The sequence below is a fragment of the Ruegeria sp. AL1 genome, assembly GCF_056540905.1.
Map to the genome: position 1 here is coordinate 394,309 of NZ_JBQFXP010000001.1, position 57,671 is coordinate 451,979.

Annotated in this window: 51 protein-coding genes, 2 tRNA genes and 1 pseudogene (2 of these 54 only partly in view); 19 read left to right on the plus strand and 35 right to left on the minus strand. The window is 56.7% G+C overall.

The annotated features are described in order from the left end of the window. From ACRZ9X_RS02005 to mprA, 4 genes are all read right to left on the minus strand, one after another. Positions 1-109 carry the start of a thymidine phosphorylase gene (locus ACRZ9X_RS02005; protein WP_480515679.1) on the minus strand. It extends 1,199 nt beyond the left edge of the window, so the window shows 109 of its 1,308 coding nt (coding positions 1-109); the start codon lies at positions 107-109; the stop codon falls past the left edge of the window. Then, positions 110-502, minus strand: coding sequence for a cytidine deaminase (locus tag ACRZ9X_RS02010; protein WP_480515681.1), 393 nt, complete (start codon positions 500-502; stop codon positions 110-112). A 99-nt stretch (positions 503-601) separates the two neighbouring features. Next, a complete protein-coding gene (locus tag ACRZ9X_RS02015; RefSeq protein WP_480515683.1) occupies positions 602-1,693 on the minus strand; it encodes a cupin domain-containing protein in 1,092 nt (363 codons plus the stop codon). Further along, a complete protein-coding gene (gene mprA, locus ACRZ9X_RS02020; RefSeq protein ID WP_480515685.1) occupies positions 1,668-2,360 on the minus strand; it encodes an MprA protease, GlyGly-CTERM protein-sorting domain-containing form in 693 nt (230 codons plus the stop codon). The genes ACRZ9X_RS02015 and mprA overlap by 26 nt, the downstream gene beginning before the upstream one ends. A 188-nt stretch (positions 2,361-2,548) precedes the next feature. On the opposite strand from mprA, the gene ACRZ9X_RS02025 reads away from it, so the two are divergent. The 3 genes from ACRZ9X_RS02025 (at position 2,549) to ACRZ9X_RS02035 (ending at position 8,608) form a co-directional block, all read left to right on the plus strand. After that, positions 2,549-4,822 carry an NADP-dependent malic enzyme gene (locus ACRZ9X_RS02025; RefSeq protein WP_480515687.1) on the plus strand — a complete coding sequence of 758 codons (2,274 nt, stop codon included), beginning with the start codon at positions 2,549-2,551 and terminating at the stop codon, positions 4,820-4,822. 280 nt (positions 4,823-5,102) lie between these two features. Further along, positions 5,103-6,992: a propionate-CoA ligase PrpE gene (prpE, locus tag ACRZ9X_RS02030; RefSeq protein ID WP_480515689.1), complete on the plus strand. Its 1,890-nt coding sequence runs from the start codon at positions 5,103-5,105 to the stop codon at positions 6,990-6,992. A gap of 179 nt (positions 6,993-7,171) precedes the next feature. After that, positions 7,172-8,608 (plus strand): amidase family protein, encoded by a 1,437-nt coding sequence (locus ACRZ9X_RS02035; RefSeq protein ID WP_480515691.1) that lies wholly within the window; start codon positions 7,172-7,174, stop codon positions 8,606-8,608. A gap of 255 nt (positions 8,609-8,863) precedes the next feature. Here the strand turns inward: ACRZ9X_RS02035 and ACRZ9X_RS02040 are convergent, their stop codons facing one another. Beyond that, positions 8,864-9,625 carry an NAD kinase gene (locus ACRZ9X_RS02040; RefSeq protein ID WP_480515894.1) on the minus strand — a complete coding sequence of 254 codons (762 nt, stop codon included), beginning with the start codon at positions 9,623-9,625 and terminating at the stop codon, positions 8,864-8,866. Positions 9,626-9,793: 168 nt separating this feature from the next. On the opposite strand from ACRZ9X_RS02040, the gene glyA reads away from it, so the two are divergent. Further along, on the plus strand, positions 9,794-11,089 hold the full coding sequence (gene glyA, locus ACRZ9X_RS02045) for a serine hydroxymethyltransferase (RefSeq protein ID WP_480515693.1): 1,296 nt from the start codon (positions 9,794-9,796) through the stop codon (positions 11,087-11,089). A 68-nt stretch (positions 11,090-11,157) separates the two neighbouring features. Here glyA and ACRZ9X_RS02050 read toward each other — a convergent pair whose 3' ends face one another. Then, on the minus strand, positions 11,158-11,532 hold the full coding sequence (locus tag ACRZ9X_RS02050) for a hypothetical protein (RefSeq protein WP_480515695.1): 375 nt from the start codon (positions 11,530-11,532) through the stop codon (positions 11,158-11,160). A gap of 47 nt (positions 11,533-11,579) precedes the next feature. Between ACRZ9X_RS02050 and ACRZ9X_RS02055 the strand changes: the two genes are divergently transcribed. Next, positions 11,580-12,380 (plus strand): alpha/beta fold hydrolase, encoded by an 801-nt coding sequence (locus tag ACRZ9X_RS02055; RefSeq protein ID WP_480515895.1) that lies wholly within the window; start codon positions 11,580-11,582, stop codon positions 12,378-12,380. On the opposite strand, the gene ACRZ9X_RS02060 is transcribed toward ACRZ9X_RS02055, so the two are convergent. From ACRZ9X_RS02060 to ACRZ9X_RS02085, 6 genes are all read right to left on the minus strand, one after another. Beyond that, a complete protein-coding gene (locus tag ACRZ9X_RS02060; RefSeq protein WP_480515696.1) occupies positions 12,381-12,566 on the minus strand; it encodes a hypothetical protein in 186 nt (61 codons plus the stop codon). Positions 12,567-12,649: 83 nt separating this feature from the next. After that, complete coding sequence (locus tag ACRZ9X_RS02065; protein ID WP_480515697.1) at positions 12,650-13,042, minus strand: rhodanese-like domain-containing protein; 393 nt, start codon at positions 13,040-13,042, stop codon at positions 12,650-12,652. A gap of 75 nt (positions 13,043-13,117) precedes the next feature. After that, positions 13,118-14,458 (minus strand): HlyD family type I secretion periplasmic adaptor subunit, encoded by a 1,341-nt coding sequence (locus ACRZ9X_RS02070; RefSeq protein WP_480515698.1) that lies wholly within the window; start codon positions 14,456-14,458, stop codon positions 13,118-13,120. Between the two features lie 3 nt (positions 14,459-14,461). Then, entirely contained in the window at positions 14,462-16,708 is a 2,247-nt protein-coding gene (locus ACRZ9X_RS02075) for a type I secretion system permease/ATPase (protein WP_480515699.1), read from the minus strand. A 39-nt stretch (positions 16,709-16,747) separates the two neighbouring features. Beyond that, entirely contained in the window at positions 16,748-18,682 is a 1,935-nt protein-coding gene (locus tag ACRZ9X_RS02080) for a type I secretion protein (protein ID WP_480515700.1), read from the minus strand. Between the two features lie 136 nt (positions 18,683-18,818). Next, positions 18,819-21,026, minus strand: coding sequence for a hypothetical protein (locus ACRZ9X_RS02085; RefSeq protein ID WP_480515701.1), 2,208 nt, complete (start codon positions 21,024-21,026; stop codon positions 18,819-18,821). Between the two features lie 613 nt (positions 21,027-21,639). On the opposite strand from ACRZ9X_RS02085, the gene ACRZ9X_RS02090 reads away from it, so the two are divergent. Both ACRZ9X_RS02090 and ACRZ9X_RS02095 read left to right on the plus strand, forming a co-directional pair. After that, entirely contained in the window at positions 21,640-22,392 is a 753-nt protein-coding gene (locus tag ACRZ9X_RS02090; RefSeq protein WP_480515702.1) for a helix-turn-helix transcriptional regulator, read from the plus strand. Beyond that, a complete protein-coding gene (locus ACRZ9X_RS02095) occupies positions 22,376-22,882 on the plus strand; it encodes a hypothetical protein (RefSeq protein WP_480515703.1) in 507 nt (168 codons plus the stop codon). Before ACRZ9X_RS02090 ends, ACRZ9X_RS02095 begins: the two co-directional genes overlap by 17 nt. Before the next feature lie 24 nt (positions 22,883-22,906). Here the strand turns inward: ACRZ9X_RS02095 and ACRZ9X_RS02100 are convergent. Together ACRZ9X_RS02100 and ACRZ9X_RS02105 are read right to left on the minus strand one after the other, a co-directional pair. Beyond that, positions 22,907-22,992 (minus strand) — tRNA-Leu (locus ACRZ9X_RS02100). Positions 22,993-23,091: 99 nt separating this feature from the next. After that, entirely contained in the window at positions 23,092-23,967 is an 876-nt protein-coding gene (locus ACRZ9X_RS02105) for a hypothetical protein (protein WP_480515704.1), read from the minus strand. A 181-nt stretch (positions 23,968-24,148) separates the two neighbouring features. Here ACRZ9X_RS02105 and ACRZ9X_RS02110 point away from each other — a divergent pair. Further along, positions 24,149-24,224 (plus strand) — tRNA-Thr (locus tag ACRZ9X_RS02110). A gap of 275 nt (positions 24,225-24,499) precedes the next feature. Next, positions 24,500-24,796 carry a hypothetical protein gene (locus ACRZ9X_RS02115; RefSeq protein WP_480515705.1) on the plus strand — a complete coding sequence of 99 codons (297 nt, stop codon included), beginning with the start codon at positions 24,500-24,502 and terminating at the stop codon, positions 24,794-24,796. 144 nt (positions 24,797-24,940) lie between these two features. On the opposite strand, the pseudogene ACRZ9X_RS02120 reads toward ACRZ9X_RS02115, so the two are convergent. The 8 genes and pseudogenes from ACRZ9X_RS02120 to ACRZ9X_RS02155 form a co-directional block, all read right to left on the minus strand. After that, positions 24,941-25,741, minus strand: a pseudogene (locus tag ACRZ9X_RS02120) (recombinase family protein); the annotation flags it as partial. After that, positions 25,738-26,007 (minus strand): hypothetical protein, encoded by a 270-nt coding sequence (locus tag ACRZ9X_RS02125; RefSeq protein WP_480515706.1) that lies wholly within the window; start codon positions 26,005-26,007, stop codon positions 25,738-25,740. The pseudogene ACRZ9X_RS02120 and the gene ACRZ9X_RS02125, both read right to left, overlap by 4 nt. A 136-nt stretch (positions 26,008-26,143) precedes the next feature. After that, a complete protein-coding gene (locus ACRZ9X_RS02130) occupies positions 26,144-26,782 on the minus strand; it encodes a hypothetical protein (RefSeq protein ID WP_480515707.1) in 639 nt (212 codons plus the stop codon). A 3-nt stretch (positions 26,783-26,785) separates the two neighbouring features. Beyond that, positions 26,786-28,399, minus strand: coding sequence for a type IV secretory system conjugative DNA transfer family protein (locus ACRZ9X_RS02135; protein WP_480515708.1), 1,614 nt, complete (start codon positions 28,397-28,399; stop codon positions 26,786-26,788). Next, positions 28,399-28,722: a hypothetical protein gene (locus ACRZ9X_RS02140; protein WP_480515709.1), complete on the minus strand. Its 324-nt coding sequence runs from the start codon at positions 28,720-28,722 to the stop codon at positions 28,399-28,401. The genes ACRZ9X_RS02135 and ACRZ9X_RS02140 overlap by 1 nt, the downstream gene beginning before the upstream one ends. Then, positions 28,719-29,828: a trypsin-like serine peptidase gene (locus ACRZ9X_RS02145; RefSeq protein WP_480515710.1), complete on the minus strand. Its 1,110-nt coding sequence runs from the start codon at positions 29,826-29,828 to the stop codon at positions 28,719-28,721. The genes ACRZ9X_RS02140 and ACRZ9X_RS02145 overlap by 4 nt, the downstream gene beginning before the upstream one ends. After that, entirely contained in the window at positions 29,821-31,158 is a 1,338-nt protein-coding gene (locus tag ACRZ9X_RS02150) for a hypothetical protein (RefSeq protein WP_480515711.1), read from the minus strand. Before ACRZ9X_RS02150 ends, ACRZ9X_RS02145 begins: the two co-directional genes overlap by 8 nt. After that, entirely contained in the window at positions 31,155-31,577 is a 423-nt protein-coding gene (locus ACRZ9X_RS02155; protein ID WP_480515712.1) for a hypothetical protein, read from the minus strand. Before ACRZ9X_RS02155 ends, ACRZ9X_RS02150 begins: the two co-directional genes overlap by 4 nt. Positions 31,578-31,697: 120 nt before the next feature. On the opposite strand from ACRZ9X_RS02155, the gene ACRZ9X_RS02160 reads away from it, so the two are divergent. Further along, positions 31,698-32,141, plus strand: coding sequence for a hypothetical protein (locus ACRZ9X_RS02160; protein ID WP_480515713.1), 444 nt, complete (start codon positions 31,698-31,700; stop codon positions 32,139-32,141). 3 nt (positions 32,142-32,144) lie between these two features. Here ACRZ9X_RS02160 and ACRZ9X_RS02165 read toward each other — a convergent pair whose 3' ends face one another. Next, positions 32,145-33,035 carry a hypothetical protein gene (locus ACRZ9X_RS02165; RefSeq protein WP_480515714.1) on the minus strand — a complete coding sequence of 297 codons (891 nt, stop codon included), beginning with the start codon at positions 33,033-33,035 and terminating at the stop codon, positions 32,145-32,147. Positions 33,036-33,151: 116 nt separating this feature from the next. Between ACRZ9X_RS02165 and ACRZ9X_RS02170 the strand changes: the two genes are divergently transcribed. From ACRZ9X_RS02170 to ACRZ9X_RS02200, 7 genes are all read left to right on the plus strand, one after another. Further along, positions 33,152-34,300: a helix-turn-helix transcriptional regulator gene (locus ACRZ9X_RS02170; protein WP_480515715.1), complete on the plus strand. Its 1,149-nt coding sequence runs from the start codon at positions 33,152-33,154 to the stop codon at positions 34,298-34,300. 147 nt (positions 34,301-34,447) lie between these two features. Then, the gene (locus ACRZ9X_RS02175; RefSeq protein ID WP_480515716.1) at positions 34,448-35,542 is read left to right on the plus strand and encodes a hypothetical protein; all 1,095 of its coding nucleotides are present in this window, start codon (positions 34,448-34,450) and stop codon (positions 35,540-35,542) included. Positions 35,543-35,587: 45 nt separating this feature from the next. Beyond that, complete coding sequence (locus tag ACRZ9X_RS02180; protein WP_480515717.1) at positions 35,588-35,935, plus strand: hypothetical protein; 348 nt, start codon at positions 35,588-35,590, stop codon at positions 35,933-35,935. Between the two features lie 142 nt (positions 35,936-36,077). Next, entirely contained in the window at positions 36,078-37,181 is a 1,104-nt protein-coding gene (locus ACRZ9X_RS02185) for a hypothetical protein (protein WP_480515718.1), read from the plus strand. 95 nt (positions 37,182-37,276) lie between these two features. Beyond that, positions 37,277-37,981, plus strand: a complete 705-nt coding sequence (locus ACRZ9X_RS02190; protein WP_480515719.1) for an SPOR domain-containing protein — start codon at positions 37,277-37,279, stop codon at positions 37,979-37,981. A gap of 273 nt (positions 37,982-38,254) precedes the next feature. Continuing rightward, complete coding sequence (locus ACRZ9X_RS02195) at positions 38,255-38,878, plus strand: hypothetical protein (protein WP_480515720.1); 624 nt, start codon at positions 38,255-38,257, stop codon at positions 38,876-38,878. Positions 38,879-39,103: 225 nt separating this feature from the next. Next, on the plus strand, positions 39,104-40,918 hold the full coding sequence (locus tag ACRZ9X_RS02200; protein ID WP_480515721.1) for an SIR2 family protein: 1,815 nt from the start codon (positions 39,104-39,106) through the stop codon (positions 40,916-40,918). Between the two features lie 39 nt (positions 40,919-40,957). On the opposite strand, the gene ACRZ9X_RS02205 is transcribed toward ACRZ9X_RS02200, so the two are convergent. The 4 genes from ACRZ9X_RS02205 to ACRZ9X_RS02220 form a co-directional block, all read right to left on the minus strand. Then, positions 40,958-43,666 carry an AAA family ATPase gene (locus ACRZ9X_RS02205; protein ID WP_480515722.1) on the minus strand — a complete coding sequence of 903 codons (2,709 nt, stop codon included), beginning with the start codon at positions 43,664-43,666 and terminating at the stop codon, positions 40,958-40,960. After that, positions 43,663-44,076, minus strand: coding sequence for a hypothetical protein (locus ACRZ9X_RS02210; RefSeq protein ID WP_480515723.1), 414 nt, complete (start codon positions 44,074-44,076; stop codon positions 43,663-43,665). Before ACRZ9X_RS02210 ends, ACRZ9X_RS02205 begins: the two co-directional genes overlap by 4 nt. 382 nt (positions 44,077-44,458) lie before the next feature. Continuing rightward, entirely contained in the window at positions 44,459-45,685 is a 1,227-nt protein-coding gene (locus ACRZ9X_RS02215) for a DNA-packaging protein (RefSeq protein WP_480515896.1), read from the minus strand. Positions 45,686-46,342: 657 nt separating this feature from the next. Next, complete coding sequence (locus ACRZ9X_RS02220) at positions 46,343-47,731, minus strand: tetratricopeptide repeat protein (protein WP_480515724.1); 1,389 nt, start codon at positions 47,729-47,731, stop codon at positions 46,343-46,345. A gap of 309 nt (positions 47,732-48,040) precedes the next feature. Between ACRZ9X_RS02220 and ACRZ9X_RS02225 the strand changes: the two genes are divergently transcribed. After that, the gene (locus ACRZ9X_RS02225) at positions 48,041-49,300 is read left to right on the plus strand and encodes a DEAD/DEAH box helicase (protein ID WP_480515725.1); all 1,260 of its coding nucleotides are present in this window, start codon (positions 48,041-48,043) and stop codon (positions 49,298-49,300) included. A 95-nt stretch (positions 49,301-49,395) separates the two neighbouring features. Here ACRZ9X_RS02225 and mltG read toward each other — a convergent pair whose 3' ends face one another. The 7 genes from mltG to fabD form a co-directional block, all read right to left on the minus strand. Next, positions 49,396-50,553, minus strand: coding sequence for an endolytic transglycosylase MltG (mltG, locus tag ACRZ9X_RS02230; protein ID WP_480515726.1), 1,158 nt, complete (start codon positions 50,551-50,553; stop codon positions 49,396-49,398). Further along, positions 50,554-51,819, minus strand: coding sequence for a beta-ketoacyl-ACP synthase II (gene fabF, locus ACRZ9X_RS02235; protein WP_480515727.1), 1,266 nt, complete (start codon positions 51,817-51,819; stop codon positions 50,554-50,556). A 200-nt stretch (positions 51,820-52,019) separates the two neighbouring features. Further along, positions 52,020-52,763 (minus strand): 1-(5-phosphoribosyl)-5-[(5-phosphoribosylamino)methylideneamino]imidazole-4-carboxamide isomerase, encoded by a 744-nt coding sequence (locus ACRZ9X_RS02240; RefSeq protein WP_480515728.1) that lies wholly within the window; start codon positions 52,761-52,763, stop codon positions 52,020-52,022. Between the two features lie 121 nt (positions 52,764-52,884). Continuing rightward, positions 52,885-53,424 (minus strand): GNAT family N-acetyltransferase, encoded by a 540-nt coding sequence (locus tag ACRZ9X_RS02245; protein WP_480515729.1) that lies wholly within the window; start codon positions 53,422-53,424, stop codon positions 52,885-52,887. Positions 53,425-53,563: 139 nt separating this feature from the next. Further along, positions 53,564-53,797 carry an acyl carrier protein gene (locus ACRZ9X_RS02250; RefSeq protein ID WP_008756330.1) on the minus strand — a complete coding sequence of 78 codons (234 nt, stop codon included), beginning with the start codon at positions 53,795-53,797 and terminating at the stop codon, positions 53,564-53,566. A gap of 208 nt (positions 53,798-54,005) precedes the next feature. Next, entirely contained in the window at positions 54,006-54,743 is a 738-nt protein-coding gene (gene fabG / locus ACRZ9X_RS02255) for a 3-oxoacyl-[acyl-carrier-protein] reductase (protein WP_480515730.1), read from the minus strand. A gap of 41 nt (positions 54,744-54,784) precedes the next feature. Next, a complete protein-coding gene (fabD, locus tag ACRZ9X_RS02260; RefSeq protein WP_480515731.1) occupies positions 54,785-55,723 on the minus strand; it encodes an ACP S-malonyltransferase in 939 nt (312 codons plus the stop codon). 173 nt (positions 55,724-55,896) lie between these two features. Here fabD and ACRZ9X_RS02265 point away from each other — a divergent pair, with 173 nt between their 5' ends. After that, positions 55,897-57,123, plus strand: coding sequence for a cytochrome b/b6 domain-containing protein (locus tag ACRZ9X_RS02265; protein WP_480515732.1), 1,227 nt, complete (start codon positions 55,897-55,899; stop codon positions 57,121-57,123). Between the two features lie 62 nt (positions 57,124-57,185). On the opposite strand, the gene ACRZ9X_RS02270 is transcribed toward ACRZ9X_RS02265, so the two are convergent. Then, on the minus strand, positions 57,186-57,671 hold the 3' portion of the coding sequence (locus ACRZ9X_RS02270) for a YceI family protein (protein ID WP_480515733.1). 87 nt of this gene lie beyond the right edge of the window; the window shows 486 of its 573 coding nt (coding positions 88-573); its start codon lies beyond the right edge, outside the window; the stop codon is at positions 57,186-57,188.

The following is a 57,671-nucleotide window of genomic DNA, read 5'->3' on the forward strand; positions in this document are numbered from 1 at the left end:
GCGCATCGCTGACGCCCCCATCCGCAAGGCCCTGCGCGAACCAGTGCAATTCCTCGCCCGAGGGCACCTCGGACCGGCGCAGCTTGGCAATGATCGAGCGGGCATCCATTCAGTTGCCTTCCATATGCGCGGCCCTGAAGGCACCGGGCAGCAGATCAGCAATGGTGGTGCGGGTTTCGACACCGTCGACGGTTGCCATCGTGACCACAACATCGCCTTTGCCGAATTCGGCCAGTTTTTGGCGGCAGCCGCCACAGGGCGGTACCGGCTGCGGACTGCTGGCGACGACATAGACCTCGGTCAATTCTGTTTCACCAGCGGCGACCATTGCGGCGATGGCCCCGGCCTCGGCACAGGTGCCTTCGGGATAGGCGACGTTCTCGACATTGCACCCGACATACGTCTGGCCCGAGCCTGACCAGATTGCGGCCCCAACTTTGAAATTAGAATAAGGCGCATGGGCGTTTTCCCGAACGGCGCGCGCGGCATCTTTCAGAGACATGGGCGATTCCCGATTTTTTGATCACTTGGTCAGAATACCGCACCCTAAAGGAAATCGCCCGGTGATTTGAAGCCCCCGGGCGCGGTTATCCACAGGCTTCTAGCCCAGCGTGGTGTTGAAGGTGCCGGGCAGCGTGACCTCAAGCAGTTCGATGTCATCCGAAGGGTCAGACAACCGGGTCCGCATACCCGGCGGAATTACAAACGCATCGCCCTGTTCCAGCCGGAATGGGTCGCGCCGCTCGCCCTCCAACGTCACCTCGCCGTTCATGACGAAGGTAAAGTGGATATCCGTATCATGGCTGGTCCATTCAGGATCGCCCTGCCCCCGACGCACAACCTGCACCCCGGCGACGCCCTTGGTGTTCTCGGCAATCGTCGTGTCGCGGCAGATGTAGCCCGGCAGGCGGAAGGGCACCCATTCGGCGTCCTTGGCCTGATTGTAAACAAACCGTTGCTCCTGCCATTCACGATCCGGGCGATAATGCGGGGTGGGCAGTTCCATCTGATGGTCGATCTCGGTCACATGCTCGGCGGGCACTCCGATCTCGATCACCTGCACATTGTCCGAGGCCTCCAGCACCCGGTGACGGATTTCCGGCGGCTGGATAAAGCAATCCCCGGCGGTCAGGCGCATCTTCTCACCCTGATCCTCGTAAACCACATCGACCCAGCCATGAATGCAGAAGATCAACTGAAACCCGACCTTGTGGAAATGCACCATATCCGGCACCGGACCACCATCGGGAATGCGGATATGGCTGGCAATGATTGATCCACCCAGCCGGTCCGGCACCAGATCGCGATAATGCATTCCGGCCCGCCCGATGATCCACGGGGCCTGATCCTTGAGGCGGCGCACCACGAAGGAATGCACCGTCTCGGGCATCACCATTGGCGGGTTCAGTTCCTCGATCTCGACCCGCGTGCCATTCGGCGCAATAAGGCTGCGCTGACCATCGGCAAACCCGTCCGGGTCCTCGGTCAAAATGCGCAAGGTCCCTGCGGCCTCGGGCGCGTCCTTTTCGATCCGCAGGCGCAGCCCATACCCCGAAAACACCCCGACCCGAGGGTCGTCTGCGGGATAGATCATGTCCATCCGCATCCCCAGCACCTTGGTGTAAAACGGAATATCGTCGCGCAATTCCTGCGTCGACAGGCGAATTTCAGCTCGGGTCTGGCTGTCGGTCATTCGAAGTCTCTTCGGTTCTGGTTTTGGGCCATCCGATCAGAACGGCAGCCAAAATGCCAATCGAAAAGAACATCTCGAGCGTTTCTTCGAGAACAAAGAGGCGCAGCATCATGACCTCCGAGCTCTCGGCGCCAAGCACCCCCGACGCCTCTTCCAGCACTTGGGCAACGACCGCAAACATCCCTGCAAGGACGAAAATGGCCAGAAACGGCGCGCGCAACTTGAAGGCGCGCCACCCGTTCGGCACCCCGTGCCAGACCAGCCCGCCCAACACCACAACGGCCAGTGCAACCCGCACCAGCGTCATGTCCAGCAACGTATCCAGACCGCTCAGGATCGTGTGAGGCAGGCTGTCAACGGCATAAACGTCCGCCTCAAGCTCGCGCTCGGCCAACAGCAGGCACACCACACCAATGTAAAGGCGCGTAACGCCAGGATAACGGCAAAACGCGATCAGCCCCGCAGCAAGCAACGAAAACGCCGAAATCGTCTCGAACAAACCACCTTCCTGATTGAAGGCCGAGGCCTGCACCGGCCAGATCGAAATCGCGATCAGCAACGCTCCTCCCAGCATCAAAGCCAGGCGCAGCGCATGTTGCGGGAAACGGGATGCTCTGCCGTCCGGGGCCCGGTGTGAACCGGCCTGCACGTCGTCTTTTTGGCTCATATGGTGACCCCGGGGCGGTGAAATGGTGTAGCGCGCGGCGCGAAGGTGGCGGAACCTAACTGATCTGAGACAGAATTCAACCAACTCTGCGCTGATGCCCGGAAACCGTTGCAAATTGACGTGGCGTAGCCAAGCCGAAAAAAATGGTTTAACCACCAAACAAAATTCGGAACGGAGATGAATCGCTGATGTCTGACACCCCCAGCCTGCGGCAGGCCGCACTTGACTATCACGCCCATCCGAGACCGGGAAAGCTTGAGATCCGGGCCACCAAGCCCATGGCCAACGGTCGCGATCTGGCACGCGCCTATTCGCCGGGCGTGGCCGAGGCCAGCCTCGAGATCAAGGCCGATCCCGAAAACGCCGAGCTTTATACTTCGCGCGGCAATCTTGTGGCGGTGGTCTCGAATGGCACGGCGGTTCTGGGGCTGGGTAATATCGGTGCGCTGGCCTCGAAACCCGTGATGGAAGGTAAGGCGGTTCTGTTCAAGAAATTCGCCGGCATTGACTGTTTCGACATCGAGGTTGATCAACCCGATCCGGAAAAGCTGGCCGATATCGTCTGCGCGCTCGAGCCGACCTTCGGGGCGATCAACCTGGAAGATATCAAGGCGCCTGACTGTTTCATTGTCGAGAAGATCTGCCGCGAGCGGATGAACATCCCTGTTTTTCACGACGATCAGCACGGCACCGCCATTGTCGTAGGCGCGGCGGCCAAAAACGCGCTGCATGTGGCGGGCAAGTCGTTCGAGAATATCAAGGTCGTGTCGACCGGCGGCGGCGCGGCGGGCATTGCCTGTCTCAGCATGCTGGTCAAACTCGGCGTGAAACGGGAGAACATCTGGCTGTGTGACATTCACGGCCTGGTCTATGAAGGTCGGGCCGAAGACATGAACCCGCACAAAGACCAGTTCGCGCAGAAGTCCGATCTGCGCACTTTGGACGATGTAATCGCGGATGCCGACCTGTTCCTTGGCCTTAGCGGGCCGAATGTGCTGAAGCCCGAGATGGTCACTAAAATGGCCAGCCGTCCGATTATCTTTGCGCTGGCCAACCCGACGCCCGAGATTCTGCCGGACGCGGCGCGCGAAGTGGCCCCGGATGCCATCATTGCGACCGGCCGCAGCGATTTCCCCAATCAGGTGAACAACGTCCTGTGCTTCCCCTTCATCTTCCGTGGCGCTCTGGATGTCGGCGCGACCGAGATCAATGACGAAATGCAGATCGCCTGTGTCGACGGCATCGCCGAGATGGCCCGTGCGACGACAAGTGCCGAAGCGGCGGCGGCCTATAAAGGGGAACAACTGACCTTTGGCCCTGATTACCTGATCCCGAAACCATTTGACCCGCGCCTTGTCGGCGTGGTGTCGTCCTCGGTTGCCAAGGCCGCCATGGAAAGCGGCGTCGCAAAACGACCCATCACGGATATCGAAGCCTATAAAGAACGTCTGAACCAGACGGTCTTCAAATCCGCGCTGATCATGCGCCCGGTTTTCGAGGCCGCTTCGGTCGCGTCGCGCCGCATCGTTTTTGCCGAAGGCGAGGATGAACGGGTGCTGCGCGCCGCTCAGGCCATTCTGGAAGAGACCACGGAAACCCCGATCCTCATCGGACGCCCCGACGTGATTGACGCGCGCTGCGAACGCATGGGGTTGACGGTCAGACCCGGCGAGGATTTCCAGATTGTGAACCCGGAAAACGACCCGCGTTATTACGACTACTGGACCTCGTATCACCAAATCATGCAGCGCAGAGGCGTCACGCCTGATCTGGCCAAGGCCATCATGCGGACCAACAGCACCGCCATTGCGGCAATCATGGTGCAGCGCGGTGAAGCAGATAGCATGATCTGTGGCACGTTCGGCGAATACCGCTGGCATCTGAACTATGTCGAACAGGTTCTGGACGACGGCGATCTGCGTCCGCATGGCGCGCTGTCACTGATGGTACTGGAAGACGGCCCCCTGTTCATCGCCGACACGCATGTGCATCAATTGCCCTCGCCGGAAGAACTGGCCGAGGCCACCATCGGCGCCGCCCGCCACGTACGACGGTTCGGGCTGGAGCCGAAAATCGCCTTCTGCTCGCAATCGCAGTTCGGCAATCAGGAAGAAGGGTCCGGCAAACGTTTGCGTGCTGCGCTGGAAATCCTCGATTCCGAGCCGCGCGATTTCACCTATGAGGGCGAGATGAATCTGGACGTGGCCCTTGACCCCGACCTTCGGTCGCGGATTTTCCCGAATTCACGCCTGACCGGGGCCGCGAATGTCCTGATCTTTGCACATGCGGATGCAGCCAGCGGCGTGCGCAATATCCTGAAGATGAAAGCAGGCGGGCTCGAGGTGGGGCCAATCCTGATGGGTATGGGCAACAAAGCCCATATTGTTACCCCGTCGATTACGGCTCGTGGGTTACTGAACATGGCAGCAATCGCTGGCACGCCGGTGGCCCATTACGGATAGCCCTTGCGCCCGGATGGACATAACTTCGGGCGTCCAACCGGACGCCCGTTGTGATTCTGGCATCATCAGGTTTTTGCACGACAGACTTTGCAAGTTTGCAAAATTTTCCGCTCTGAAAGACAAAACCCGCCAGAAATACCAGTTTGCAAAACTTTGCAGGCGAATTTCGGGGCTTCTGCAAATATTTTGCGATAAACTGACGCGCCGTCATTACGCTTGCTTGCCGCATGTCATCGAGACGCCTAACACACTGCACAGGGAATTTCAGGAGGAGACGGCGATGGCCTATCAGGACGTTTACGACAGTTGGAAATCCGATCCGGAAGGCTTCTGGATGGAGGCCGCAAAGGGGATCGATTGGGTTCAGCCGCCGTCCAAGGCTCTGTTCGATGACAATGCCCCTCTCTATGAGTGGTTTTCCGATGCGCGCGTAAACACCTGCTGGAACGCAGTGGACCGCCATGTGGAAAGCGGCAGGGGCGAGCAGACGGCAATCATCTATGACAGCCCCATTACCCACACCAAGCGCGAGATTTCGTATGTCGAGCTGCGCAACCGCGTGGCGACTTTGGCAGGTGCGTTGCGCGCCAAGGGCATTGAGAAAGGCGACCGCGTCATCATCTACATGCCGATGATCCCGGAAGCACTTGAGGCAATGCTGGCCTGTGCCCGTCTGGGTGCCGTCCATTCGGTGGTCTTTGGTGGATTTGCCAGCAACGAACTGGCGGTTCGTATTGACGATGCGAAACCCAAGGCGATCATCGCCGCCTCCTGCGGGATGGAGCCAGGCCGCGTGGTGCACTACAAACCCTTGCTGGACGGCGCGATTGATCTGGCCAGCCACAAACCTGATTTCTGCGTGATTTTCCAACGCGAACAGGAAGTTGCACAATTGGTTGAAGGGCGCGATTACAATTGGCACGGGTTCCAGTACGGGGTTGAACCGGCAGACTGTGTTCCAGTCGATGGCAATGACCCGGCCTATATCCTGTACACCTCGGGCACAACCGGTGCACCCAAGGGCGTGGTGCGCCCGACCGCAGGCCATCTGGTTGCACTCAACTGGACCATGAAAAACATCTACGACGTCGATCCGGGCGACGTATTTTGGGCCGCGTCCGATGTGGGATGGGTCGTGGGGCATTCCTATATCTGCTATGCGCCGTTGATCCACGGCAACACGACCATCGTGTTCGAGGGCAAACCGGTCGGCACCCCTGATGCGGGGACGTTCTGGCGGGTGATTTCCGAGCATAAGGTCAAAAGCTTCTTTACGGCACCAACCGCCATCCGCGCGGTCAAACGCGAAGATCCCAAGGGCGAGTTGATTGCGAATTATGATATATCGCATCTGCGGGGGATGTTCCTGGCGGGCGAACGCGCCGACCCAGACACGATCGAATGGGCGCAGGAGGCGCTGAAGGTTCCGATCATCGACCACTGGTGGCAGACCGAGACTGGCTGGGCCATCGCCGGCAACCCGCTGGGCATCGAGGAGCTTCCGGTCAAGCTGGGCTCTCCGGCCAAGCCGATGCCCGGTTATGACGTACAAATCCTTGATGAGGGCGGGCATCCGATGAAGGCGGGGGAATTAGGGGCGATTGCCGTCAAGCTACCGCTGCCCCCAGGCACCCTGCCGACCCTGTGGAATGCCGAGGACCGGTTCAAAAGCTCGTACCTGAACCACTTCCCCGGTTACTATGAGACCGGCGACGCGGGCATGATCGATGAGGACGGGTATCTTTATATCATGGCGCGCACTGATGACGTGATCAATGTCGCGGGCCACCGCCTGTCCACCGGCGGGATGGAAGAGGTTCTGGCCGCCCATCCCGACGTGGCTGAATGCGCAGTGATCGGTGTGACGGATCAGCTTAAGGGTCAGATGCCCGTGGGGTTCCTGTGTCTGAATGTCGGCTGCGACCGCGATCACGGCGAGGTGGTTCAGGATGTGGTCAAGCTGGTCCGCGAAAAGATCGGCCCGGTCGCGGCCTTCAAGCAAGCCGTTGTAGTGGACCGCCTGCCCAAGACCCGCTCGGGCAAGATATTGCGTGGGACAATGGTGTCGATTGCGGACAGCAAGGAATACAAGATGCCCGCCACCATCGATGATCCGGTCATTCTCGACGAGATCACCAATGCGTTGAAGACCATCGGTTACGCACAGTAATTCAGCAATAACAAAAGGGTGCGCCTGTCGGCGCGCCCGATTTGCGCTGTCGCGCATGTGCGAGGCTCTGCCTCGCGCTCCGGGATATTTTGAGCCAGATGAAGGAGGATCCCTGTTCTGGGATTGCAGCTCTTGCCATCGGGCCCCTTCCGCCGCAGGTTGAGGCCGGGAGGACGATCATGAGCAACAGTGACATCTGGCGGCTAAGTGCCTTGGAGTTGGCTGCGCTGACCCGAGCTGGGGACATCAGCGCCGAGGAAGCTGTCCAATCTGCGACCGATCGCATGCATGCGGTCAACCCGGACCTCAACGCGGTTGTCGAGGACCTGAGTGCCGAGGCGTTGACCCGCGCTCGCGATCTGGATCACGCCATGGTGCAGGGAACCGAGCCAGGCCCTTTGCATGGTGTGCCCGTCACGATCAAAATCAATGTGGACCAGAGAGGTCATGCGACCTCGAACGGTGTTGTGGCCTTGAAAGATGTGATCGCACCCGATGATGCACCATTGGTCCGCAATCTGCAAAAGGCCGGGGCCGTTGTGATCGGGCGCACCAATACGCCCGAGTTTTCGTTCCGCGCAGATACGGACAATCCGCTCTATGGCCGCACGCATAATCCGTGGGGGCGGCATATCTCTCCGGGTGGGTCATCGGGTGGTGCCGGGGCGGCCGTCATGGCCGGGATCGGTGCGCTGGCCCATGGCAATGACATTGGCGGCAGTCTGCGGTTCCCAGCGGCGGCCAATGGGGCGGTTACCGTCAAACCGGGTCTTGGACGCGTACCCGCGTGGAACCCGAGCCAGACCACCGAGCGCGGGTTGCTGGCACAATCGATGTCGGTTCAGGGGTTGATCACCCGAACGGCAAAGGACCTGCATCTGTCGATGCCCAGTCTGATCGCGCCCGACCCGCGCGACCCGTTCCATGTCCCTTTGGCGTGGCGCGGCCCGGCACTGAATGCGCCGCTAAAGGTTGCTTTCACGCGGGAAACGTTCGGATACGACCTGCATCCCGAAGTCGATCTGGCACTGGAGGCTGCGCGGGACGCGTTGATCGACGCGGGTTATCATGTGGTCGAAACCGATCCGCCGGACGTGTTCGACTGTGGACGTTCGGGATACCGCGCGCTGATGGGCGAGGTTCTGACGCTTCTCAAGGGTGATATCGAAGCGGCCGGGTCACAGACGATCCGGAATATCTTTGAGGTCTACTTTCAGGAGTTTCCGCCCATAACCGGGACCGAACTGATCCAGATAATGGCGCAACGCAGCCATTACGCGCGCGAGTGGTCTCTGTTTATGGAAGAGTATCCGCTGGTTTTGTCGCCCTTTTTGCCACAGCCTTTCTTTAGACCGGACAGAGACACCGAAGGAGCTGAAGGCGTGCACGAGGTTCTTGGCTGTGCCGTTTATTCTTATGCGATGAATTTCATCGGCCTTCCAGCGGCCAGCGTGCCCGCGCGCCTTGCGACCTTGCCCGGTGGCGTTCAGCCGATCAACATTCAGATTGCCGCCCGGCGCTGGCGCGAGGATCTGGCTGTCGATGCGGCCATCGCAATTGAAGATCGTGTGGGACAGATGGCTCCGGTGCTGTGGGACCAAATGGCCAAGACCTGACAGCAAAGAAAATAGACCCCGGGTTATTGCGCCCGGGGTCCACGTGCTAAAATAAGCCCGGATTTTTGATGACAAGCGTGGCACCACCCACCCTCGCCAGCGCGTAAACTGCGCAATCATTTCGAAAACACCGTTTGATGGCCACTCACTTCCACCTTGGCGTGATCTCCGGACAAGTTGACCCTACCAAAGGGAGATGCAGTTGCCTGTGAACTGGATCACACAAGCGTTGGAATTTTTCATTTGAGAAGAAATTTATGTGAATTGTTCGGAAATTAAACGCTCTTCCAGGCCGTGACCGGGGTCGAACAGGATGCGATGGCGCACCGCGGGTTCCGAGCGAATCTCGACCCAGTCAATGTCGGGAATTGATATGGAATCCGCGTCTGCCATCACAGGGCGCTTATCTGCTTCGATCACGTCAAACCGCACCTGAGCGATTTTCGGCAACAAGGCCCCCCGCCAGCGGCGCGGACGGAATGCAGCAATTGCCGTCAGGGCCAGAACATCCGCGCCAATCGGAAGGATCGGGCCGTGGGCAGAATAATTATACGCGGTCGAGCCAGCAGGCGTGGACAACAGCGCCCCGTCGCAGACAAGCTCGGCCAAACGGACACGACCATCCACACTGATCCGTAGCCGCGCGGCTTGCGGCCCTGCCCGCAGCAGCGAGACTTCGTTGATCGCCAGCGCCTCGTGGGTTTTTCCCGCCTGATCCATAGCGGTCATGATCAGCGGGTTGATGACCTCTTCCTCGGCGGCGGCAAGCCGGGCTGGAAGGTCCAATTCTTCATACTTGTTCATCAGAAAACCGATCGTTCCACGGTTCATACCGTAGACCGGCGTGTTCAGATGCTGAGTGTTGTGCAAAGTGCGCAGCATGAACCCGTCCCCTCCCAACGCGACCACCACATCTGCATCCCGCGGGGCTGCATTTCCGTAACGCGAAACCAAAGCGTCGCGCGCGCTTTGGGCGACGCTGGCCTCGCTGGCAAGAAAAGCGATTCTCTGGGTCATCATTTCCGGTTTCCGGTGCAATACATTTGGTTCCGAAACAAACACACCTTTCCGCATTTCACCAGAGTTGACGCCGCAGCGAACCAATTCGTCGCTTTACAGCCTTTCTCGGTCGTTCGGTTTCCGATAGGAAATCCGCCATATATACCCCAGCCCTGTGGAGCCATTATGAACGCCAACCTTCGTGATACCGGTTTCTTCACCCAGTCCCTCGCGGATCGTGACCCCGAGCTATTCGGGTCGATCACATCTGAACTGGGCCGTCAGCGCGACGAGATCGAGCTGATCGCGTCCGAGAACATCGTCTCTGCCGCCGTTATGGAAGCGCAGGGCTCGGTCATGACCAACAAATACGCCGAAGGCTATCCCGGCCGTCGCTACTATGGCGGCTGCCAGTTCGTCGACATCGCCGAGAATCTGGCCATCGACCGCGCGAAAGAGCTGTTTGGCTGTGGCTTTGCCAACGTGCAGCCGAACTCGGGCTCTCAGGCGAACCAGGGCGTGTTCCAGGCGCTGATCCAGCCCGGCGACACCATCTTGGGCATGAGCCTCGACGCTGGTGGTCACCTGACCCACGGCGCGCGTCCGAACCAGTCGGGCAAGTGGTTCAACGCGGTGCAATATGGCGTACGTCAGCAGGACAACATGCTGGATTATGATCAGGTCGAGGCACTGGCGAAAGAGCATAACCCCAAGCTGATCATCGCGGGTGGCTCGGCCATTCCGCGCCAGATCGATTTCGCCCGGATGCGCGAAATCGCCGATATGGTCGGCGCATATCTGCATGTGGACATGGCGCACTTTGCAGGTCTGGTTGCAGCAGGCGAACACCCCTCGCCGTTCCCCCACGCACATGTGGCAACGACCACAACCCACAAGACTCTGCGTGGTCCGCGTGGCGGCATGATCCTGACCAATGATGAGGATATCGCCAAGAAAGTGAACTCGGCCATCTTCCCCGGCATTCAGGGCGGCCCGCTGATGCATGTGATCGCCGGTAAGGCCGTGGCCTTTGGCGAGGCGCTGCAGCCCGCGTTCAAGGACTATATCAAGCAGGTCGTGACCAACGCGCAGGCGCTGTCGGATCAGCTGATCAAAGGCGGCCTGGACACCGTGACCCACGGCACCGACACCCATGTGGTTCTGGTTGATTTGCGCCCCAAAGGCGTCAAAGGCAACGCAACCGAGAAAGCCTTGGGCCGCGCCCATATCACCTGCAACAAGAACGGCGTGCCGTTCGACCCGGAAAAGCCGACCATCACGAGCGGTATCCGGCTGGGCTCGCCCGCAGGGACCACCCGCGGCTTTGGCGAGACCGAGTTCCGTCAGATCGCCGACTGGATCATCGAGGTTGTGGACGGTCTGGCCGCCAATGGCGAAGAGGGCAACGGCGAGGTTGAGGCGAAGGTGAAGGCGGAAGTCGCCGAGCTGTGCGCGCGCTTCCCGATCTATCCGAATCTCTGATCCGTCTCGGATTTTGAATTAGAATGCGGCGCCTCAAGGGGCGCCGTTTTTCTTTTGCTGGGGCCGTGTCAGATATACCCGCGCCAGCGCAGGACAATGACCGCCAACGCCGCCAGCGCAAGGAGCCCCAGCGCCAGCGAGCCAAGAAAACTCAGAAACCACCCCCAGCGCCGGTCGGCCAGATTGATCGCGTTCAGGTGCCCCTGCACGTCTTTCGAGGCTTTTTCGAGCCGCGGCATATCCAGCAGCAACTGCAATTTGGGGTGTTCGGCCATCTGTTCAGCCCGGGCCAGAACCATGGCTTGTTTATAGATCTTGCGCGGCAACCGCCGTTTGGCGCGCCGGACCGAGGCAGTGAGAGTTTTGTCTTTCACCCCCAGCTTTTTGCGCAGCAAACCAATGGTCTGCGCGATCTGCGTCTGGATATCGATTTCCTGCGCCATTGGCCCCTCCTGACGCGGCAATGTACCCTTGCACAACGCGTGCGACAATGGGGCTGGTTGTTCCGTGCGACGGCGAGTATCACAGGCTTATGCTGAATACGATCATCCATGGCGACCCGACCGATCTTCCCCCGCTTTTGATTGCGCATGGGCTTTACGGCTCGGCCCGAAACTGGGGCGTGATCGCGCGACGCCTGTCGGATGAACGTCAGGTCATTGCGGTGGATATGCGCAACCATGCCTACAGCTTCTGGGACGCGCAGCATGACTACCCGCATCTGGCGCAGGATCTGGTCGAGGTCATCGATAGTCTGGGCGGCAAGGCAGATGTGGTCGGACATTCCATGGGCGGCAAGGCCTCGATGATGCTGGCGCTGGCGCATGGGGACCGCGTCAACAAACTGGTCGTGGCCGACATTGCGCCTGTGACCTATGGCCATAGTCAGATTCAGTTTATCGAAGCTATGCGCAACGTCGATATGTCTAGTGTCGAGCGCCGCTCGGACGCCGAGACGCAGCTGGCCGATCTCGGGGTCGAAAAAGCCCTGCAGAGCTTTTTCACCCAATCCTTGGATGTCGAAGGCAAGCGCTGGCGATTGAATTTGGACGTTCTGGCCGACGAGATGCCCAAAATCATGAGCTTCCCAAAGGTCGAAACCCAGTGGGACGGACCGACGTTGTTTCTGTCGGGAGGAACCTCAGACTATGTTCAACCTGAACACCGCCAAGCGATCCGCGCGCTGTTTCCGTCAGCACGTTTTGCGAAAATCCCGGGCGCAGGGCACTGGCTGCATGCCGAGAAACCCCGCGAGTTCGAAGCCGCTGTCAGAGCGTTTCTGAATGCCTGATCAGGTCCCGTTGTAAAGCCGTTTGGCCACCAACCACGAGACCGGGGCAGCAACCACAGCCCCCACGACTGCCGCCCAGACAATGGCCATCGCCGTAACCAGCCCCGCCGCCAGCACGGCGATGACGGCGCTTCCGGCAAAGGCGGTCGCGATCAGAGAATAAAGCGTGGCGGCAAGGCGTAGCATGGCCGGTATCCTGTCTGTTAATGTTTGGCCTTCACATTACAGTAACAGAATGTGATGTGCTTTGACCTGTGTCAGTTCAGGGTTCACATTCCCGGATCAACCGGTTCAACGATTTCGCCGCCGCCATTTACCCAATCCGCGAAACCACCCAGATTGTAGACCTGCGGATATCCCATATCCACCAACAACTTACCGGCCAGTGCCGCGCGACCACCCGAAGCGCAGTGCAGGATGATGACGCGGTCCTTGCGCAGTTCGGGATCATAGGATTGCAGGTCCGGGTCGGCGCGAAATTCCAGCATGCCACGTGGAATGTGATGTGATCCAGCCGCGCGCCCGGCCCGGTCCAACTCGGGTGTATCGCGCACATCAAGCAGCAATGCGCCCTGCCCAATCAATTCGCGGGCGCGCGCCGCATCGAGACGCGGGACCACGGCATTGGCGGCTTCCATCATGGCCTTGACGGTCAACGGCATGTATTCATCTCCTGTCATGATCTGACAGAAATCTAACATGCGAAATTTGGAAGGTGTAGCCCCGTCGCCCGCGACCTAATGTTCGCGGAAGGCCCGGGACATGCTGTCCACCACCGGCTTGGCGATATAAGCGGCAAAGGTGCGCTCTTCGGTTTGAATCATGATCTCCGCGGGCATACCGGGCGTCGGCACAAAGCCCCGAACACGCTCCATCTCGTCTTGGGTCAAGGAAATCCGGGCCAGATAAACCTCTTGCGGAATACCCGCCGAATCCTCAAGCAATGCGTCAGCCGAGACATAGAACACCTGGCCCTCCAATACAGGGGTCGTGCGTTGGTTCAGCGCCACCAGCCTGACGGTCGCCATCTGCCCGGTGACCACGCTGTCGATATCGGTTCGCGGAATCTGCGCTTCGATGATCAGAGGCGCGTCTGCAGGAAGGATCTCGGCAATCGGCTCTCCGGTTTCGATCACGCCGCCGGGGGTGTGGTGATGCAGCCGCACCACCGTACCGGTCACCGGCGCACGAACAACGGCGCGATCCAGAACGCTGCGGGCCTGACGGGCCTTTTCGCGGACGCTTTCCAGATCGGCTTCGATCACGCCCAGCTCATCCAGCGCGGCCTCGCGATAGGCGGACCGGGTGCGCAGGATTTGTTCATCGTATTTCAGCAACATCTGGTTAACCTCGGCCGTTTCAGCCTGAAGCCGGGCCAGTTGCCCTTCCGCCTCGGCCTGAACCCGGCGGATCGTATTCAGGTCACCTTTACGCACCAGACCCTTGTCAAAAAGCGCCTCTTTGGTATCGAATTCTTCCTGCAGGATATCGGCGCGCCGCTCCATGCTGGCCAGCTGCGCCTCGAACCCCGAGGCGCGGATGCGCAGCGCTTCCATATTTCGCTCCAGCAAGGCGATATCGTTCATCAGCGTCTTGCGCGACACGTCAAAACTCAGCTTCTGACTGTCGAGAATGGTCATCACCTCGACATCGTCCGAGGCCTCGATCAAAGCAGATGAAAAGGACAGGCGTTCCTGTTCACTATGCTCGGCCAACAGACGTTCCGTCATAGCCTGAAGGCGGATTTTGCGGATAAACAGCTCGCGTTCATTGGCCTCGGCCGAGGTCTGGTCCAGCGTCATCAGAATTTCGCCGGCCTGAACCGATTGGCCTTCGTTGACCAGAATGTCCTCGATGATGCCACCTTCCAGATGCTGCACTATCTTGTTGCGACCGGTCGCGACAAAGCTGCCCTGCGCGATTACGGCAGCCGCCAGCGGAGCGCGGAAAGACCAGATGCCGAACCCGCCGAAGCAGACCAACAGCATGACCAGGCCAATAACGATCAGCCGATTGATCGAGCGCGGAACCTCGGAATACCACAGGGTCGGTTCCCGGGATTGGACCAGTTCATTCATCGCTTACCCCTCCTTGCCCTGCAGCTCGGGCTTTGGGCGCGGACCGTTGAGTTGTTGCAGCACCTGTTCGCGCTGACCAAACAGCGCAACCCGTCCATCGGTCAGCAGCATGATCTTGTCCACCACGTTCAGAAGGGTCGGTTTCTGGGTGATGACGACCACGGTGATCTTGCTTTCCCTCGCCTGTTCAATCGCGCGGGCCAGCGCCTTGTCTCCTGCCACGTCAAGATTCGAGTTCGGTTCGTCCAGAACCACCATCTTGGGGTTGCCAAAGAACGCCCGCGCCAGTGCGATACGTTGTTTTTGTCCACCGGACAGAGGCGTCCCATCCGCGGCGACGACGGTCTCGTACCCTTGCGGCAGGGTTGCGATCATATTGTGCACATCGGCCAGAACGGCGGCATCGTGGATTTGCTCGTCGGTGGCATCGTCGCGCATACGTCCGATATTGTCCTTGATCGTGCCGGGAAACAGCTGCACATCCTGCGGCAGATAGCCAATGCTTTCACCAAACTGGCGCGGATCCCAGTTGCGGATGTCCATCAGGTCCAACCGTACCGAGCCTGACGTCGGCAGGATCGACCCCACAAGCGTTTTACCCAGTGTTGTTTTGCCCGCACCGGAATTGCCGATAACGGCCAGCGTCTCACCCGGGTTCAGGGCAAAGGAAATCCCGTTCAGCACCACGCGTTTGGTCCCGCCGGGAACATAAAGCAGACGCTCCACATCCAGACGCCCTTCGGGTCGCGGCAGGCGCAGCTTCTCGAATTGCAGCGCCGAGTTGGATAACAGCGCCTTGATCCGGCCAAATGCGCCGCGTGTCAGCAGGAAAGTGTTCCAGCCCTCAATCGATCCTTCGATCGGGGCGAACGCACGCCCCGCGATGATCGATGCCGCGATAACCATGCCGCCTGTGATCTCGCCCTGCAGCGCGAGATAAGCGCCCCATCCCAGAATGCCGATCTGGGTCAGCAGGCGTATGGCCCGCGAGATCGCAGCGAAGATCACGTTACGATCCTGCGCGCGCACCTGCCAGGTCAGCGATTGCGCCGTGTCGCGGCCCCAGATGCGCACCGCCTCGGGGATCATGGCCAATGCGTTGATGATCTGGCTATTGCGCGACATCGAATCCAGATGCTGGTTGGCCATCGCCTGCGCATGATTGGCCTTGGCAAAGGGCTTGGCCGTCATTTTCTGGTTGACCAGTGCGATGATCATCAACAGCAGCGCAGTGACAACAACGATCATGCCAAGCTGCGGATGTACCAGAAAGATCATCAGGATGAACAAAGGTGCAAAGGGCACATCCAGAAAGGATATCAACGTCCCCGAGACCAAAAAGCCGCGCACCTGCTGCAAATCGCCCAGCGTCTGATACTCGCGCCCGTTCCCGTGCAGCGACGCATGGGCTGCCGCGCTCAGCACCGGAGCGCCAAGGCGGGCGGCAACTTCGACCGCTGTGCGCATCAGCATGAACCGGCGCACCGCATCAAAGGCGGATTGAAAGATCACGGCCCCCGCGACAATCGCCGTCAGCATGATCAGCGTGTCCAGTGACCGGCTGGTCAGCACGCGGTCGCTGATCTGGAACAGATAGATCGGGATCGCAAGAATGAGGATATTGGTGGCGCAGGTCAGCACCAGCACAAAGGTCAGATTGCGCCAGATCGCACGTAGTGACACGCGCAGGGTTTTCTGGAAATCCTCGGGCGGGGTCCGCTTGTGAAACGTCTGGGGTGGCCCTTTGCCATCGCCGCCACCGGAACCCGGGCGCATCAACGGCTGATTTGCCTTCGCCTCGATCGTGGTGCCCATGCGGTCTTTACCAACCGGCTCCGCTGAGGGGGTCATGCGCGCAGTCGATTGGTCAGTGGTCTCACGATCCGGAGGTGAGGTATCGGCCACCCCAGCATCACGGCCCGCTAATTCCTTGTCTTGCACGGGCTGCGATGTCGCGCGCTTGCGGGGAGAGCTAGCACGCTGTGGTTTCGTCGTCTTTGCCGACGCACCGGTTTTTTTAGGATGCGTCGGTTCGTCGGGCACAATTTCAGCAGCGGCTGTCGGGCAACGCTCGGGTTTCGACACGCACATCTCCTTGGTCAGCCGCAATCGGGGCGCCGCCCCGGGTTTGTCAGTCTTTACTTGAACATCCAACCGGTCTTTGGCCTTGTGGTTCAGTGTTGCCCCGCCCCCCTGACGGTCCAACGGACTGGCAAAACGGGTGCGACGAGACGAAAAAACAATCGACATGAAACAAACCTATCGGGTCACTCGTAACTTAAAGGGAAATCAGGCCAGCATGGTTTGCAGGCCGTCGGTATTTGCCATTTCACTTGGAGTCAGGTCCTGACCTTTCGGTCCAATTGCCTGTTCATTGCCCGGCATGTCAGCTTCTTGCATCAAAAGGGCAATCGCTTCGTTGGGCATTTCAGGATTGTCCGGCATATCTGGCGCATCAACCAGGCTGGCCTGATGCAGTAATAGATCAGAAAACGATCCGTCTGCTGCCATGACATTCGAGTCTATGCCCGCCTTGGTGATACTGGCCGCATTCAGCAACGCGTTGCTACCGGCAAACACTTCAGTCAGCGCGGCGTTCGGACCGGAAAGATGTACATCGTCCTGATCGGCCAGTTTCGTGACCTGGTCGACGATATTGGCCTGCAACAGATCGCCGTCGATCTTCAGCACCCGCATCTGCTCCATTCCGGCAAACATCGGATCGTTGAGCAGCGCATCTTCCAGCCCTCCGACATCCATGCCATCCAGCGCAATCGCGTCAGCCATCGAGTTGTCGAGCGTCCCGTGAGTGTCTTCGCCTTCGGTTTTGACCACAGCCTGATTCATCAGCAGGTTTTCGTCCCCACCCCCGACCGGCGTGGACATTCCACCAGTGACGATGTCATCGTCTTGCAACACCAGTGTCTGATGCAGCATATCCACCGAGATCATGTCGCCGCCGATCATGATCAGGTCGTAGTAAGTGCCCAACTGAACGATATTTGTCACATCGGTCAGTTGGTTATCGCCTAGGGCATACAATGTGGTTTCAGCCGAAATCTCGGCCTGGATGTGGTCGATATCCGTGGCGTCGATCTCTTGCTTGACGAAATTCGCCACCACCAGATCACCGGTAATCCAGTCTACGGTCATAGTCGTGGGTTGACCTGACCCACCATCCAGCCACGGCGCGCCTTTTTGCTCAACCGTGATCTCGGCCGACTGAACAACATCCGTGCCCGAGCCCGAAACACCCTGATCCCAATCAGACACCAACGCCACCTGGCTGATCAGCGTCAGATTGATGGCCTGGCCTCCAACAGCGATATAGGGCGCGTCGACCCATGCGATGGTCGCCGCCATTTCGTTGATCGCAAGATTTCCACCCGCGACCACCGTATGCCCTTCGCCGAACTCGTTGTCGGTCCGTTCATCCCATTCGGCGGGGTACGGGTCGGGCGCTTCGTCTTCGTCAACCTCTTCAGGCTGGTGGTAGGCAGGCAGCAGGTCCTGCCACTCGGGCGCTTCATCCACACGCTGGCCGTTGACGATAATGCCCATTGCGTCTTCGCCGTGGAATTGATGAACGGTGACACCATCCATTTCAACCGTATTGGGCGACAGCATCGCATCGGCCAGCGACTGAACATATTCGGCCGAAAGGTAGTCCGTGAGTGAAAATGACGGAACCGGCAACGCGTGCAGCGACAATGCGATTTGCGCCGCTGCCTCGGCCATCGCCATCAACTGGTCCGCGTCCCGGAAATCCCCCTCTCCGATCGTGTCATTGTCGCGCAGGAAAATGGACTGGAACGTATAGGTGATCGCTGATCCGATCAGGTCCGTGATGATCTGCGGCGGCAGGAAAATGACGTTGGGTATCGCTGCAGTCGGAATATCGGTATCCGGCAGCGGATCATTCAGTGGCGGCGGTGCCAGAACCACGATTTCAGGTGCGGGGCCCGGCCCACCCGGGGTCTGGGCTTCAAATCTGTTGTCGCTCGGCGCTTGGAATTTGTAAGGCAGTGGATCGTAACGACCCGGGTCCAGCTCAAGATCCGCTTTGACATTGATGCTGTACGGATCTTCAAGCTCTTCCAGCTCCAGCTTCCGCCGCAAGGCCGTGAACTCTTCGTACTGGTCCCTCAGCCGGGCTTGCTCAATCGTGAGATCAAAATTCCCAATAAAGTGTGCAATCTTTTCGGTAACACTGTCGAGCGACATGTCTTTGATCCTTTACTCCCTTGGCCGGCCTGAAATTTCCGGTTCAGGATGTGCTGGGCCGAGGCCACGGAATGCGGCCCCGGCGTTTTCAATCAGTACGGAGGGGGCGAAAATGCGCCCCGCCCCTTCACAGGTCTTAGACCTCGGTGTCGTCGCTGGCGTAGGAAGACGTCATCGAACCACCAACCATGGTCGTATCGACCGAGTTACCAAGCACGTTGGCACCCATGACGATCGACTGGTTAAAGGCCGCCGTGTCCACAACCGCCGCTGCCGACGCGTAGGATTCACCGTTGACGATACCGTCGCCACCGTTGTTCGAACCCCATGTACCGGCGTTGCCGCCTGCGCCGCCGTCACCCGAGTAGGCACCCGCCGAGCTTCCGCCCATCGTGTCGCCACCCATCGTGTCGCCAGCCATCACGTCGCTCATCGAGCCGCCGCTGGTGCCGCCGTTGGATGCGCTTGCACCACCATCGCCAGTGTTGCCGCTGGACGCTGTGCCGTCTGCTGCACCGGACGAAGACGAATTCGAGTCGTTGTCCGAGGCAGATGCGCCGCCGTAACCGGCAATCGCTTCGGCCAGGCTGTCTGCGGAACCATCTGTGTCGGTTTCCGAGAACACGTCCGACGCACCGCTGTCGCCACCGGCCGAGTCAGACGCCCCCGAACCCGCGCCGCTCGCGGTCGAGTCGGAATCAGCCGTGCCGGTACCACCTGCACCACCTGCGCCGTCCGCCGCCGAAGTGCCCGTGCCCGTACCGTCACCAGAGCCATTCGCAGCGTTCGAACCACCGTCACCGCCATCGGCGTCAGAGTCGCTTGCGTTTGCTGCAGAACCGTTCGAGTCGCCAGACATCTGATCAACATCCGGTCCCGACGCGCTTTGGTCACCTGTACCCTGGCCGTCTGCATCCGCAGCCGAGCTGCCGGAGTTGCCAGCACCACCGGTGCCTGCACCACCTGTCGAGGTGTTGTCGCCATCGGTTTCCGCATTGGCACCGCCATCGCTTTCACCAGGCGCTTCTTCCTCGCCACCTTCACCGGCCAGTTCACGCTGCAATTCAGCGATCGCTTCTTCGACCAGACGCGAGAATCCACCGCTTCCGTCGCCGCCGTCGCCAGACGCGTTGCTGTCGGATGTACCGGTTCCGGTACCGTCCGCAGTGTTGTCACCGGCGTCATTGTCATTGGCTTCGGTGTTATTGTCGGTGGTGTTGTCCGCCGAACCATCCGTGGTTGAATCAGCGTCTCCACCATCTGCACCCGATGCGTCTGCATCATTGTCGGTCGAGCCGTTGCCCTTGGCCTTGGCGGACGTGTCGTTGTCGCCACCGTCTGCATAGGCACCCGAGTCACTTTGCGAGTCGGCAACACCTTTACCCAAACCGTAGGATTCACTGCTGCCACCGTCGCCGGTCGCGCTGTCGGTCGAGTTGCTGCTGTCGGTCGCGTTATCCGAGGACGAGTCGCTGTCGCTGTCGCCGCCATCACCGCCGGTGCTGGATCCATCCGCAGCCGAATCCGAGTTCGAATCTACGTCGCTCGAGTTGTCAGCATTGCCGGATTTTCCGCCTTTGCCGCCCTGTGCGTCCGCATTTGCATCACCGGTATCACCGCTTGAACCATCGGCATCCGCGCCATAGGTCTTGCCGCCATCCGCGTCGCCGCCATAGCTGCTGCCACCCATTCCGGAAGCACCGCCTGCCGCGCCAGCAGAAATGCCTTCGGCCGCATGTGCGTTACCGCCATTTGCATCGCCGTTCTGCTGGAAATCGCCGTTATTGGCGACTGACGCTGAACCAAGGTGGTCATTGTCTTCCAGGCTCGCCACCTGATTGTTGATCGATGACATGTCGTTGCCCGGACCATCCAATGAGATGTCCAGATTCAGATCATCACCCGGATCATAGTTCAGGTCATCGCCCGCGGTGATCACATCGCCCACATCCGCGTCGGTAATGTCCACGTCGACCTTGTCATCATCACGCGGAATCCACTCGCCACCACCGAAGTCAATATTGACCGCGTTGCTGTTCGAGTTGTCATTGGTGTTGCTGTCGTCACCGCCGTTATTGTTCGACTGGCTTTGGGACTGGTCCTGATCCTGGCCCTGATCCTGGTCCTGACCTTGCTCCTGGCCCTGATCCTGAGCTTGTGAATCTGAGTTATTTGCTGAGTTTTCGACGTCCTGTTGCTGCTGTTGCTGCTGGTCCTGTTCAGTCAGGTCTGCATCAATTTCAGCTTCTGCCACATCAATGTCAGCTTCAATGTTTGAATCCAGCTGTTCGATGTTCACTTCATCAACGGTTGTGACATTGGTATTATTGGTATTGCGTCTCATAATTAATTTCCATTATTCAGGCGCCCCACCGCCATTCATCTACAAAGCGGTATTCAGCGCGGTTGAAACAGAAGAGACCGCAGATAGCGTCAGAAAAGACAGCTATGCGGAAGGGTATTAGATTGTGATCAGTCGCCACCTCCTTTCCCGGCCAAGCCGATTCCGTGGCCACTCGATTTCCGCAAAAATATGCAGGACATGGGCACGTCAGGATTTCGGAGCTTCGCAAATTGAAGCCCGACCATCGTTGCAGCAGCGGTACGATGTGCCTAGCTGGAAGAAAGGATAGTGTGATCTATATTGCTGTTTTTAAATAATATTTTCAGATAATCCTGAATTCCTGCAGTCAAAATCCACCCTGAACCAGTTGGAAACAATAACCAGGAAATAAATGCATTTATTTCATTATGTTATGGTGAGGTTGTCGATTATTGACCTAACCAAAAGTTCTAAATCAGTGGGGATTTCTCGGTCATTCTATTGCTGGAATTTGCACTTTCCGCTATAATCCGAACGTAATTAAATTATTCAATTCACGAGTTCACGCCGTCAAAATCGAACCATTTAACACCTTAATTTGACGGTTTTACATTTTTGGGAGGGGGCGACGTCAATGAGTATTTCATTGAATGGTAATACCCGTGACGACTATACTACCACTGAAGAGCTATCTATCAATTTCATCGGGAAAGAGCTGTTTTATTCCAACCAGACCCTGAGAAGCGTGCAGACAGAGTTTGGCGTCACTGCATTTCGCCATGACAGTCTGGAGGCGCTTGTCGCACAGTCCGGTCAGGGTGCGCGCGTTGTGGTGGTGGATCAGTTGCTGACTGACGATCTGCTGGCGCGTCCGGAAGAATACAGTCAGGCTGCCAGCGCCGGGTGCCTCGCCTTCGCGTTTCGGAAAGAAAGCGCGGCCCGGTACATGTTCGACAGTTGGAACCGGGCGCAGTTTGGCGACATTGGCTATCTGCCGATGAACGTCACCCCGGATGTATGGCGCTCGATCTTGCGCCTGCTGATGCATGAAGAGCTGTTTTTGCCTTGCTTTCTTGCTCCATCTTTTTCTGCCAGGATCGAAACGCCCGAGGTCCAGCGCACTGTCCCACCTGACAAAACGCGGAGGTCGGCTGAAAAGCTGCCGCTCTATTCCACTTTGACGCGCCGCGAAAAGCAGGTTCTGCGGCTGGTTTCACAAGGGAAAAGCAACAAGGTCATCGCCTCGAAACTGGGCATTACAGAACATACGGTCAAGCTGCACATGCACAATGTGTCAGGCAAGCTGGGCGTCAGCAACCGCACGGCCGCCGCCCATTTCTATTTCGAGGTTGCACCCGGAGAGGCGCGCGGTGTCCACATTGAGTGAGCCTTTCGAAGCCCGGTTTGACCGGCTGATCCTTTTGGTCGGTCGGCTGAACTACATCTGGACCAACACCGAAAGTTTGTTGATACACCTGATTGCGGGTCTGACCGGCGCAAAGAAAGATGTGGCCGTGATCATCTTTCTGACACTGAACACGACCCGCGCCCGGATTGATCTGGTTGAACGTCTGGCAAAAATGGAAGGGCGCCCCGCCGAGGTGCGAGATCCGATTCTGGAGCATACGCAGCGTCTCGCGCGGCTCTCGTCAGTGCGCAACAAGTTCAACCACTGCATCTATTCCTTTGATCAGGAAAGCGGGAATCCCAAGACGATCCTGATGCGTATCGCGGACCGGAAGACAGATATCAAACTGGGGCGCGAGGACACAGTCGACGACCAAGCGATGCAGGATATCGAGGATGTCGTGGCCCAGCTCTCGACCCTCAACCGAGATATCTGGCGGTTGGTCAAAGACTTGGGGTATCCCGTCTGATCTTTTCGTCTGCCTGAGATAAAGTGGTGCGGGCGGTGGGACTCGAACCCACACGGCACTAGGGCCTTCGGATTTTAAGTCCGATATGTCTACCATTCCATCACGCCCGCGCGTCGAGAAAGGTGGGAAATACCACCTTCCTCGAGACATGGGGAACACTTACAACCTGCTCATCCGATTGAAAAGACACTCATTCATGCAACCCGAATTTATGGGCTGATGAAATTAATCTCGGGCATCGATTGCAAACGTGCGAGGTCCTGTTCATATAGCTCAGTGAACGAGGCGAGGATGTCTTCATTCCACCCCTCTAACTCCACATCCTCTTCAATGGCTTCTGGCAGGGCGTGTTGCCGAAATATGTCTGCCAATTCGGTTCTTCGTGTGGGGTTTTCCCGATCAAGTCCCTGCCCCTGCAACGCTTGTATTCTCTGCTTGCCTGCGTCCGAAACCAGCGAGGATAAAAAGATCAGATCCCTGTTAAGCGGCGTATTCGACGGCAACCCGGCAATCGCGCACATGATTTCACCCCAGATCAGTGGCGAATCCTCGTTGCGCCACAGCGTGATTTTCACGTCTGGCGCCAGATCGCGGATATCCTCGATCATCGTCAACCAACTGAGGCAACTCAGATCCGTCGTATTCAGGGTGTTTTGCCGCTCATCCAACGGCAGAAGCATCAGAGCTTTGGGAATGAAACTGCCCGGATTGCGCAATCCAACAAATAACTCGACCGGGTTGTCGCTGAACACGTGACTGAGATACCCCAAACGCCGACCGGCCTGCGCGTAGAACTGACCATCCTGAATGACCGAGTCGTTTTCACCAATGAACTCTGCGCTGGCCAAAACGGTCCGCTCGATCCGGCGGTCTGCGGGCAGCAGGTTTTGGAATCCACGAAACGTGTCCTCTGCTGTGGTCAGAGAATCGCACTGCCTGAGCGGCGCGCGAAACACGCGTTTGAAAGCCTTCACGCCAAAAACAGCCCGGTTGGCCTCGGCCATCACCTTGGCGTTGGACTGCATCAGCTTGAGAATTCGGCCCCCATCGGTAAACATCGCGCCTGCGTGAATGGCCACCTGCATCCGGCGAAAGTCCTTGTTCCGTCACCTCTTACATTTCCGGTTACAGGCAGCGCCGGCATCAGTCAAATTCCATTCGGTTCAGGATGACTGATTGCCAGCACACATGAAATTTCTCTGAGCTCACAATGAACACAAATTCGGGCTTGCAGTCCGAGGATTGACCGATTAATCGACACCTAGTGCCCCTATAGCTCAGCTGGTAGAGCAACTGATTTGTAATCAGTAGGTCCGCGGTTCGAGTCCGTGTGGGGGCACCAAAACAGACTTGAGGGTCTGTAATCCCCCTTAACGCTTTGAATGGTAACGCTTTTTCCGGGGTTCTAGCACCCTGATTCCGGCAGTATTTGATGCGGGTTTTGAAGGCCAGTTTCAGTATCAATCTGCGTATATGAACCTGCATGTTCCCCGGTGTTTCCCAGAGTTTCCAAGGGTTTGTGAGGAAGGTGATTGCCGGTTCTAGCTGCTCTTCGAAATTGCCTTTGGGCTCAGCTTGTTTGGCTAGTTTTTCGGACAAACGGGCCTTATTACGTTCGTGCTGTTCGATTTTCTCCTCGTATTTCCGGATCACGGTTCTGTTGTTAGAGGCCATGATCAGGTCGAGGAGTTTCTCGATTTCCTTATCCACGCTGGCGATCTGGCGTTTGCTTGCGCGCAGGATTTCTGCCACTTGGTCACGCCGCGCGTCCCAGATACAGCGGAACATATCGGTCAGCAGTTGAACGGATGTTGGATCAGGTTGCAGCGTTCTGATGATGTCGCCGACATCACCCTCAAGCTGATCGCGCTTTATCGACTTCCCATAATGATCACAGGTCTTTGTTTGGCATAGGTAGTAAGCGTAGTGCCCGCCATTGCCTTTTGTGATGGATGAACGCAGCGGTACATCACAACCTGCACAACAGACGGTCCCACGCAGCGCAAACTTGTCGCCGATGTTTGCGCGCTTTGGGGCTTTCGCTTTGCCAGCACGACGATCTTGCACCTTTTGATAGACTTCCAGTGAGACAAGCGCCTCATGCTGCGCCTTGAGCCAGTGGATGCCATATCTCTCGGAGCAGATATGTCCGGTGTAAACAGGCTGCGTTAGAATGTCGGTCACACGCTGCTGCGCGAGTCGCCCTTTCTTGAGATGCGGGAAGCCCGGCGTCCGTTCGAGGAATCGCTTTACCTCTGCCTGGGTTTGAAAACGGCCAGAGGCGTAGCTCTCGAAAGCCTCACGTATGACTTCATCCCACGGCGCATCTGGCACCAGCATTTTACCACCGTTTTTGGCACGCTGGTACTTGTACCCCACAGGGCTGCGATGAACGTAGTATCCATTCTGCATCCGCGCCCTCATCTTCTGGCGAGTCTGACGCGCATTCTGCTGACGCTCAAGCTGACCTGTCGCAGCAATCATAATTTCGTGGAACTCACCTTCGGGCGTGTCCATGAAGTTGAAGTTCAAACATTCGCGGATCGCACCACGCGAATCCATCTCCCGCTTTAGCTTGAGATGGAACTCCACATCGCGGGCATAACGTTTGAGGTCATCAAAGATCACCACAAAGCGCTCGTCGGGATGGGCATCAAGAAACGCCAGCAGCGCCACCATTCCGGATCGTTTCAAGAAGTCGCCACCGCCGCTTACGATGTCAGGAAAAACTGTGACCACGTCATAGTCTTTGGCTTCGGCATATTGACGGCACCGTGTCTCTTGGGACGACAGACCATCTCCATCCCTGGACTGTTTGATATTGCTGATCCGACAGTAGATGATAGCGCGTTGTGTCATACACCCTCCTTGTCGTTGTCCTTTGAGTTTAACACAGCGGCACGAAGGACGGCGGTGAGATCGAGACTTTGTCCACTGGTTTCTTCACCAGAATCGAGATCCCAGCCAAGATCGACAAAGGCCATGGCGATGTTCCATAAGGTTTCAATCAGTTCGACCTTCTCGGCCTCGGTGGCGTCGCTGACTTCGAGATAAGGTAGCCAGTCTTCGAGGTTCAGACGGATGCTGGGGCGTTTGGATGTGGGCGGGTCGGTAGTGTCTTTCATAGGCGTCCTTTCGTTGTGCGTTGCTCCTCCATAGATAGAACAAAAGAGGAACACACTATAGGCAAGAGCAGACTAGAGCAAGGAATAAATTCCTATTTTTCATCAGGTTGAGTTCTCGTACGCATAAGTGATGCAACTACCGCGAATGCCCCTTGTCACGCGATTGGCCCTGATCCTGCTGGCTCTGGCGATGCTCCTTGAAGGCCGCGCGATCCAGATCGTGGGCCTCGTGATGGGCGCGGCGCGCGAGCTCTGAGAGCCCCAGCATGTCCTTCGGGCGGAAGCTCTGTGTGTCCTGCAATTTTCCATCCCGATCCTTGTAGGTGCGCGAGACAGTGACTGAATGATACGCGCCGTTCTCTCCATCGTTGCGCCAAATAGCAGCTTTCAGAGGGCCTTCGCGCAGGGTTTCTTCAGGACGGCGTGCTTGGGTGTCGTCTGACATGGTGGTGTCTCCTATCTGAGGTTGAGGTGAATACGATTGCGTGTGCCGCTGGCGTTCGGCTTCCCAGCGCGTATCGAAGTCTGCGGCGTCGACTTCAGCGGCCATATCGGGTGAAGGACGCGGCGCGGGATGGGGCCGATCCTTCTCTACCATCGTCTTTTCGGCCAAGTGGGTGACCAGCTGCGCGAAGGCGTGGTCCAGATTGTCATTTGCCTCACTTTTCTGCGCGAACTCGCGCGCGATCCGCACCTCCTGCAGGCGCCTGGCAAAATCGCTGACGGGTAGATCAGGGACGCTGTCCGCATATGTGATGGGCTGTCGCTTGGTCATGGATCACATCTCCACCCGAGACCACATTCCGTGGCGGTACTGTGGAAGATGGGCGAAGCACGCATTGACAGGTTCGCGAATGACGCGGCGGGTGCGCTGGCCCCAACGGGTTTGCACGGTCACGCAATCGATCGGCGGAAAATATGGATTCGGGTGGTATAAACCGGCCAATTCGCGCGACAGCCAATACGGGCGGCGCTCAATCTCAATCGGGTAAGACACATCTTCGTGGAACAGGTAGGCGCGATCATTGCGCATATTCATGATCTCGTCGGGTGTCTGAAGATCGCGCCGCTGCTTGGTCTGATAGGTCTGTTCGAAGTTATGTTGAGACACAGCAAACGCGGCCTGCATTGGGTCACCACCACTAATCAGAGAGTGGAGCGCCTGATTGCGCGCATGCATCGCACGCTGCTGGGCCAATGTGTCGTCATAAGCCAGCGTCTGGGTGCCTAGCCGACGAGAGCAATCGAGACAGCTTTCCCAGTCACCCCGCAAGGCAAACATCAAGGTTGCGGCGCTGCTGGAAAGAATGAGCTCTTTGGCACCGGGGCCAAGACCCTTCATCTGTCCATTGGACTGGAATACCGCAACTGGCTGAATGCCTATGCCCGCGCCATATGTATACAGGCGCGCAACAAGCGGAAAGCCGGTCTCACCGCCCAACTGGCCGCATTCGTCCAGAAAGAACGTGATGCGCCGGGCAGACGGTGCACGGGATTTCAATAGCATCGCAGAGACAAAGGCCGATTTGATCACGGGTGCCCAGGCACCGACAAACTCCGCAGGCGGCATCAGATAGAGCTGCCATGCCTGCTCGCCTGAGATCAAATCCTCCATCTTCATAGTAAAAGGCGGCGAGACGGAGTCCATGAGGATCGGATCAGACAGGCAGGCAACCGAGCGCAACACTTCACCAAGGATGCCGCGAAAGCTGTTGGTGGAATCGTCCCTGGAATTGGCGATTTCGGCTTCGACGCTGCGGACCAGCGGGAAACGCGACCGCGACATGTGGAAAGCGAGATCGAGCCATTGATCGCCCCCGGTCGGGATCAGATTGATCGCTTCATAGAGTGCCGGGAAAGTCAGTTCGCCGGTCAGTTCGATCACCGCCAGACACATGGCCTCCAGATATTCCCGCCCGCGCCCGATGAAGTATTCAGAATCATTCGAACGGCCTCTGGCGATCATGTTCTCGCAGAAGACTTTGACATCCGAGACAAGCGTCGGGCTGTCCATGCGCATATGACCAAGGAAATTGATCTGGTCCTGCGGCAGACCGTGAAGATTGGCCGGGTTCCAATAGGCGAGGAACTTCCCGTCCTTTGTCTGGTCTTGGCTGACGTAAGCGCCTTCGCCTTTGAGATCGAGCATGATCAGTGATTGCAGGCATGTGCCGGACAGCAGGTTGCGGCACAGCACATCCCGGAATTTTCCAGCGCGAGCGCCCGCCGTGATCGTCAATCCGGCGGGGCCATGGAAATAGACCGGACGCCCGTCAAAGAAACCAAGAAAGATCGACATCGGCGTCTGATTGAAGAGGCCTGCGCCCTCCAGATGCTCGGTCTTTGCCCAGTCACTTGAGCCGAAACGGTTGGCAGAGTTATTCCCGCGCATCAGCGTTGCCCTCCGAAAAAGCGGTTGATGATCCACATGACAAGGGACACGAAGGCGATGCCGAGACCCATACGCACGGCAAAAAACACCAGCGGATAGGCCCCGAGTTTCAGCAGCCAGTAGACGAATGCTGCAGTTCCGCCATCGTATCTCGCGTGGATGGCGCGCAGGATGGTATTCTCCCACGCCGCCCAAGCATCCGGTGTCCAGAAGATCGCGGCATAGATGCCAACAAAGGTCGCCAGCCATTTGCCACTGGTGGCAATCAGCGGGTTCGCGGGTTTCCCGCCACCACCGCCACCCAATCCCATAAGCCAGTTCATTGTTGATCCTCCTTGGTTTGGTGTCTCATCTCATCCCAAGGCCCTAGCGGATCGTCGGTCGTGATGTGGGATGGGCGGGTTGCAGCGACCGCCGAAGCTGCAGGCAGTTCAATGAGATCAACAAACTGCGCCAGGTGTTTTGCAAATGCGCCTTCGATCCGGCTGTAGTTGTTATATTCGGTATCGGGGCGGTAGCTGTTGGCCACACCAAGGATGCTGTAGGTCGCGCCACCGTCTCGCGAGACGAGAAGCGGACCACCAGACCCACCGGGCACACCATCGCAACCCTCGGTGTTGATCACCGCCGTTGAGCCGTCGGGAACGTCTCCGGTGTCTTCCCGGCCTGTGGCTCGGCAGCGCACACCAAACACCGCAAAGCGCTCGAACTTGTTGGTACCCACATCACGATCCGCAAAAAGCGGATGACGCGCGTAGCGATCCAGATCGGCGAAACGATAGGCCCCCATGTTCAGAAGAATCTGGTCTTCGGCGTCGGCCAGGTCGTCCGGCGTCAACGCGACCGGAAGAACAGTCGCCGCTTCGCAGGCGGGTGTTGCGAGCTCGGCAATGGCATAATCCACGCCCAACCTTGCACGAGGGGCCAGACTACCAAGATGGATGGCTTTCAGGTCATAGGCCTGTCCGCAGGCTTTCAGATAGATGCGCCCATCTGACGGTGCCGGGGGCTTGTCGGTTGGCCCATAAGGCCCATCCCACTTTCCGCGCTCGGTAAAGAGATGGGCAGTCGTCAGGACAATATCGGGCGCAATCAACGCGCCTGTGCCGTGTCCCGCATGATCCCAGAAGACCGGCCCGATCCCGGTGAGCTTCTTGGGCAACCCACCATCGTCGAGACCAAAAACATGCGAAAGAAACGCAACCGGTGTCCGGTCATCCCGACCGGGTGCGGGGGCATAGGGTACATCGGTGCCCAAATCAGGCTTAGATGGCGGTGCGTCGGGGGTTTCAGGTGGTGCTGTGAAGGCATCGGTCAGCCACTCAGGCATGTCGACCTTGTCCATGACCGTGCTGATAAGCATCGCGCCACTCATCAGGGCGGCAATAGGCAACGGCCAATAGTTCACGAGTGTTTTTGCACTACGCATTGGAACCGCCTTTCGGGTCTTTTGGATCGAGCTTTTTCTTCGCCGGAAGCGCGGGTTTCGGCTTCGGTTTGTTTTTCGAGCCGATGGGGCGACCGCGCTTCTTCGCGCTTGAGCCGTCCTCAATGCCGGCTTTCGACTCGGCCATGCGCCGGAAAAATTCTTCGACGCGTCCAAAGTCTTCGAGCGTCACATAGTTCGGAACGACCCGTTCGGTTTCTTCGCGGCGTTTGGTCTTGTAGGCCTGATAGATGGCAACCCTGTACCCGACAGCTATCCAGCCGCATAAATCGAGCAACAGAGCGGCCATTGTCAGCGCTGGCAGACGCCAAGCGGTCTGTAACAGGCGTTCGGCAGTGCTCAGCGTCGACTGTGTGGGTAGCTCCGGCGAGAGCTCTGCGATGCGGTCTGCTTCAGCTTCAAGTTCGCGCGCATAAGTGCGCATGCCAGCACTGATCTCTGCGATGCGGGCTTGCGATTGCGCGTTAGCCCGACTTTGCGTCGGCACACCAGTTGCGATAACCGAAGCGGCGGCGCGGACAGCGCGTGCTGGATCAAGCGCCATAAGCGACCGCATTTCCGCAATCACTTTCGACGACAAAACCTTCAATCGGGCGTCTTGTTCGGCCCCAGACAGGCTATTGTCGGTCTGAGCGGCCCGAAGCGCGGTCAGCGCTTCTGTCATGCTGTTTATATGGCCGTTGGCGCGCGCCAGCAGATCATCAATCGTCTTCGCAGCCTGGCGGTATTTGGCGGCAGATGCGCCGAAGGAGTTGGACACTGATCCGCGCCCTGGCACGCCCGTCGGTCCTTGACCATTGATTTCTGCTTGCTCGAGCCGCGCGGCCTGGGCCGCGCGTTCGGCCAATGCCGCGCTGAGGATATTCAGCATATCGACATGTGAGGCGAACTCTTGCCCTGCGTTCTCAAGCCCATCGATTGAGCCAAGTTCGGCAAGGTTCCGGCTGACTTCACCCGCTGTCGCACTCAGGTTTGCAGTGACAGACACCCCTGCATAGGCAGAGAACCCGAGCGTAGCGACGAGCGCGTAGATCGAAAGGGAACGTCTGGTCTCATAGGTTGGGAGATCCCATGCCCCGCGCCACATGACGCGCGCAATTTGATACAGGCTAAACCCCATAAGCGCGCATAAGAGAAAGTCGTACAGATCCGGTGTTTGGAACTGGCTCAGCAATCCTGCCCCCGACAAGACGGCAGATATCATCGCCAACGCTCCAAGGGCTGGTTTTGCGGTCGCGTCATATTGCTTGCAGAGCGCGTAGATAGATGTGCTCGACAAGAACGGGCCACGATCTTCAGGTGACGGTTTCACTTGAGCCTCCTCTGGTTTGATTTGGGGAATTCGGGGTGGGATGGCTCGGATGTCGCGTCGCTCGGTGTTTCGGAGGCGGTGCCGGATCGTTGCCTGAACTCAGGGGGCCTCGAGGAAACGAGGATGCTGAGACAGATCAAGGCAGCGGCGAGCCACCCGGTCAGAGCAATGCGTTCTCCCGTGAAGGCCGCAACGGCAGTCAGTCCGAGTATCTGAACGCTTGCCGCAAGCGCGGTCGCACGCGCCAATCCGGTCTCGTCGATCAGCGCCAACCAGCCAACATTTGAAATGTTGTAGGCGATGACGCCTGCAACCAACCAAAGAGGTTCACGGGTAACCGCGAACTGCTTGAACGCGGCACCACCGCAGATCGAGCAGGCTGCGACGCCGCCGACCAGTATGAGGGACGACGGGATCATTTGCTTGCTACCAGCGTGTCAGCAGGATGCATCGGGGTCCTGCAATGACCGCAGATCAAAAGAGCGGAGGGTTTCGCCCAGGCGTTCAGGCCACATGCAGAGTTCGAGCACGTGAACTTGATGCGGTCACGCCTCCGCACCTTTGCTGTCGCGTTCGCAGGGTCTGCACCGTTGGAGCCGTCGCCACAATCGGACGAATTTGTTCGTACGATCCGATCCGCCCAACTGATCTGGAAACCGCTATCCAACAGTTCTTTGCAGGCCAAATCGAACAAGCCGTCTTTGATGATGAAATGGGTGACGCGATACACCGGCACGGATTTCGCTCAGTGGGATGAAAGCGCACAGAACAGCTATATCCAGACCTCGGTGACTATGGCGGGCGTAGTTCTGACACAGATCGCACCAGAGAAGTCCGCGTGCATAGATGGTTGGTATCTGGGAGGCGGGAAGAAGGCGGAGCGTGATTCACTTATCCGAAAAACCATCGCGCAATATGGAAGCTATCATCCCAGCGGAACCATTCTGGCGGTATTGCAAGAGGCGTGCGGCCCGCTGAACTGACGATCAGCCGCCGAGTTTCGGAACGCCAATGCTCTGCGAAGGTGTATCCGGCGTGGAGGCGGTCGTCTCAGGCATGTAGTCCTGCACGATCTGCGGCATCTTTGATTGAATGTCGTCTTCAATACTATCCAAACCTTCGAGCGAAGGCGGATCATCGGGGTCAGTGATCCTGTCTCGCGACGGGCCAAGGATATCGTTCTGATAGTGGGTCACATCATCCAATGCTGTCTGCAGGTCTTCGAGGCTTTGCTTCGTAGCTTGGACATCCTCGAAGCTGGGTTCGTTCCCCGACCAGATAATTGTGTCGACGAGATGATCGCCCACGACCGACCCGTCCTCGCGCCTGACAACACCATTCGCATCGCGGAACACCCGCGTGCCGTCCGGCAAACGCGCGGCCCGGCCCATCATGTCGTCCAATTCGGCCTGAGCGGCCATGATTTGAGCGTTCAATTGATCGATAGCGGTTTCGGTTGCGCGTTCCGCATCTGATAGCACCTGCAACACATGATCGTATTTGGCGTGGTAAATCGGGTCATTCAGCAGTTGCGCCAGTCGGGTCAAAGCCCGCTGTGCATCCCGTTCTTTCTTCTTGGCGGCCTCTGAGCCCGGCCCATCCCTCAAAAAGCGCGCTTGGCGCCCCGTTTCACGACCTGCGATTTCATTCTGAAGGTCGTCAAATTCTCGACGGTTAAGGCCTGCCAACTCTTTCTGGTCACGTGTTATTTCCACACCAATAGTGTACCAGAAAGCTTGCTCTGGGCGCAAATTCCACTGCTGTAGCGCTGCACGGTCATTCTTTAACAAGTTTACCTGGGTGATTTCTATCTGAAACAAAGTATGAACTTGCTCTATAATAAACCTCTGGTCACTTTCGAATGTTTGGTGACCCAATGTTTAGATAAAGTAGACTCGGGGCAAATCGTCCCAATAACTGCTACTGAAAGACGGGTACGAATTGTTGAGCTCTTTGTGATGCAAGTCGTTCAAGCAGGGAGGTTGTTGGCGACATGGACATGCGAGGCTATCGAGCTCTCGAGTTTATTTACGATACTGCTGTAAATCCAGGAGCTTGGCGGCGTGCACTGGACGCTACCGCCGCTGCCATTGAGGCTAAGGCCATCGCATTGGTTATCCGAGGCAAAAAGGCTGGATCAAAAGATTTGACAATGATGTCGAGTGTTTATTTGGATTTTTCTCGCACTCCAGCGGGCTGGTTCTACGGCGCTTGGCTGTCAAAGATGCAGAATCAGGATTGGGATTTTCTCCGGGCTCAACCGATGCATCAGCCGATCCCCGACTTAGAAATAGGGCTTTCGGCGGAAGCTCTGGACGCTCGAAGGGACTACGCGTTCCTCAGAAAAAGAACTGGTGTAGCCCGCCGTTTGGGAATACGCTTGAACAATGATGCCGTTTGGTTTGATGCCATGAGTATCGGCTTTGATCAAAAGGTGCTGGAAATCCCGCGTTTCGCGAGGGAAAGATCCTGTCTTCTTCTTCCACATCTTTCGAAAGCGTTGGAAATTGGTCGCGTTTTTGCACTTTTAAAAGCTCGCTACAAGGCAGCACTTACGGTGCTTGATCAAGTTCAGGCAGGCATCGCTATTGCGCTGCCGGATGGGCAGATCATAGTTAAGAATGCCGAGGCTGAGAGGATTTTTAACTTGAAGGACGGCATCTCGCTTTCTCGTGATGGAACAATCACAACCTATGACCCCAGTGTTACATCCAAGATTCAAGCCCACATCCTAGACGTCGGTAACACTGCGCAAGGTCAAGCAAATCGACATGAATCCTTGGTCACAATACAGCGGTACTCCGGTCTAACACCGTTCTTACTAGACATCGGGCCTATCAGTGATAGCAAAGCCGAGTTGGAGCAAGGACTGGATGGAGCCCTTGTGACTATTATTGACCCCGAACGTGTACCTTACCTTCGATTGGACAGGTTTTCCGAACTCTACGAACTGACCCAGGCAGAAACTGACGTATGCCGATGGATTGTTGATGGCGCAAGTATTGCAGAGATAGCAGATAGGCGCGGGACAAGCCCGACGACTGCAAAGAACCAGGTTTCTTCCGTCCTTTCAAAAGCAGGCGTAGGAAGTAGGCTAGAATTAATAAGGCTAGTTCTTCGCATTCTTCCACCTGTCGCCTGACTCAACCATTGAAAAGCCTGCTCGAAAAACTGCGTGTCATGATCCATTCGGATCATGAAATGGCACCCATAAATCTACATTATATTGATATTATGACGCGTTTCTCAGGGCCCACGATTTCCAAAGCCCCAGTTTGGGAGTGCAAAAGTGCAAAAACCGTTTTCAAAGATTTTTACTTCAGCGATGATTTCTTCGTTCGCCTGCTTTGCAAGCTTCGTTCCTACGTACGCGCGAAGCAGTTGTGCATCTGTATATGAAAATGCAGTGGCAAACGTTTCGACTTCCAGTCGAACGAAAACAGAACGTAGCTACGTTTTCAATCTGTACTGCCGGTCTTCAGGAAAAACCAAAGAGTGGGTATCTAGTGCTTCGGTATCCTTTCCGATTAAGGGCATACCGGTTTCCGCGTCCGGCGATGGCGACTTCACTCAAGCAGAACTAGATGAGTTCTGCGAAGTGGGATCTAAGAGAAACTACTCGTTTGGCGCGGAGTTCGGATTCAATCGAGATATCGCAGTCGATGCTCTAACTAGTTTCAATCAATGCGTAGCCCTAGAAAGAGAGAAAGGTTTAGTGCTGACACATCAAGCTGCGCCTCCTCGCTCCGTAGTCATTAGCGGTCAATTCAGGGCGCTAAACAATGACGGTACCCTTGATGGCGTTATCTACGACAACAAGCTCATTACTTGTTCTAGTGGCAATTTCAGCGAAGACGGTTCATCAGAGGTTCTTCATGGCTCAATGGCGCGCTCAATTGGAACCTTTCAGTTTACGATCAATTGTGAACGAAAGCCTGAAAGCCATGAGGATGGCGAGTACTATCCAAAGGCTACTGTTCAGATCTCAACTTCGTTTGGCACCTATACAGTTGCGATGCCTTCAGACAAGTTGTTTGGGTTTCAGACAGCTTCAGCGGCCGAAGCGGCGAACGCTGAAATGGTCGCGCAACAGGCAGCCGTGGAGGCCCTACTTTCTGACGCTCAAAAAAGTCGTGCGCTCTACAAGAATCGCTATGACGGCACCAAAATTTTTAGGGTTGTGCGAGGAGAAGTTAAGCCAAAGACCGCAGACTTTTGGGAAACATGCACCAGAAAAGGTGGAGCAGAGTTTACTGAGGCATGGATGAGATCTCAATGCTCATCCAAGGACCTGACATTTCATAGCTGGAAGAAGATGGGTGACAAAGCCGGTGGCTATTGTGGGTACGGCTTTTATGCGCTCGTCTGTTCTGGCCGGCCATAGGTGAACTTTCGAAAATCAAACTAGTTGATCTGCGAGGTGCTTGACATGAAAAGTCATACTATTTGGTGGTTTCTATCGTTCGCGTTCATTGCTGGTAACTCAATCGCTCAAACCGAAAAAACTGTAGTTCCGTTCATTGACGGCATGACAATCGCAACGGAAGATGTGTCGGCCACGGTTGAAATTAGAGCGCGTTCTATCGGCCCTGGATTTTGCGCAACTAGATACGTTGCAGGAACTCATGTGGTAGATATCTTTGCCCCTGTCACGAATTGGAGCGATTGGCGCGAGCTTACCGCTCACTTCGGCTCGGTGAATCTCTCTATTAGTAGTGTTGTTATTTGCTCGACGGGGGCGGTAGCGGAGGTGCGCTACTATCCGTTTAAAAACTGAGATTTTCGTAAGTCTGCATAGTTAACCAAGATAATCCGGTAGAAATAATTAGTGATTATTTTCAAATAGTTAAGGAAGTGTGACAAATCGATAGCAGCAGTTGTGAGGCTAACCAAGATTGAAACCAATGTTAGGTGACAAAATGAAAAATCCGCTGATAATATTTTCGTTTATTTCCGCCTTTTCTGGCGTTGCTATGTCTCCCGCGTTCGGTCAGGATCGCCCAACGGTAGATTGCGAAGCAGTATTGACCTCCAATGTACTTGATCGAACGGAAGTTACACAGGGCATCAATATCATTACGCGCCTTCGCGAAGACATTTGTTCGAGGCAGTTTGAATCTGCTTCTGCAGCCCGCGAGTATGCGCGCAGCGGTGGCGTGACATTTGGCGTAGACAGTCTTTTTGACTTCGGAGTTAGCGATGCAAAAGATCGCACTGCAACGAACTATACTGTCTCAGAATCGCGATTTTGTTCGATGTCGACGCGCGATCTTACCAACGAAAGCAACCTGAGCTTCACAGATGTCGTTGGGCAGTTTGCCCTCAGAGCCTTCGAGAGTTGCGTCAAAACAACCAATCAAGGCGGTCTTTGGATATCCTATGACGTTAGAGAACAGGAAGGGATACTGACGGCTTCGATTTTTAGGAGATTGATCGGGGTTCAACCGGCTGACTTGGAACTCAACGAGGTGGAAATTGTGGTGAGTGGTGAGGAGACAAATGTTGAGTGCCGACTACCAGGGGATGTAATAGCCACGTCAAACTTTGATGTGTTTGACGTACCTATTGAAGTCGCTGGGACTGTATCTAGGATTTCTTGTACTAAGACGGGCCCTGGTGGTGCGGCGATAATTGTTAGAACCTCATCTGGTGACCTCCAACCGCTAAAAATGCTCTCAGAAAAAGAAATAGAAGACAGAGACGCTGATTTCGAACAAACCGAGATCAACCTCGTCGCGGATCGCGTTGAAGAATTGGAGAACTGGCTGCCAAGCTTGAAGCTAACAAGCCGTGTAGTCCGAAGCGATTTGCCGGGCGCTCGAACCCCGCAGACAGTAACATGCGCGCAGGACGAGCGGGTGACAGCGTGCAATTCGTATGTTTCGCCTGGCGGATCACTAGTCTGCGGAACCGGCATCACTGACGATGGTCAGAGTTGTCACTCTTCCGGTTGCGTTCTTCCAGAAGGACAATCCGGTTACGTGCTACAAGCAGTTTGCACGCGTGTACAGATTGATAGATGAAATTCGACTCCGACTTGCGATCCAATGCACATATACTAACAAGGCAACAGTCTGTTGAATTTAGTAAGAATTGGTTTGCGGGTAGGAGAGTGCGAATGGCTGAGGAAACGAAGACTCGTTTAGAAATCTGGAGCTTACGTTTCGACCTACTGGTGAAAACTGCGATTTTTCTTCTGATCATTGTTTTGATCTTTTTTCCTGGAAAGATTCTCTCTTCACTTAACAGCGGCGATGTCAAAGTGAGCGACGTCGAGATTTTTGGTGTAAAGATTAAGATCGACAGCGCTGCTGGCGCTCAGCTTACAGAACTGCGTCAAAGGCTTGAAAATACGCTGGATGAAGCGGGGACACTGCGCCTAAACGCTGAAAACTTAGGGGTGCTTCTCGCTTGCTCGACGAAACAAAACTGTAGCGCAAGTCAAAAGATAGAAATTTCGAGCCTCGTTGGTGCACCAATCAAACCGGCTGAGGTTGGTACTGCTCTATCGGAATTGCAACAAGCAGTAATTTCGTCCGACCGCACTGAAGAAGCGTGGATCATAGTCGTCGGGGCAGACAAGACAATTGGAAGCGCCGAACACGAACTGTCGAAGCTGACGGATGGTGGGTTTGAGGGTCAGATTGTGCGTCGTGGATCCTGGTACAGAACAATTGCCCGCTTTCCCGACAGTAAATCCGCGAAGGCCGCCGAGCAAAAGGTCCGTACTATCATGAATCGAGACGTATACGTGCTGCCCTTCTCAGGCTGGTGCAAGTCCCCAAGTGGTGGCGAGGAAAACCTGGTTGTCTGCCAAGTATAAGAACGCTCGACGGCAAAACTAGTCAACTGGTAGTCCAATCTGGCCATGTGCTGCCCGAAAGAAATTCTGCGGCGTTACCGATCAAACTGGTATTCGCAGTGCCGATCGCGTAGCACATTCCCTCTTGGACGCAGCAACACGGTAGGAGATCTTTTAGAAATAGCTGGAGGATTACCTTGGCATCGACATTGACGCACAGCATCTCGCAACGGCAAAGGCACGGCTGGCAGGTGTTGCCCGGTTCCAAGCCCAAACAGATGCGAGGGCAGCGGCATGACCAGCGATGCCGACCAACTCGGGTTTGATGCGCTCTTGCAGAACGCCGACAAGGATAACGCAGAGCGGGCTTTTGATCGAGAGACCGCCCATCTCCCAAGTGACTGGGAAGCGGCACTGGCCTACCATCGCAACCAGATTTCCGACCATCACACCGCCATGTTGAGCAAAGACTTTGACGTGGCGATGACACTCCGCAAAGATGCTCATTTGCTTGCCCGGAAACTCAACGGCGGCAAACCGGGGATCCTCGCCAGCGACGATGCGCCGGGATGTAAGCTGGACGCCCAGGCGCGTGCAGCGGAAAGAGACATACCATTGTGGGGGCAGAGCGGCACTTTCGAAGTTATCGCCGCTGGTCTGACCGCGCGTGTTGAGATGGGTGGCATGTTTGGCATTGGCGCAACCGCGATGCCGTATCTTGGATTCTCTATGCGCGCCGAAGACACCCAAAAGCCGTTTCTGAGCTCGACGGGCTACCGCAGCTTTCTGGGGGTGTCCGTTCCTCCGGAAATCGGCATGACACCAGAGAGATTTGTGCAACGTGTTATTGAGGCATATGTCGAGCAGGAGTTACATGGCAAGCTGGTGGAGATTGATCCTGATTACTACAAGCGATAGCCCCGGAAAAATCGCGCGGACAGCCCTCACGGTCTGTCCGCGTTTTCTTCGCGGCTGGTGCCAAGTGACGAGTTTCGTCTTCTCAGGGTAGTTTATCGATGGACGAACGAATGATCCGTGGTAGCGTCATCAGCGGAATATGATTGGTAACAAAAAACATAGACGAAAATGCTCATTTCAGACGAATACGCAGAAAGATTGGCGAGGCTATTGCACGAGAAAAGATTGATTCTTTTTGCAGGGGCAGGTCTATCTCTTCAGGCTGTGCATGCCAGAAGCCTCTCAAAAAAACTTCCGTTGTGGTGGTCGTTAGCTGAAGACGTATCTAAAAAATTCTCGATGAGTCCTGATGACTTTCGTGGAGATATTCTGGATCTTTTCGACGCAATATCCGCTTCAAGGTCGAGACGAGAACTAGAAGATGCGGTTCGCGAAGCCATACCCGAACACGAATACAACCCTGGTCCAGCTCACCTAGAGATAGCAAAGTTGCCATGGAGGCGAATCTATACAACAAACTATGATGATTTGTTGAAGCGTGCCCTTGGGGAAAAGTTGTGTATAACGTCTGAGAAGAATTTCGAACTGCTGACCCGCGCACCTGAAGAACAGCCGAAACTCATTCACTTGCATGGGGACATGTCAGATATGCACACGCTTACCGGTGAAGATTATTCAAACTGGAAAGCACGACATCCAAACGCCTTAAATAGATTCACTGTCGATGGTGTAGAGTGCAGCTTTCTTTTTGTTGGATATTCCAATTCAGACCCGCATTTTAGGCACCAAATTCTTCCGCTCATAAAAGGGCTGAAATCTACACGAGGACATCGAAATTTTTCGTGGATGTGGCAACCGACTAGTGCTCAATCAAAATTATTCGCCACGCGGGATATGCTAGACGTCCACTCTATTGACGATGATGGAGAATGGGTAAAGTGTTTTGAAACACTAGTTGAGGCCTACGAAGAAGTCTCGAGGACACCTACAAACAAGAAACGTCAGAAACGACACTCGAGACTTTTCACAAGCGGCAAAGAAGCCAACGAATGGCACTACATCAATGGCTACAAGCTTTTCTACCATAGAGACTACAGAAGCATCTCTCGAGAACGACTTGCGAAAAAAGCGAAGATTGCTGTATCACGGATACGTTCTCTGGAGACTGTTGACCGTAGTCAAGACTATGGTGAAAGGTGTTTTAAGCGTGCGTCCAGCTTTGAAATTTGGAATTTGGAGCGAGCCTTGAAGCCTCAAACGTCCTTGGAGTATGGGAGGGGCGACGACGACTTTTTGGCCTTCTATCTGGACTACTACAAAAATAACTGGAAGAAGAAGCGAGCAAAATTCGCCCCTCAGCAGGCCGGACTATTTAACCAGACACGAGCTGTCGTCTTTGATTTTGGGGGAACTCTGACTCTCCCCAAGTATCGGCGCAACACCTGGGAAAGAATCTGGCAGGCCGCGGGCTATGACTTACAGCCCGCACACGAGCTTCATCACCGTTTCTCGACAGGCAAGATAAAACATCAGGAATGGTGTGACTTGACCTTAGAAAAGCTTCGCGCCGGGGGTTTCACAAGATCGAAATTCGAAAAACTGTATGAAGACGTTGAGATTGTGAATGGCGTAGAAGAAACCTTTAGGAAGCTAAGAGAGAGAAATATAGAGATTCATATCGTTTCTGGATCTTTGCGTGATATTATTCAGAGCGCTTTGGGACCCGCAAGCTCTTACGTTGACACTATCCGGTCCAATGACTTCGCCTTCGACAAAAACGGATTGATCGAATTCATCAAGGGTCATCCATTTGATTTTGAGGGAAAAGCTCATTTTATCACAAAGTTATCGAAGGAAATTGGTTGCCATCCAATAGAAATTCTTTTTATAGGCAACTCCCTCAACGACGAGAAAGCGGCAACTTCAGGCGCAAGAACTCTTTGTGTAAATCCGAAGCACACGCACTTCTACGAAGAATCCATGTGGAATAATACAATTCGAGAAATGAGTGACTTACATCAGGTGCTTAAGTTCGTGTAGGAACCGCTTGTTAGCGAACGCATCGCCGCCTCAGCGAAGCTACCCCATCGACGGCCCATCTCGACTCCGCGTTTGCGCAGGGCGCTTTTTCCGCTGGTGGTCCCTCACCCAAACGGGACGATCCCGACTGTTGACAAAGAGCCGCATATCCTCCTGGTGGCGTGTCATCGCGACATAGGCCAAATGCCGATCCATGGAGCGGGATGCCAGAACATAAGACTGATCGACCGTTGCCCCCTGGGATTTGTGGATGGTAACAGCGTAGCCATGGTCGAAGCCCCGGAATTCTCTGGGGTCGAAACGCACAAGCCGATCCTTGTCACCATCAAACGCAACAACGATCTCGCCATCTTGAGCTGTCACGACTGTGCCCAGCATCCCGTTTTTGACGCCAATGTCCCTGTCATTGCGGGTAAAGACGATGCGGTCATCTGCAGCAAAGGCGCGTTTCCCAATTTCAGTTGAGAACATTGTCTCAGGTGGCGCGTCGTTATCCAACCGGAGAGCCGTTCGGATAGCTTGATTGAGCGCGTGCACATCATTGCGTTTGTGGGCAAAGGCGAGGCGCGACTTGGATGCGCCACCGGCGGCGACATCCATGGTGTAGCTCTCGACCAGCGCCTCAATAGCCGCGCCGCGATCATCCACCTGTGTGACGGCATCTCGCTTGCGGTAGCGATCAACCGCTTTTGTCAGTTCACCCGCAGCCAGATCGCGTGAAGCCTGTTTTTGCCAGTCGGGTTTCTGGCGGTGAATCTCGGTCAGCTGTGCTGCGCCGTGGTTGTTGACGACATGGCGGAAGGGTGTGCCCGCTTCGATGGGTTGTAACTGATCCGGATCGCCCACCAAAACCAGCTTCGCGCCGATCTCATTCATCTTGGCTGTAACGCGCGCCAATTGGCGGGTGCCGATCATGCCAGCTTCATCGATCACTAGCACATCGCCTCTAGTAATTGGCTCATATCCGTTTTTCCACGACAGTTCCAAGGAGGCGAGTGTCCGGCTGGTGATGCCAGACGCGCTTTGCAATTCTTCTGCGGCTTTCCCAGCCAGCGCGGCCCCATGTACGGTGATGCCCTGCCGTGCCCACGCATCGCGGGCGGTGGCGAGCAAAGTGCTTTTGCCCGCACCAGCAAGACCAACGACAGATGAAAGTTGTTTATCGCCAAGAACATGGTTGAGAGCCGTGCGTTGTTCTTGGCTTAGCTCTCCACCGAAGGCGCGCCGCATCTTTGTGTTCTGGGATTTGACCGCCTGTTGTTCATGGCGCGCGCCGACACCAAAGCCGGTTCGGGACGACATTGACCGTGCCGCGCGATCCAACGATTGCTCGGCGCGTTGATAGTCTTTGGTTGTGAACACAGGTGTTGACCCATCTTCCGCCAGACGCACCAACTGCGGTGATTGCATCGCCCGATCCGCCGCCTGTTGCAGTACCATCGGATCGTCAATGCGTTTTGCCAGAGCCCGAAGCACATCGACGCGTTTGAAGGCCGCCTTGGCCCGTGACACGTGATCCAGCACCAGCTCCGGTGATCTAATCAGTTGCGCCTTGGATTGAGGCAGCCCGTCATCATTGAGAACAAGCACCTGTTGTGGGTCAGATTGGCTCTGTTTCTGGAACGCGGGTGACAGCCCTTGTTTTTGACCATCTCGGGTGAGGGCTTGCCGTGCAGCGAGATGCTTGGAAATGAGCGCCTGCTGCGCGTCTCGGTCGCGCTGCGCGGCAGCCTCGGCCTCTTCCTCAAAACGCTTCTGCATCGCCTGATACTGACCCGTAGCACGCGCCAGCAGACCACGCAGGCCTTTTGGCAATTGCACCTGACGCGCTTTGATATCCGCGATCCGCTGTTCTTCCTGAGCCGCCAGCAGGGCGGTGCGTTCGGCGCGCTGAGCAGAAACCAGTTTGGCCCGTCGCGCCTCGAAGGCTGTATTGCGCGGATCAACGGGTTGTTTGGGAAGATCTTGCAGTTGGTGTGTGACGTCCGCGACAGAGGGCAGGTCCATCTCAGACCCGAGCCGTGCCCTAATCTCTTTGGGCTTGATCCCGCACCAGCGTGACAGCGACCAGATTTTGCCATTGGTATCAACGGCGACAAAGCCGCGTCGATCTCCGCGTGCCAGAGCAAAACCTTGTTCTTTCAACGCAGCTTCAAAGCCAGCTCTGGAGTCGGAGGATTCCCAACAGGCACGAAACATCGCTTTGAGAGCTTTGGGATCGCGCTTTTGTCTCTTGGCCTGTTCGGCTTCCTGTCTTGTGTAGTTGAGGGGATCACGCTTGGCCGCATCTTCGAACCCACGCGGAACCTCCCAGTCATGCGACAGGTAGAGTTCATGAGACAGCGATGTCAGCTTGCGTTTGTAGTGCGGCAGGTTGATCGCTTTGAGCTCCTGCCCATCAATCCGTGACCACACCGCATGAGCATGCCGCCGCCCGTTCTTCTCGTGGAACACAATCGCACGCGGCTGACCGGAGAGACCAAGCCGCTGTTCGGCCTGAGAAATGGCTGTCTCGAACTCTTCGACGGAAACTTCTGCCCCAATCGGCGGATTCAACGACAGCGAAAACAGGTATTTCTGGCATTGCGTCGCGCCTGAGATCGCTTCGGCCTCGGCAAAGGCACCAAGTAGGTCATCTGCAACAAACCCATCGATGCGATGCACGGTGACATGGTCGTTGTCGCGCGGATTCAACAAATGCCGCGCGAGCTCTGCTCCATATCCACGTTCATTGCCTTCAAGGATCATCGCGCTGACTTTTGCTTCTTACCCAATGCCTCCATCAGCAGCGCGCGAATTGCTATCAGATGTGCGTTGGCCTCCGCGATCTGCGATTTCTCGACTTCACCAACGATCAGCACGCCGATATTGGCGTGGTAGGCAAGCTGGTTGAGATTGCTGGCAATCCGTGATTGCCCCAACAGGGACAAGGCTTCCGCTGCAGCTTTCTTGTCTTCGACAATATCTTTAGGCCTTGTTTTGCGCAGCTTTGCGTCTTCAGCAAACACACAAGCGCGGACATAGGCGCTGAGCGTCATGCCTGCTGCCAACTCTTCAAGACGGGTACGTTCCTCCGATGTGAGACGCAAGGTCAAAGGTGACAGGGCCGTGCGTTTCTTTGGCATATCACTTGCTGCCACCTTGAAAACCGGATTCACGTTGCGATCTGGTCGAGGTGCTCCACTCATGGCGATGGCTCCTCGGGTGCTGACGGCATCAGTGGACCATCCATATCCTCCTGGGGTTCACCGTCAGCCGCACGTGAAAACTCAGCCAACCTGTGGATAACTTCTGGCTCAGACTTGAGAACCTCCGTCCAGTTCTCTAATTCTTCAAGAACCCGTTCGCACTCAGAAGGTTCTAGGTTGTTCCTTTCCGGTGCACCATTTCTTACAGGAATCCCCGCTAGATCCCTGATTTTGCTCCCGGCGGGCACTGGGTACTATTCAATCCCCGAGAACGACCGTCGTAGCAAGGGTAAGGCGGGGTAGAACTGCCTGCGCCCTTTTCACGCGATCGTATGACAAGTGACCTCACCCGTCATACCACCCTAACTCTCGGACGGCGGTGCCGGGCGGCGGGGGCGACCATCAGATCGTGTACGGCCCACACCAAAGCGTCAACCCTGTCAGGTGAGCCCTGCCCTTCAAACCCGCCGGCGGTCATCTGGCACATCTGGGCCTCAAGCGCATCCAGACCGGCGATGTGGGATACCCTGCCTTGTTCATACAGTGCCGCAACAGGTTCGGCGCGGGCGGCCTTTCCGCGCGAGGCGTGGACGGCACGAAAGGACACAAGCGGGTCAACCTGCCGGACGACTTCCTCGACCAACTGTCCGCCCTGATTGACTTCGGCAACCAGACGTTCCGCCGCATACACGTCCATCGCGTCAATCGCGGCTTGTGCCCAGCCCGCAGGCCCGACTCCCTGTACTGTGCAATCCGCCAGAATGTACGCGCGCCACGCCTCTGGCGGGCCTTTTGTACACGCCCCGGCCACAATGATCCCACAGGCATCCGCTTCGGACCCTGCCGTTACGGCCGGGTCCAGTGCGACCACGACCCGATCAAGTTCGGGCACCTGAGCGACGCGCGCCGCGTCAAGCATGGACGCCGTCCACAACGCGCCTTCCGCATCGGACAGCAAGACGCCGTCCAATTCTTGCCGACCCAGCCGCGTTCCGGCATAGCGCGCGCGCACCTCATCCAGGAACGACTCTGCCAGGTTTGCCCGGTTTGCCTCGGTCGGCGCATGCGTTTGCACGGTAGAGGGCGACGCCAGCAACTCTTTCAAAACCTTCACGTTGCGCGGCGTGGTTGTCACACAGACCCTTGGACGCTGTCCCAGCCGCAGGGCAAATTGCAGCATGTCCCATGTGTCTGCTGCCTTTTTCCACTTTGCGAGTTCATCAACCCAAGCCGCATCAAATTGCGGGCCGCGCAACCCTTCTGGATCACGCGCCGAGAAGACCTGTGCCTCAGCCCCGTTCGACCAGATCAACTTACGCTCGGACGCTTTCCAAGTGGGTCGCCGATCCGGAGGCGAACATTGCAATAGCCCGCTGTCGCCAAAGATCATCACATCGCGCACCTGATCAAAGGTTTCCCCAACCAAAGCCAGGCGATGCGCCTCGCCCTTGTCCAGCGGTTTTGCGCCCTCGACCATCGACCGCACCCACTCGGCGCCCGCCCGGGTCTTGCCAGCACCGCGTCCACCCATGATCACCCACGATCGCCAGTCGCCCTCGGGCGGCAATTGATGCGGCATCGCCCAGAATTCAAACAGGAAAGGGAGGGCACACAGCCCCCCCTCCCCGATCTCACTCAGAAATCTGTCCTGAACCGCAGCATCGGCGGAGGCGAGCCAACCGGCACCCGACCTCAAATCGAGCGCGGTCAAGGTCCAGCGCGTACCCCCCTTGGGCGATTCCGGCTTTTCTGTGATGTTGTTCGACAAAGCTTGTCTCCACTTTCTGACAACTTCGGATCAGCCCCTCTAGCTGCCCGAGCTGCCTGGTTGAACCAGCAAGATCTGCATCCTCCCCGGCTCCGATTTGCTGACGCAGTTCTTCCGCTGCCTTGCGCAGATCGCGAATGGATGTCTCAAGCGACAACAACAGGTCTGCCGTCCGTGACATCCGCTCTTCCGGGGTAATCAAAGTCATGTTTGCCTGTGACCTCATGCGTGAGTTTTTCCGCACGAGAGAAACGAAAAACGGCCACCGGGTCGCCCCGGGGCCGTCGCCCACTTCTTCTAGCATGACACAGTTGATATGATAAAAAGGTCGCAAAGTCAACGCCTTACGCAACACCTCCGCAACATAGACCGAACGCTATGGCAGTATTTTCTTAAGGTCCGACTTCGAGCCACGCGCAACTTGTATATGCTAGGCATAACCTGCGTTATACGGACACTGTCGAGCATTTACGGAATTTGCGTGGCAAGAAATGACAATGCCTGCGAATCCTGGCGTTTATAGGCCAATTCAATCGCTAGTTTGATTTTTTGTCTCTCAAGCATCAAACGCTCAAGCGCAAATTTCCTGTCATCAAATACATGATACTCGTCGATGCTCACATCCAATTGCCAAACACGCTCAAACGTATCCAAAGCTCCTGTCAGGTCTCCTTGTTTCGTTTGCAGATAGCCAAGAGTTTTCAATCCTTCGCGTTGAAACTCCCAAGGAACGCTTAGAAACAATAGCGACAGATCATTTTGGCCGGATTGCAAATAAACAAGTCCCGAATTCAGCAAAGCACGTTCATAGTCAAAGCGGTTGTCTCTTTTCTGTAAGTACAACAGAAGCTCACCTAAACGACCTGCAGACGCAGCAAGAAGAGCCCTGTTCCATTCAAAAACATCATCCTCAAACACTCGAGAGTTGCTTATGGACCAATTGAGAAGCTCTACTTGCCTCCTGTTGCCAGCGATGGCGTGAACAAGTGCAAAATTGGAAAGGCTTACATCGTAAACGTCCAAGTTTTCTTGCTTCATGTCTTTCAGCGTTTTCATGGCTTCAGTCAAACGTCCGTTAAACGCGAATGCCACAGCTAATTCTGACAAAGACACGGACCGGACCTTTGGGTTCAAGATTTTGCCAGCAAGGTCTCGTACATTGCCGTAGTCCTTCATTTTCAAGAGAATGCGAACCCCTTCGGCCTTTAAAATGTCCCGTCTTTTGGGGTTGTTGACGTTATCAATGAACTCAACGGCCTCTTGATAGCGCCCCTGAAGGAGAAAGGCTTCGATGATTTCCCGTTCTATCCTAGCCCGCTCTTGATCAGTGGCAGTTTCCAACAGGTCGTCAACGCTCTGACGGTCTCCTGCAAACATGAAGAAATAAGCGGCTGCTCCCTTCGCATATGTTTGTTTCTTGGGATCAATATGCGGCAAAAGATTCATCAGATACGCCGCGAATTCTGCTGCCGTTTCTGGAGCGTTACTCATCAGTGGGCCAATTGAAAGACCCGAATGCATCCTTAAAACAACAACCTGTTGCGAAGGGTCTGCCCAAGTTTCAGCACAATAGGTGAGAAACGCTGCCCGCAAAGTTTGGTGTTGTGGAAATCCCAGGCTTTCCTGATCGACCAGAATCTTTAAGATACTGCGCATCCAATAGCCTTTGTCGTGATCTGCCCCCGCCGTTTCTATCGCCAGATCGAACAGGCAAGCCTGCGTTGGCTGGGCCAGACAATCGTCCGCGTCGGCCACACTCGAAACACCTGATAATAAAAGCGTGGCAACGACGGCCAAAACTCTAACGTGCATTTTTTTGTTCGGTTCTAATTTTAATTGAATGTGCTGGTTATACACCTAAGCTTCGCCAATCCAATCCAAGGCATACTGCAGCGAAAGTGTAAACTTGACATTTCCGCGGCCAAGCCTCATGTGCCAACGCAACACAGCGCTGACGCGTGAGCATTCGCGGCTAAAGTGGCCTCACAGCGCTCAACTTATCCCATAGTTCCCCTTCACGCAGGGTTCTTGACGCAACAACCGGATGCCGCAGGGTCCGCCTGCCCGTCCCGAGGTTGTTGCACAACCCCTGTCGGTCACGCGCCTGCCGCGTGATCAATCGCCATATGTCCGTAGGTTATCCCTGCGGCCGAAAAGGAAATTGAATTGTTCGACTTCGACATGCTTGGCCTTGCGCCAGCTCTGAATGACGCGCTGAAACGCGCCAATTTTTCGCAACCCACCCCGATCCAGAATCAGGCGATCCCGCTGGCTCTGAACGGCCACGACATCCTTGGCCTCGCTCAAACCGGCACCGGCAAAACACTGGCCTTTGGCCTGCCGTTGATTGACCACTTGTTGGCGCAGCCCGGCAAACCCGCGCCCAAGACCGCCAAGTCCCTGATCCTTGCGCCAACGCGCGAATTGGTCAACCAGATCGCCGACAGCCTGCGTAACCTGACCAGGAATACCAAGCTGCGCGTCGCAACCGTGGTCGGTGGGCAGTCCATCAACAAGCAAATCATGTTCCTTGCACGCGGAACAGATATCCTTGTTGCCACACCAGGCCGGCTGATCGACCTGATGGACCGCCGCGCAGTCGATCTGGGATCGGTGCGCCATCTGGTGTTGGATGAGGCCGACCAGATGCTGGATATGGGGTTCATCCATGCCCTGCGCCGCATCGCCCCGGAATTGGGCACACCGCGTCAGACCATGCTGTTTTCCGCCACGATGCCAAAACAAATGGAGGAGCTGAGTCAGGCTTACCTGTCCAACCCGCAACGGGTTCAGGTCTCGCCTCCGGGTAAGGCTGCGGACAAGATCACGCAGTCGCTGCACTTCGTCAGCAAACCCGAGAAACCCGCAAAGCTGCGGGAAATTCTGGCGAGCGATCCTGATGCTCTGACGCTGGTCTTTTCGCGCACCAAGCATGGGGCCGAAAAGCTGATGAAAGGGCTGGTTGCTGACGGGTTCAACGCGGCTTCTATCCACGGGAACAAAAGTCAGGGACAGCGTGACCGGGCGATCAAGGCGTTTCGCGCTGGTGAGATCACGACGCTGGTTGCAACGGATGTGGCCGCGCGCGGCATTGATATCCCCGGCGTCGCCTATGTCATCAATTACGATTTGCCTGACGTTCCCGACAATTACGTCCACCGCATCGGTCGCACAGCGCGGGCCGGACGCGAAGGCGAAGCCATAGCTTTTTGTGCCCCGGACGAACTGGATCAGCTACGCCAAATTCAGAAGATCATGAAGATTGAAATTCCGGTTGCCAGTGGCACCATGCCGGAAGAGGCCGAAGGCAAGCGCCCCACGCGGCGGCGCGGTGGAAACCGCCGGGGCATGGCTCCGAAAGCCCAACCTACTCCGGGCAATGGAAAACCCAAAAATCGACGCCCTCGCCGTCGCCGCGCGGCCTGACGCCCAAAAAAAATCGGATCGGGTTGAATTACCCGATCCGCTGTCCATTTCCCAGAAGGGTGGCGGCTGACCTCGGATGAATGCGCCTCGCGCGTTTAGTTGCCCGAGTTTCGCTCTGCCTCGATCTCGCGCCATTTGGCGACGTTGCGATTGTGCTCCTGCAACGTTTCGGCAAAGGCGTGACCGCCGGTTCCGTCGGCAACAAAGAACACATAATCGGTCTGATCGGGTGCAACTGCGGCTTCCAGACTGGCAAGCCCGGGGTTGGCAATAGGTGTGGGCGGCAATCCGTCGATCAGGTATGTATTCCAAGGAGTTGCGCGACGTAATTCACTACGCCGCAAGCCGCGTCCAAGCGTCCCTTGCCCTTTCGTGACACCATATATCACGGTTGGGTCCGTCTGCAGTCGCATCCCCTGATTCAGCCGGTTCACGAAGACGCTGGCTACTTGACCACGTTCTTCGGGGACACCGGTTTCCTTTTCGATAATCGAGGCGAGAATCAGCATGTCCTCGGGGCTTTCCAGGGGCAAACCTTCCTGCCGCGCGTCCCAGACCGCGTTGATCCGGAGCTGTTGTTTTGCCTTCATATCATCCAGCAAAGCGTTCCGGTCCGTACCGGGAGATACCTCGTAGCTGTCCGGTGCCAGCATGCCTTCCGCAGGCAGATCGGCAACGTCGCCCTCCAGCACATCTACAGATTTCAGCGCTTCGACGATCTGCCAACTGGTGACACCCTCCGCCAGTGAGATGCGGTATCTGGTATCCGCTTCACCGCGCTTGTCGCCATAGATATCCGGCGCTTCATCCTCTCCGATCTGGAATGACGCGATCTCCACAAAATCCAGTGTTGCCGGGTCCAGCTCGCGCACCCGCGCCTGCAGCCGGGTCACACCGATGCGGTATTCAATCTCGGTCCCGCAAGTGCTGGCCCCGCTCTTGGTGATTTCTTCGACGATCTGCTCCATCGACGCGCCTTCGCGCACCAGAAAGCTTCCCGCCTTCAACTGCTGTGATTTTTCGGTGTATTCCGCCGCCATACGGAAAATCATCGCGCTGCTGATCGCGCCCTTGTCTTCAAGGTCACGGCTGACGCGGGTCATGTTAGACCCGCTTTTCACCTGCAGGCAAATTGCGGTTTCCAACGGACCTTCAGACTTATATTGCGATTGCCCCCACAGAATGACGCCGCCCATCAGGAACAGCCCCACCACAAGGACGGTCAGCGCATTCGACGCCAACGCCCGCCACATTTAACTGACCTTTCCGAAGATCACACTTGCATTGGTGCCACCAAAGCCAAACGAGTTTGACAGCGCCACGTTGATTTCGCGCGCACGTTTTTCGTTGGCGGCCAGATCAATCGGTGTTTCAACAGCCGGGTTGTCAAGGTTGATTGTCGGCGGCGCGACCTGATCGCGGATCGCCAGGATCGAGAAGATCGCCTCAATCGCGCCCGCAGCACCCAGCAGATGCCCTGTGGCGGATTTGGTCGAGCTCATTGTGGCGTTGGCGGCGTGGTCGCCCAGCAAACGCTCGACTGCGCCCAGCTCGATTGTGTCAGCCATGGTCGATGTGCCATGCGCGTTGATGTAATCCAGATCGCTCGGCTCAAGCCCGGCGCTGCGCAGTGCCGCTTTCATCGACCGTTCTGCGCCGTCGCCATCTTCGCTGGGTGCGGTGATGTGATAGGCGTCGCCCGACATGCCATAGCCCAGAACCTCGGCATAAATCTTTGCGCCACGCGCCTTGGCGTGTTCGTAATCTTCCAGAACCACGATTCCGGACCCTTCGCCCATGACAAAACCGTCCCGATCCACGTCATATGGCCGGCTGGCCGCCTTTGGGTTATCCGCGAATTTCGTGGACAGCGCCTTGCACGAGTTGAAACCTGCGATGCCGATCTCGCAGATGCAACCCTCGCCACCACCTGCGACCATCACATCTGCATCGCCTGCGCGAATGATACGGCTGGCGTCGCCGATTGCATGCGCGCCTGTGGAACAGGCCGTGACGACCGAGTGATTTGGGCCCTTGAAGCCAAACCGGATCGAAACCTGACCGGATGCCAGGTTGATCAGAGCACCGGGAATAAAGAAGGGCGAAACGCGGCGGGGGCCTTTGTCGCGGATCAGGTTTGCAGTTTCGGCGATCGAGCCCAACCCACCTATACCGGAGCCGATAAGGACACCTGTGCGCAGGCGATCCTCTTCGTCTTCGGGCAGCCAGTTGGCATCCTTGCAGGCCATCTCGGCCGCTGCGATGGAATACAGAATAAAATCTTCGATCTTGCGCTGCTCTTTCGGCGGCATCCAGTCGTCCGGGTTGAACGTCCCGTCTGTGCCGTCCCCACGGGGCACTTCGCAGGCGTAGGTGGTGGTTACTCCGCTGGCCTCGGCATCGAACAACGTGATGGGGCCCGCACCGGATTCTCCGTCCAGCAGACGCGACCAGGTTTCCTCGACCCCGCTGGCCAATGGAGTGACCAATCCCAGACCGGTTACAACGACTCTGCGCATGAAGTGCCTCTTGCCTGCTTCCTGTTATGAGAACCGCTCATACCCCGGCCCGGGGTCCGGGGGCAAGAGCAACAGCGTATTCAGCACCGGCATCTTGTCGCCGACAACCCGTTGGCGGCCAATCCCCCTCGGCAAACCGACCCAAAGAAGAAACCGCCCCTCTCCGCGCGAAGAAGGGCGGCTTTCCCGAATATGGCGGCTTACTGGAATTCAGCGACCGGCTCGTGCGCGGCCCGTGCGACGCTCAGTGCCTCAGCCAGATCGACGCTTTTGCGGAACAGGGCGCGCCCCACGATGGCACCTGAGATGTTCGCGACATAGGCCAGACGCGAAATGTCGTCCGATGTGCGGACAACGCCACTGGCAATGACTGGCGTCCGCGATTGTTTGGCCAGACCGGATATCAGGCCCAGCTGTGCATCCACGTCTTCCATATCGCTGTCGATATCGGTGACCAGAATCGCCGCAAAGGGTGTATCCGCGAAGGCGTCGATAAAGGCATCGGGCGTAAAGGCGCTTTGGCTGCGCCAACCTTCGGTCATCACCTGTCCCTGCCAGACATCAACAGCCAGAACGATCTGGTCCGGGTACAGCTTGGCCAGTTCCTTGACCAACTGCGGATCCCAAGCAGCCAGAGTGCCGATCACAATCCGGCCCGCACCCTTGTTGATCCAATACTCAACCTGCTCGCGTGTCCGCATACCACCAGCCAGCTGCACCGGAATCTCCGCTGAACGAATGATCTCTTCGACCAGTTCAGAGTTGGTGTCGCGGCCTTCAATCGCGTCGAAATCCGTCAGGTGCATCCATTCTGCGCCCGCGGCAGCCCAGCTGCGCGCTGTCTCGACGGGATCCACATGCCAGATCATTGCTTCGTCCAAACGGCCTTTGTCCAGCGTGACACACCGACCGTTCTGCAGTTCCATAGTGGGGTAAATCCTCATGAGCCCGTTCCTCCGCTCAATCACTATACATTCGGAGGCATCATACACATGGAACGCACACGCACTTTTACCAGTTTCGGCAAACTACGGGCGTTTTGCGGCATCTGCGAGAAAGATGGACTCAGACGCGCGGCGGAGGACCATTGCGGCGCAGCAAAGTAACAGGACTGTCCCGGTAGCTGCTTTCGCGCATAACCACATAGCCCAGTTTTTTGGCCAACTTTTGCGACACGGTATTTTCGGTATCTACCATGGCCACCAATGGCCCAGGCATGATCCGGTCGAACCAGTCATGCGCGGCCTGCGCGGCCTCGTATCCCAACCCCTCGCCCTGCGCCTCGGGCACCAGAATCCAACCGGCTTCGGGAAAGCTGTCAAAATCGTCGCCAAGCGCGCGGTTTCCATAGAAAAATCCGGCCTGACCGATCATCTGCCGGTTGGATTGCCGCACAACAGCCCATTGCCCGAAACCGGCCATCTGCCAATGCCCGGCATTGCGCAGAAACGAATCCCACGCCTCGCCCCGCGATCGAGGCTTGCCGCCGACATGCCGCACGATGCAGGGGTTGCGCCAGATCTCGGCGAACCGGTTGAAATCCTCGGGCCGCATGCCGCACAGCGTCAGACGGGCCGTATTGATCATTGGGGTGGATCTTATCATGCGCCCACTCTCGAATATCTTGCCTCAGATGCAGCGTGGCGAACACTTATGCCATCTTGCAAGCCCGAATTCCCGGCTGAAACAAAAAACGGCGCCTCCGTTGCCCGGAAGCGCCGCTTTGAAACCGTATGCGAGTGGCTTAGGAAGCTTCGCTGATGAATTTGACCGCGTCGCCAAATGTCTGGATGGTTTCGGCTGCGTCATCAGGGATCTCGATGCCGAATTCTTCTTCGAAGGCCATAACCAGTTCAACGGTGTCCAGGCTGTCTGCGCCCAGATCGTCGATAAAGGACGCGTTTTCCGCGACTTTGTCTTCTTCGACACCCAGGTGCTCAACAACGATCTTCTTCACGCGATCTGCGACGTCGCTCATGTCTATTCCTCATTCCATTTCAGGGCGGTTTGCCCGGTTCTGCCCTTGCCCGATGGGGTTGGCCTTGATGTGCCCGTTCCGGGCGGTTTGAGTCCCGGAACCCGGGAAATTAGAAGGCCGACCTTGACGACCGGCCCTGAATTTATGCGCCGCCTATAGCACAGACAACGCGCAAGGCAAACGCTTTCGCACCTGCCTTGACTCGCGCTCACAACATGGCCATGCCGCCATTCACATGCAAGGTTGTTCCGGTAACATATCCGGCCTCTGGGCTGGCAAGATACAGAACCGCCGCCGCAATCTCTGATGGATCCCCCATGCGCCCTGCCGGAACCTGCGTCAGGATACCTGACTTCTGATCATCGGTCAGCTTGTCGGTCATGGCTGTAGTGATAAACCCGGGCGCCACCGCATTGGCAGTGATTCCACGGCTTGCTACCTCATAGGCCAGCGACTTGGTCATGCCCACCATGCCCGCTTTGGACGCCGCATAGTTCACCTGACCCGGATTGCCCGTCGCGCCGACAACGGACGAGATGTTGATGATCCGACCCCAACGCGCTTTCATCATGCCCCGCAGCACGCCTTTGCACAGTTTGGCCGTGGCCGTCAGATTGACGTCGATCACGCTTTGCCATTCTTCATCAGACATCCGCATGAATAGGTTGTCGCGTGTGATCCCGGCATTGTTGATCAGAATATCGACCGAACCCATCGCCTCGGCCGCCTGCTTCGGCAGCTCTGCGACAGCCTCCATGTCACTCAGGTTGCACGGCAAAACATGCGCGCGATCGCCCAGATCCGCAGCCAGTGCCTGCAGGGGTTCAACCCGTGTGCCTGACAAACCAACCGTCGCGCCCGCAGCGTGCAGAGCACGTGCGATGTCGCCGCCAATACCGCCCGAAGCCCCGGTGATCAGCGCATTCTTTCCTATCAAATCAAACATTTCCAGTCCTTCCCTCACCGCCACACCGGGCGGTTTATCCGTTATGCGCCGTCACCGGTCACTTTTTTCACGTCATCCGGCGAACCAACGGCCTGACACGCAAGGCCACGATCAATCTTGCGGATCATGCCGGACAAAGCCTTGCCCGCGCCAATTTCCCACGCTTCGGTCACACCTTGCGCAACCATATACTGCACGCTTTCGCGCCACCGCACCGAGCCTGTGACCTGCTCGACCAGCAGTTGACGGATCACGTCAGGATCGCTCACCGCCTCGGCGCGCACATTGGCCACCAGCGGCACCGCGGGTGCCTTGATTTCGACGGCGGCCAAAGCCTCGGCCATCACGTCGGCCGCAGGCTGCATCAGCGCGCAATGAAACGGAGCGCTGACCGGCAGCATCACGGCGCGTTTGGCGCCCTTTTCCTTTGCGATCCCGGCCGCGCGCTCAACGGCAGCTTTTGACCCCGACACAACTACCTGTGTCGGGTCGTTGTCGTTCGCAGCCTGACAGACCTCACCTTGCGCGGCTTCGTCAGCAACGGCGCGCACGGCCTCAAGGTCCAGGCCCAGAATGGCGGCCATCGCGCCCTCACCCACCGGCACCGCGCTTTGCATCGCCTGTCCCCGCGTCCGAAGAAGCCGGGCTGTATCTGCAACCGACAGCGCCCCGGCGGCGGCCAGCGCCGAGTATTCGCCTAATGAATGACCCGCAACAAATGACGCCATCGAGACCGAGGCCCCCTCGGCCTCAAGCGCGCGCAGTGCCGCGATGGACGTTGCCATCAAGGCAGGCTGGGCATTCTGCGTCAGCGTCAGTTCCGCAATATCGCCTTCCCAGATCAACGCGCTCAGCTTTTCTCCCAAAGCCTCGTCAACTTCGTCAAATACGGCGCGGGCGGCAGGATATGCCTCGGCCAATGCTTTACCCATACCGACGGTCTGGGCCCCTTGCCCGGGAAATACGAAGGCGCGTGTCATTGATACCTCTTGGATGACGTAAGGTTGCGGCGGGGTGTAAACCGACTGACGCGCTGGCACAAGCATCGTGTAAGGTCTGCATCCCGACACTGTTTCTGTGCATTTCTTTGCCTTGTGTCCTGATGCGATCCCTTTACGCTGCCCGGCACGAACCATCACAAAGAGAATAACAAATGTCCGCGAAAAACACATTTGCCAGCTATGGCAGCGTGACAAAGGCGTTTCACTGGTTGACGGCGCTGCTGATTCTAACGGCCCTTCCGCTGGGATGGTTCGCCAACCAACTGGCTCAAGCAATATATGATCCGAACATTCCCACGACCGAAGCTGACATAGCCCGCGCTGCACAGCTGTTTTCCCTGCATAAAACTGTTGGGGTGACAGTTTTCTTTGTCGCACTGGCGCGAATCCTTTGGGCGATAACGCAGATCAAACCGGGGCTCCTGAACGCCGAAAACAAGCCCGAAGCGTTCGCGGCCGAAACTGTGCACTGGCTGCTATACGGGTCGCTGGTTCTGGTGCCGCTGTCAGGTTGGATTCACCATGCAGCCGCCGAGGGGTTTGCGCCAATCCTTTGGCCTTTCGGGCAGAACCTGCCCCTCGTTCCAAAGTCAGCCGCTTTGGCCGAATTCACAGCCAGCTTGCATTGGCTGTTCATTCTGGTTCTGGCGGGGTCACTGCTGTTGCACATCGCGGGCGCGCTCAAGCATCACATTGTCGACAAGGACAGCACGCTGCGTCGTATGTTACCCGGGCAGGCCAATGCGCCCGAGCCGCCGCATCAGGAACATTTGACAACACCGCTGTTCGCAGCGCTCGGCGTTTGGGTGCTGGTTCTGGCCGGAGGATGGTTTGGCGGTGTCTTCTCGCATCATTCAAGTGCTGGCACCGACACGGCGGAATTGGCGCAAGTACAGTCAGACTGGCAGGTTCAGGGCGGAGAATTAAGCGTGACGATCACACAGCTGGGCAGTGAGGTCACTGGCACATTCTCCGACTGGACCGCAGCCATCACCTTTGATGAGCCCACGGCGTCCGGTCTGGCAGGATCAGCAGATGTGACCATCGCCATCGGCTCGCTGAGCCTTGGGACAGTATCCGATCAGGCAATGGGTCCGGATTTCTTCGACTCGGCACAGTTCCCGACGGCGCAGTTCAAGGCAGAATTGTTCAAAACCGACAGTGGGTATGAGGCGCGGGGGCCCCTGACGATCCGGGACAAAACGGTGGACATCACCTTGCCCTTCACGTTGGGCATGCAGGACGGGATAGCGGACGTCGCGGGGTCGGTCGACATCAACAGACTGGATTTCGATGTCGGCACCTCGCAACCACAAGAGGATTCGCTGGGCTTTGCGGTCACCATCGGCCTTAAGCTGACGGCAAAACGCGGAGAATAGCGGACCAAAAGAAACCGCCAGAGGTCTCCCCCTGGCGGTTCTGTCATTGAGCTGGCTTGGCTCTATTCGGCTTTCTGTGCTTCGACAGAAATGAAGATTTCGACTTCGTCGCTGACGAACGGAGCGAATTGACCAAGATCGAATTCGCTGCGTACCAGCGTTGTGGTCGCATCGAAACCGGCCCAGGGCTTGCCCGCCATGGGGTGGTCACCCGCCTGGTTCAGCTTAGCATCCAGCACCACCGACTTGGTGACGCCATTCATGGTCAGGTCACCGGTAATGTTTGCCGTATTCTCACCGGTTACTTCGATCCCGGTCGAGGTGAATGTCACAAGGTCGCCCTCGGACGCGCCAAAGAAGTCTTCGGTCATGAAATGATCTTCGCGCGGCTTCCACCCGGTGAACATCTCAACCACGGGCATCGATACTGTCACGCTGGATGCGGCGGGGTTTTCCTGATCGAACAGAATCTCGCCCTCAAAGCCCGAGAACATTCCATAGGTCGTCGAGAATCCAAGGTGGTTGTAGTTGAAAATCACTTGGCTGTG

Excerpts from the sequence above, each read along its gene's own strand:
- glyA (WP_480515693.1), top strand. The coding sequence starts at position 9,794 with ATGAACGCCAACCTTCGTGATACCGGTTTCTTCACCCAGTCCCTCGCG.
- ACRZ9X_RS02035 (WP_480515691.1), top strand. The coding sequence starts at position 7,172 with ATGAGCAACAGTGACATCTGGCGGCTAAGTGCCTTGGAGTTGGCTGCG.
- fabG (WP_480515730.1), bottom strand. The coding sequence starts at position 54,743 with ATGTTTGATTTGATAGGAAAGAATGCGCTGATCACCGGGGCTTCGGGC.
- ACRZ9X_RS02060 (WP_480515696.1), bottom strand. The coding sequence starts at position 12,566 with ATGCTACGCCTTGCCGCCACGCTTTATTCTCTGATCGCGACCGCCTTT.
- ACRZ9X_RS02015 (WP_480515683.1), bottom strand. The coding sequence starts at position 1,693 with ATGACCGACAGCCAGACCCGAGCTGAAATTCGCCTGTCGACGCAGGAA.
- ACRZ9X_RS02125 (WP_480515706.1), bottom strand. The coding sequence starts at position 26,007 with ATGAAAGACACTACCGACCCGCCCACATCCAAACGCCCCAGCATCCGT.
- ACRZ9X_RS02010 (WP_480515681.1), bottom strand. The coding sequence starts at position 502 with ATGTCTCTGAAAGATGCCGCGCGCGCCGTTCGGGAAAACGCCCATGCG.
- ACRZ9X_RS02145 (WP_480515710.1), bottom strand. The coding sequence starts at position 29,828 with ATGCGTAGTGCAAAAACACTCGTGAACTATTGGCCGTTGCCTATTGCC.
- ACRZ9X_RS02050 (WP_480515695.1), bottom strand. The coding sequence starts at position 11,532 with ATGGCGCAGGAAATCGATATCCAGACGCAGATCGCGCAGACCATTGGT.
- ACRZ9X_RS02240 (WP_480515728.1), bottom strand. The coding sequence starts at position 52,763 with ATGAGGATTTACCCCACTATGGAACTGCAGAACGGTCGGTGTGTCACG.
- ACRZ9X_RS02205 (WP_480515722.1), bottom strand. The coding sequence starts at position 43,666 with ATGATCCTTGAAGGCAATGAACGTGGATATGGAGCAGAGCTCGCGCGG.
- mltG (WP_480515726.1), bottom strand. The coding sequence starts at position 50,553 with ATGTGGCGGGCGTTGGCGTCGAATGCGCTGACCGTCCTTGTGGTGGGG.
- ACRZ9X_RS02215 (WP_480515896.1), bottom strand. The coding sequence starts at position 45,685 with ATGCCGCATCAATTGCCGCCCGAGGGCGACTGGCGATCGTGGGTGATC.
- ACRZ9X_RS02190 (WP_480515719.1), top strand. The coding sequence starts at position 37,277 with ATGGCTGAGGAAACGAAGACTCGTTTAGAAATCTGGAGCTTACGTTTC.
- ACRZ9X_RS02140 (WP_480515709.1), bottom strand. The coding sequence starts at position 28,722 with ATGAACTGGCTTATGGGATTGGGTGGCGGTGGTGGCGGGAAACCCGCG.
- ACRZ9X_RS02105 (WP_480515704.1), bottom strand. The coding sequence starts at position 23,967 with ATGCAGGTGGCCATTCACGCAGGCGCGATGTTTACCGATGGGGGCCGA.
- ACRZ9X_RS02090 (WP_480515702.1), top strand. The coding sequence starts at position 21,640 with ATGAGTATTTCATTGAATGGTAATACCCGTGACGACTATACTACCACT.
- ACRZ9X_RS02080 (WP_480515700.1), bottom strand. The coding sequence starts at position 18,682 with ATGTCGCTCGACAGTGTTACCGAAAAGATTGCACACTTTATTGGGAAT.
- fabD (WP_480515731.1), bottom strand. The coding sequence starts at position 55,723 with ATGACACGCGCCTTCGTATTTCCCGGGCAAGGGGCCCAGACCGTCGGT.
- ACRZ9X_RS02245 (WP_480515729.1), bottom strand. The coding sequence starts at position 53,424 with ATGATAAGATCCACCCCAATGATCAATACGGCCCGTCTGACGCTGTGC.
- ACRZ9X_RS02065 (WP_480515697.1), bottom strand. The coding sequence starts at position 13,042 with ATGCCGTTGACCGTCAAGGCCATGATGGAAGCCGCCAATGCCGTGGTC.
- ACRZ9X_RS02135 (WP_480515708.1), bottom strand. The coding sequence starts at position 28,399 with ATGCGCGGGAATAACTCTGCCAACCGTTTCGGCTCAAGTGACTGGGCA.
- ACRZ9X_RS02070 (WP_480515698.1), bottom strand. The coding sequence starts at position 14,458 with ATGAATGAACTGGTCCAATCCCGGGAACCGACCCTGTGGTATTCCGAG.
- ACRZ9X_RS02160 (WP_480515713.1), top strand. The coding sequence starts at position 31,698 with ATGCGGTCACGCCTCCGCACCTTTGCTGTCGCGTTCGCAGGGTCTGCA.
- ACRZ9X_RS02265 (WP_480515732.1), top strand. The coding sequence starts at position 55,897 with ATGTCCGCGAAAAACACATTTGCCAGCTATGGCAGCGTGACAAAGGCG.
- ACRZ9X_RS02075 (WP_480515699.1), bottom strand. The coding sequence starts at position 16,708 with ATGTCGATTGTTTTTTCGTCTCGTCGCACCCGTTTTGCCAGTCCGTTG.
- ACRZ9X_RS02055 (WP_480515895.1), top strand. The coding sequence starts at position 11,580 with ATGGGGCTGGTTGTTCCGTGCGACGGCGAGTATCACAGGCTTATGCTG.
- mprA (WP_480515685.1), bottom strand. The coding sequence starts at position 2,360 with ATGAGCCAAAAAGACGACGTGCAGGCCGGTTCACACCGGGCCCCGGAC.
- ACRZ9X_RS02040 (WP_480515894.1), bottom strand. The coding sequence starts at position 9,625 with ATGACCCAGAGAATCGCTTTTCTTGCCAGCGAGGCCAGCGTCGCCCAA.
- ACRZ9X_RS02250 (WP_008756330.1), bottom strand. The coding sequence starts at position 53,797 with ATGAGCGACGTCGCAGATCGCGTGAAGAAGATCGTTGTTGAGCACCTG.
- ACRZ9X_RS02155 (WP_480515712.1), bottom strand. The coding sequence starts at position 31,577 with ATGATCCCGTCGTCCCTCATACTGGTCGGCGGCGTCGCAGCCTGCTCG.
- ACRZ9X_RS02025 (WP_480515687.1), top strand. The coding sequence starts at position 2,549 with ATGTCTGACACCCCCAGCCTGCGGCAGGCCGCACTTGACTATCACGCC.
- ACRZ9X_RS02085 (WP_480515701.1), bottom strand. The coding sequence starts at position 21,026 with ATGAGACGCAATACCAATAATACCAATGTCACAACCGTTGATGAAGTG.
- ACRZ9X_RS02170 (WP_480515715.1), top strand. The coding sequence starts at position 33,152 with ATGGACATGCGAGGCTATCGAGCTCTCGAGTTTATTTACGATACTGCT.
- fabF (WP_480515727.1), bottom strand. The coding sequence starts at position 51,819 with ATGCGCAGAGTCGTTGTAACCGGTCTGGGATTGGTCACTCCATTGGCC.
- ACRZ9X_RS02195 (WP_480515720.1), top strand. The coding sequence starts at position 38,255 with ATGACCAGCGATGCCGACCAACTCGGGTTTGATGCGCTCTTGCAGAAC.
- ACRZ9X_RS02185 (WP_480515718.1), top strand. The coding sequence starts at position 36,078 with ATGAAAAATCCGCTGATAATATTTTCGTTTATTTCCGCCTTTTCTGGC.
- prpE (WP_480515689.1), top strand. The coding sequence starts at position 5,103 with ATGGCCTATCAGGACGTTTACGACAGTTGGAAATCCGATCCGGAAGGC.
- ACRZ9X_RS02180 (WP_480515717.1), top strand. The coding sequence starts at position 35,588 with ATGAAAAGTCATACTATTTGGTGGTTTCTATCGTTCGCGTTCATTGCT.
- ACRZ9X_RS02130 (WP_480515707.1), bottom strand. The coding sequence starts at position 26,782 with ATGACCAAGCGACAGCCCATCACATATGCGGACAGCGTCCCTGATCTA.